This is a genomic window from Agathobaculum sp. Marseille-P7918 (assembly GCF_900625105.1).
GTDB lineage: Bacteria > Bacillota > Clostridia > Oscillospirales > Butyricicoccaceae > Agathobaculum.
This window is the reverse complement of the sequence record NZ_UYYD01000002.1, coordinates 284,259-340,624: the sequence shown is the minus strand read 5'-3', so window position 1 is coordinate 340,624 and position 56,366 is coordinate 284,259. Positions and strand designations below refer to the sequence as shown.

Here is a 56,366-nt window from a genome sequence, read left to right as displayed (position 1 = left end):
GGTCGTCGGACGAGATGGTCAGCACATCGCCCAGCAGATACAGCGCGGCGGACGGCTCGCGGCCCTTGCGGCACAGGAAAAAGTGCGCGTCCGCGCTGCCCAGCCCATAGGTGCGCAGGGCGGTCAGCGCGCGCGAGCCGAAAACGTGCTCGTAGGCGCAGGCGGTCTGGAAATCCGGGATATCCGCGGCGGTTACGGGAATCAGCATGGTGTTCCTCCGTTCTTTGCAGCGAAAAAATGAGCGCGGAGCGCTCATTTTTTGCGTTTGACCAACAAGTGAATCAGGTTTCTTCTTTTTTGATCTGCGACAGGTAGCGGTAGACGCTGGCCTGCGAACAATGCAGCGCATCGGCGACATCCTTGACCGCACCCTTGAGCAGGAAAATGCCGCCTGTTTCGAGCGAAGCAATGATCTGGATGCGCTCGTCCGGCGTCAGCCGGTCGGCGGTCACGCCCAGCCGCGCCAGTTCGCGGCCGACTGCGTCGCCCGCGACCGCGTCGATCGAGTTGTGGAAGCTCTCGGTCGTGGCCGGTACGGCACGCGCTGCATCACTGTCGCCTTGCGTGTTGGCGGGCTGACAATGGTCCTCCACGAAGGAATCCGGATGGCACAGGCGCAGGATGCTTTCGCTGGCCGCCTGAAAGCGGCTGTCGTCGAAGTTAATACAAAGCATGCCAATCAGCCTGCCGTTTTGCTTGATGAACAGCGTGGACGAACGCAGCGTTTTGCCCGCGGCGGAAACGCCGCAGTAATGCAGCCGGTAGTCCTGCGATTCATAGCTTTTGTCCATCAGGATCTTGAGCGCGACATTGGTCAGCGGCGCGCCAACCTCACGTCCGCTGACGTGGTTGTTGGCGATGGCGATGATCGAGCGGTTCTTATCGGTCAGATCGTGCAGCGCGACCTCATAATCGGGGCCGAGTGCCTGACCGAGAAATTCGGTCAGTTTAATATAATGTTGCAGCAACGGATTGGCCATACGCTCACCTCATTTTCAAAAATAAGACAGGTTTTTGGTTCTGATTTTATTATAACGCAAAATGTTGCAAAAAAAAGAGGTTTGTCAAAAAAGGTGAGAATAATTTATCACAATTAAAAGAAAAAGTTATTATGTAGTTTCGACAAAACCTATGTAAAATTCCCACAAAACAAAAAAATAAAAGTGTGCTATCGTACAAAATAGACAAAAGACGCTTGACAAAATCTTCTTTCGATGATAAATTTATCTCAGAAAAGGAGGCGTGGACAGGATGAAAAAAGTAATCAGTACGGATCTGGCTCCCGCAGCCATCGGCCCGTACGCACAGGCCGTCGCAGTGGACGGACTGGTCATCACATCCGGGCAGCTGCCCATCAACCCGGCAACCGGCGCATTCCCGGAGGGGATCGCGGAGCAGACCCGACAGTCCCTGAATAATGTAAAGGCGATCTTGGCTGAGGCCGGCACCGGCATGGACCGGATCATCAAGACGACCGTATTTCTCAGCGACATGAACAACTTCGGCGCAATGAACGAAGTGTATGCCACCTTCTTTGGCGAGGGCGGTTATCCGGCTCGTTCGGCCGTTGAAGTAGCGCGCCTGCCCAAGGATGCGCTGGTCGAGATCGAAGTTATCGCGGCTCTGTAACAATCATTTTCTTTTAAGTTGGTTCACTTTTGTGAAAGATACTGTCCGCCAGTCGGAATTACCGGAAGTGGGAAACCGGTAATCGATGACCGGGGTATCCTCTAAGAATAAGGCGCTATGCGCCAAGAAAAATGGAGGTAATTTATATGGACAAGAACATGGCTCACTACCCGCTGGATGTACCCGCTCCCCATCATTTCACGTTTGCAGTTCGCGATCTTCCGGACGTAACGATCGAGCAGCGCGAGCGCGCTCTGAACGCAACGCACTGGAACGAATTCGCGTTCCCGGCCGGCATGCTGACCGTTGATATGCTGTCTGACTCCGGTACCACCGCTATGACCAACCAGCAGTGGGCTGCGCTGTTCCTCGGCGACGAGGCGTATGGCCGCAACACCGGTTACTATGTACTGCTCGATACCTTCCGCGACATCTTTGAGCGCGGCGGCGAGAAGAACTGGAAGAAGATCATCGACCTCGTCCGCACCGATTGCCGCGACGTAGAGAAGATGATGAACGAAGTTTACCTCTGCGAGTATGAGGGCGGCTTCTTCAATGGCGGCGCAAAGCAGATGGAGCGCCCGAACACCTTCATCATCCAGCAGGGCCGTGCAGCTGAGTCCGTCCTGATGGAAATCGTCCGCAATATCCTGAACCGCCGTTACCCCGGCAAGAAGTTCACCATCCCGTCCAACGGCCACTTCGACACCACCGAGGGCAACATCAAGCAGATGGGCTCCATTCCGCGTAACCTGTACAACAAGGAACTGCTGTACGAAGTACCGGAAGGCGGCAAGTATGAGAAGAACCCCTTCAAGGGCAACATGGACATCGAAAAGCTCGAGCAGCTGATCCAGGGTGTCGGCCCGGAGAACGTTCCGCTGATCTTCACCTGCATCACCAACAACCCGGTATGCGGCCAGGCGGTTTCCATGGCAAACCTGAAGGAAATCAACCGCGTTGCGCATAAGTATGAGATCCCGGTGGTATTTGATACCGCTCGCTGGGCTGAAAATGCATACTTCATCAAGATGAACGAAGACGGCTATGCCGATAAGTCCATCGCGGAGATCGCAACCGAAATGTTCCAGTACTGCGACGCGTTCACCATGTCCGCCAAGAAGGACGGCCATGCGAACATGGGCGGCATGCTGGCATTCCGCGACAAGGGCCTGTTCTGGCAGAAGTTCTCCGACTTCGACGAGAACGGCAACATCATCACCGATGTAGGCGTTACCCTGAAGGTTAAGCAGATCTCCTGCTACGGCAACGACTCCTACGGCGGCATGTCCGGCCGTGACATCATGGCTCTGGCTGTTGGCCTGTACGAGAGCTGCGACTTCAACTACATGAACGAGCGCGTTGCACAGTGCAACTATCTGGCAGAAGGTTTCTACAAGGCCGGCGTCAAGGGCGTAGTGCTTCCCGCTGGCGGCCATGCCGTTTACATCAACATGGACGAATTCTTCGATGGCAAGCGCGGCCACGACACCTTCGCGGGCGAGGGCTTCAGCCTTGAGCTGATCCGCCGCTATGGTATCCGTGTATCCGAGCTGGGCGACTACTCGATGGAGTATGACCTTAAGACGCCGGAGCAGCAGGCAGAGCTGGCAAACGTTGTTCGCTTCGCGATCGACCGCAGCCGTCTGACCCAGGAGCATCTGGATTACGTTATCGCAGCAGTCAAGGCGCTGTACGAGGATCGCGAGTCTATCCCGAACATGCGCATTGTCTGGGGCCACAAGCTGCCGATGCGTCACTTCCATGCGTTCCTCGAGCCGTACCCGAACGAAGAAAAGTAATCTGAGGAATACAATATGGGCGTAACCTGTGCCGCGTGGAAAGAGTACAGGAACGACTAGGCAAAGGCGCCTGCGGAAAAGTAAAGAGTTCCGCAGGCGTTTTTTATTTACCGAATATCGGTATAAAAAGGGGTGTAAAGTATGAGTAATGAAGAAACCAAACGCGATGGCTTTAAGAGCAAATGGGGCTTTATTTTAGCTTGTATCGGCTCTGCGGTCGGCATGGCAAACATCTGGCGCTTCCCGTACATGGTAGCGACCTATGGCGGCCTGACCTTCCTGCTTCCGTACTTCCTGTTTGTTGTGCTGATTGGCGCTTCCGGCGTTATGGAAGAGTTCTCGCTCGGCCGCTGGGGCGGCGCGGGCCCGGTAGGTTCGTTCGGCAGAGCAATGGAGGACGGCGGCAAGTCCAAACGAGTCGGCGAAGTCATCGGTGCGCTGCCGGTCATCGGCTCGATGGGCCTTGCAATCGGTTACTCGGTTGTTATGGGCTGGATCTTCAAGTACACCAAGATGAGCATCACCGGCGAGATGTTCAAGATGGGCCAGGATATGAACGTGATCGGCGGCACCTTCGGTGCGGCGGCTCCGGAATCCGGCTCGCTGGGTGAAGGCATCAGCATGATGCTGCAGAACGGTATCTTTGGTATCGGCAACGGCTTCTGGATCATCGTTGCGATCGTTGTCTCGGTCATCATCATGGCGCTGGGCGTTGCAGGCGGTATTGAAAAGGCTTGTAAGATCATGATCCCGATGCTGTTCGGCCTGTTCCTCATTATGGCGGTTTACATTGCGTTCCTGCCGGGCGCAAGCGATGGCTATAAGTTCATCTTCTCGCTCGATCCGTCCGGTCTGGCGGACATCAAACTCTGGGTATTTGCATTCGGCCAGGCGTTCTTCTCGCTGTCGGTCGCAGGCAACGGCTCGGTTATTTACGGCTCTTACCTCGGCAAGGACGTTGAAATTTCGTCCTCTGCGCGCAATGTAGCTGTGTTTGATACGCTGGCTGCTCTGGTTGCAATGTTCGTTATCATCCCCGCAATGGCTACCACCGGCAGCGAAGTCGGTTCCGCAGGCCCTGGCCTGATGTTCGTTTCCCTGCCCAGCGTATTCAACGGCATGGGCGCTTTCGGTTGGGCCATCGGCGCATTCTTCTTCATCGCGGTGCTGTTTGCCGGCACGACCTCGATCATCAACCTGTATGAGACGCCGGTTGCGTTCCTGCAGGAGAAGTTCAACCTCGGTCGTCTGCCTTCCGTTATCATCATCCATGCCATCGGCCTGGTTGTCGCGCTGCTGATCCAGCCGTGGACCTCGCAGTGGATGGATATGGTTTCGATTTACATCTGCCCGTTCGGCGCAATGCTGGCCGGCATCATGTTCTTCTGGGTCATGAAGAAAAAGACCGCACTCGACGCAGTCAATCAGGGTGCCCGCAAGGAAATCGGCAGCTGGTTCTATGTGTTCGGTAAGTACGCTTACGTTCCGCTTTGCCTGCTGGCGCTGATCTTCGGCATCTACTACGGCGGCATCGGCTGATCCCGTAACTGGAATAAATTATCGCTCCCCTTCCCACGGGAATTGCCCGCCGCCTGTTGCAGACGGCGGGCAATTTATGTTATACTATCTTGACTGAATGGAATGGAATATGAGGAATGAAGGAGAAAAAGATGAATTCGGATCTGCGCGATAAGATATCCACTGCGGCAACCGCTGTTGAAATTGTACTGGGCCTGATTATTCTGCTTGCGTGTATCGTGGGCAGCGTGGGCTTGGTATGCACAACGGAACTGGACCAGATGCTGCATGTGCCCGAATATTTTCAGGGACGCCTGAGTGACGCGTGCCTGATTATCATCGGTATCGAGCTGATCAAAATGATTACCAGCTACACAATTGACTCTGTGGTTGACGTCATGCTGCTGGCGATTGCCCGTCAGATGGTCGTCGAGCACACAACGCCGGTGGAAAACCTGCTGGCAGTGCTGTCGGTCGGCGTGCTGTTTGTGATCCGCAAATATTTGTACATATCGCATCTGGACCGTCGCAAGAGAAGCAAAAAGGATGTCGAAGCCGACGTCAAAGAAGAAGTATACGGTTTTGCCGTACGAAAAAAAGAAGAGAGAGCAGAGCAGGAAAGCCGTCCCTGAGGGGACGGCTTTCGCCGTATTTACCGGCGGGTGACACAAAACCGCACGCCGGTTTTTGTGTTTTCTGCATGACAGGTCAGACCGTGCAGCGCGAGGATCTTCTGTGTGATCGCAAGGCCGAGGCCGTGTCCGCCTGCGCGGGAGCGCGCCTTGTCGCCCCGGTAGAACATTTCAAACAGGCGCGGCAGTTCGCTTTCCGGGATGGGGTCGCAGTCGTTTTCGACCGTGAAGAGCGCCCCGCCGCTGCGGCGCAGCACGACCGCGACGCGCCCGCCTTCGGGCGAATACTTCGCGGCGTTCTCGAGCAGGCAGCCGAACGCGCGGCGCAGCAGCGTTTCGTCGCCGCGGATGTGCACGCCGGACGCGATATCCACGGTCAGACGGCGGTGCTCGAGCAACGGGGCGTATTCATCCACAAGGCTGTGGATGAGTGCGGAAAGGTCGGTCGCGGTGCGGTGTTCCAGCTCGCCCGTGCGGTCAAGGCGGGTGTAGTCGAGCATTTCGCGCACCAGACTGTTCATGCGGCCGGTTTCCTGCTCAATCGCGGCGAGGTAGCGCGCGTTTTCCTCCGGGGAGATGTCCTGCGCGATGGCCTCGGCGTAGCCGCCGATGAGCGCGAGCGGGGTTTTGAGGTCGTGGCTTGCCGCCGCGACAAACTGCTGCCGCCGGTCCTCCAAATCGCGCTCGCTGTCCCAGCGCGCGTGCAGGTCGCCCGCCATATCTGCGAGCGCGCGGTTGAGCTGACCGATCTCGTCGCCGCGGTCGGTGTCGGGGGAAAATTCGTCAAATTGCAGCGTGGAGACCAGTCGAGCCTGCCGCGTGGTTTCCCACAGCGGCTGCGTGACCGTGCGCCGGATTTGCCGGTGCAGCAGCCACAGCGAAAGCGCAAACAGCGCGATAAACAGGAAAAGCGGAATGCGGACGGACTGCCAGATGCAAGTGGACAAGGAATAGGTGCGGATGGTCGCGACCTGATAGCCTGTTTCGGCCGTGAGCCGGATATCCTGATAGTCTGCCGCATAGTCAATGCCGTGCGGCGGGAAAATCGGCTGCTCAGATGGTGTATTCATTGGCCCGTATTGGCGTAGCACGCGCAGGCCGAAGGCGAGCGCCTCCAAATCGTTGTATTCGATGCCAACGGCAGCGGTAGGGACGCAAGTCGCCTGTTCCGGGACGGGAATGGTGGACTGGAAAACGCGTCCATCGGCATGTACGATGCGGGTGGGGAAAAAGTTTTTGCCGATCTGCATGCCGTAGGCGGTCAGCTCCGCAAGGTCGGTGCCGGATTCTGTGAGGTTCCGGCAGATCGCGATGATATCCTCGATGGGAAACAGGCCGATATCCACATCGATCGCGGGGCCGTCTGCCGTTGTCGCATCGAGCAGAATACGGGGAGGACAATAGATGGTTTCACCGTTCGCTGGGTCATAATAGGTCAGCGCGGTCAGTTCGTTCCAAGTGTCATACAGGAGCGCACTGCGCAGCTGCCAGTACGCTTCCGTACCGGGGCTGGGCAGCTGTTCTCGCGCGTAGCCTAACTCTGACAGCTTGGCGGCGGTGTAATCGTTGGCGTCGCGCGTCTGCGTGAACTGGATTTCCGCGTGGTACCGCTCGGCCAGTTTGCACATCGGCAGCAAGCAGACCAGACCGCCCAGCACGAGAAATACGGCAAACAGCGCGGTCAGCCGTGTCGCGATGCTGCGCTTGCTCCAGAATGCTTTCAGTCGTTTCATCACGATTCCCCCAATCGGTAGCCCTTGCCGTAGACCGCTTTGATGTGCTGCGCGGCCGTGCCGAGGGCTTTGCGCAGCCCCGCCACATGGCGGTCCACCATGCGCTCGTCGCCGTCGAAGTCCACGCCCCACACGCGCTCGATCAGCAGGTCGCGCGACACCGTGTGCCCCTGCTCGCGCAGCAGCAGTTCGAGGATCTGCGCCTCTTTGGGGCGCAAGGATACCGGCGCACCGTCCACCGTGACCGCGTGCGTCGCGGTATCCAGCAGGATGCTGCCGTAGCCCAGTTCGGTCTCGCCCAGCCGCAGGCCGCGCGCTCGGCGCATGAGTGCCTGCGCTTTGGCCACCAGCACGGGGAAGGAAAACGGTTTTGTGACGTAATCATCCGCGCCCGCGCGGAAGCCCGCAAGCGTGTCGCCCTCCTGCCCGAGCGCGGTGACGAAGATCACCGGCACGTCGCTCTCGCGCCGCACGGCTTGGCACACTTCAAGCCCATTCAGCTGCGGCATCATCACGTCGAGCACCAGCAGGTCGAAGGTGCGCTCCTGCGCGAGCGTGAGCGCCTGCGCGCCGTCATACGCCGGGGTGACGGCAACGCCCGCCGCGCGGAAAAAGTCCTGCATGAGCGCGGAGAGCGCCTTGTCGTCCTCCGCCAAAAGAATGTGTCCCGCCATGTCCATCCCCTCCTTTTGTTGCTTTCAGTATAGCACGAAATTGTCCGAAATTTGTCCGCGCAGACGAAAAAACAGCCCGCCGAACGGCGGGCTGTTTTAAGTTCTTGGGGATGTCACTGGGCGGGCGGGATTTCGCCCACGCCGTTTAAGATATAGTGCGGCCGATAGGCGTAGTTTTCCACATCGGCGCGGGTCGTGCAGCCCGAGAGCACCAGCACGGTGTCCAGACCGGTTTCGATGCCCGCCACGATGTCGGTGTCCATGCGGTCGCCGACCATGACGGCTTCGTGCGAATGCACGCCCAGCAGCCGCAGGCCGGTGCGCATCATCAGCGGATTGGGCTTGCCGACGTAGTAGGCGCTCTTGCCGGTCGCCAGTTCGATCGGCGCGACCAGCGCGCGGCAGGCCGGGATGATGCCCTGCTCGGACGGGCCGGTCAGGTCGGAGTTGGTCGCGATCAGGCGCGCGCCCTTGTTGACCAGATCGACCGCCTTGAGGATGGTCTGATAGTTATAGGTGTTGGTTTCGCCCGCAATGACGTAGTCCGGATCGACGTCGTTCATCACAATGCCGGCCTCATACAGTGCGCCGACCAGACCGGGCGCGCCGATGACATAGGCGGAAGCGCCGGGCTTCTGGCTGGCGACGAATTTTGCGGTTGCGAGCGCGGAAGTATAAAAGTGCTCTTCGCCGATCTCCAGGCCCATGCGGGCGAGCTTCTGCTGGAGTTCGAGCGGCGAGCGCTCGGACGAGTTGGTCAAAAACAGGAAACTCTTGTTTTCCCTTTGCAGCCAATCCACAAATTCGGGCACGCCCTTCAGCAGACGGTTGCCGTGATAGATCACACCGTCCATATCGCAGATAAAGCCTTTTTTCTCACGAAGCAATTCGAGTGTTTCGCTCATTTCGGTTCTCCTTTCGGTGTGTTTGACGCTACTTCTATTATGCGGAGTGCGCGGCAGGTTCGTCAAGAGGGAAAGTGCGCGCAAGTGTTAAATAAGTGTAAAGGATAGAGGTTTTGCGCAGGCGGGCAAAGCATGGTATACTGTAAGGGAATTGAGGAAATGGAGAAGAAAACCATGGCGATCAGTAAGGCGATGCGTGCAGCGCTGCACGCACTGAGTTACACGGCAAATATTGATGTGGGGAAAACCTATAAGGTCGAGCGTGCGGTGCGCGGTCTGCGCACGCCGCTCGCGCCGCTCTATCATTTGTGGGACCACAAGATCGAGCGGGACGGACGCGACATCCGCGTGCGCATTTACACGCCCAAAAAGCAGACCGACGGCCGCCTGCTGCTGTTTTTCCACGGCGGCGGCTGGGTGCTCGAGAGCGTGGATACCTATAACGCGGTCTGCCGCAATCTGGCGCGGCGTACGGGCTGCCGCGTGGCTTCGGTCGAGTACGGCCTTGCGCCTGAGCATGTGTTCCCGGAAGGGCTGGAGGACTGCTACGCCGCCGCGCGCGAGGTGTACCGCCATCCTGAGCAGTTCGGGGTGCGCTCGCACGAGATCACGCTCATCGGGGATTCGGCGGGCGGCAATCTGGCGGCGGCGGTGTCGCTCATGGCGCGCGACCGCGGCGAGTTTGAAGTTGCGCAGCAGATCCTGATTTATCCCGCGACCCATTACGACCATACACCCGATTCGCGTTTTGATTCCGTGCGCGAAAACGGCGCGGATTATCTGCTGACCGCCAAGCGCGTGAATGACTACATGGCGCTGTACGCGGGCGGGGACGAAAGACGCATGCGTAATCCGTATTTTGCGCCGCTGTGCGCGCCCGACCTGTCGCATCAGCCGCGCACGCTGGTCATCACCGCGGAATTTGACCCGCTGCGCGACGAGGGCGAGGCTTATGCCCGCGCGCTGCGCGACGCGGGGGGCGATGTGCAGCAGTACCGCATGGCGGACGCGCTGCACGGCTATTTTTCGCTGCCCATGCGGTTTCCGATGGTGCGGCGCACCTATGATTTGATCGAACAATTCCTGAATGGAGAGACCATAGCATGTCAAACGACAAGCGCAACCGAAAAAACCTGAGCTGGAGCCGCCTGGACAACGCGGCGAAGATCTTTCCGCCGACCTCGCATGGGTCGGCGACCGGCGTGTTCCGCCTGTCGTGCGAGCTGACCGAGCCGGTCGCGCCCGATGTGCTGCAAACCGCGCTCGACCGCACGCTCGAGCGGTATCCGCATCTGCTGATGGTCATGCGGCGCGGCGTGTTCTGGTATTATCTCGAGCAGACGACGCTGCGGCCGTCGGTCGTGCCTGAGCATGCCGCGCCGTGCGCGGCGCTGTACGAGGGCAGCCGGTCGCTGCTGTTCCGCGTCAGCTACTGGCGGCACAAGGTCAGTTTGGATATGTACCATGTGCTGGCGGACGGCGCGGGTGCGATCGAGTTTTTCGAGTCGCTGATGACCGCCTACCTGATGCTGCGCCATCCGGAAGCGGGGGTGGACGGACAGCCGCAGGCATCGGTGTCCCAGCGCTGGGCAGACAGCTTCCAGAAATATTACAAACCGCGCAGCGGCGGAAAAACGTCCGAAGGCCTGGGACGCGCCTACCGCCTGCGCGGCGTGCGCCGGGCGGACGGCGGATTGACCGTCATCGAAGGCGTGGCGGACGTGCGGCAGGTGCTCGCGGCCGCGCACCGCTGCGGCGCGACGCTGACCGTTTACCTGACTGCGCTCCTGCTGTCCGCGATCCACAGCGAAATGTATGTCCGCGAGCAGAAAAAGCCGGTCGTGCTGACCGTTCCGGTCGATCTGCGCAGCTTTTTCCCCTCGCGCACAACGCGCAATTTTTTCGGCACGATCCGCGTCGGGTATGACTTTTCCAGGCGTTCGGGCGAAATCGAGGACATCGTCGCGTGTGTGGCGGCGGCCTTCAAAGAGGAATTGACGCCCGAGCGGCTGGGCGCGCGCATGAACCGTCTGGCCGCGCTCGAGCATAACCCGCTGCTGCGGGTCATTCCGCTTGCGCTCAAAAACCCGGTGCTGCGGCTGTCCGGCGTGGTCAGCGACCGCGGCGAGACCGCCGCGCTGTCCAACATCGGCAAGTTCCGCCTGCCGGACGCGCTGCATCCCTATGTGAGCGGCTTTGGCGTGTTCATGTCCACGGGCGCGGTGCAGCTGTGCACCTGCTCGTTCGGCAACAGCCTGCATTTCGGCTTTACCTCGGCCTTTGAAAACACCGAGGTGCAGCGCCGGTTTTTCGAGCTGCTCGTCGATGCGGGCGTTGCAATCGAGATCCGCAGCAACGAATACCATGAGGAAGAGGAGGAGACGCCATGCAGCGATGCCCCAGCTGCCGAGTGACCGTCGCCGGTCACAAAACCTGCTGTCCGCTGTGCGGCGGGCAGCTTTCCGGCACGCCCGAGCCGGACACCGAGGTGTTCCCCGCGCTGGAAAAGCCGCGCTTTACGACCGGATTCGTGCTGCGCCTGCTCGCGCTGATCGCGATCGCGGTCAGCGTCATCTGCGTGCTGGTCAACATCGCGACGGGCTGGCATGTGCTCTGGTCGCTGTTCGTCGTGGCGGGCGCGGCCTGCGTTTGGATCGCGGCAGCGGTCGGCGTGGCCTACCGGCGCGACATGGCGCAGAACATCGGCTGGCAGGTCGTGCTCATCCCCACGCTTTCGGTGCTGTGGGACTGGTGGACGGGCTGGCGCGGCTGGTCGATCGACTATGTGCTGCCGTGCGTGTGCGTGGTGGGCATTCTGGGCATGCTGCTGATCGCGGTGCTGTGCAAAACCCCGCTGCGGCTGTTCGCAGGGCCGCTCATCAGCGCCTGCGCGATCGGCTTGCTGCCGCTCGTGCTGGTCGCTTGCGGCTGTATCCGCGTGCTGCTGCCCTCGCTGCTGTGCGCGGGGCTTGCGCTTTTGTCGATCGCGGCGCTCGTGCTGTTCCAGTGGCAGACCATCAAGGCCGAGCTGCAGCGGCGGTTTCACCTGTAAAAAAACAAAAAGAGCGGCTTTTGCCGCTCTTTTTGTTTTGGGCCAGTGCCCAATGGGGATAAGAAAAAGAAGAAAGAGAGAAAGGGTGTCACAGCAGTTCGCGCTTGATGCGCTCGAGCGCCTCGGGCGCCTGCTTGTCCATCTTTTCGGGGAAACCGAAGTAGGAGACGCAGATGATGTTGTCGCCGCCGACCTTGGGTGCGTCGGGCTTCAGCTGCTTGTTTGCAAAGTCCATATCGCGCAGGGTCTCGAAGATGCCGTCAAAATCGACCTCGCCCTCGCCCATGGCGGTGTGCTGGTGGATGGTGACGTCCGCGCGGCCGCGGCTGTTGAGCCAGGGCGGATTGAGGATGTAGCGGCAGTCCTTGGTCTGGTTCCAGGTGTCGGCGAGCAGAACGTGGGTCAGCTCGTCGCCGGCGTAGCGCAGCATGTGGCGCACGTCGCCCTTGCCCTGATCGTAGAAGAAGCCGTGAGAGGCCGAGTAAACATAGCCGAGGTTTTTGGAGCGGAAGGACTTGACGATGTCGCAGGTCTCGTCGTTGAGCTCGCAGAAGTCATACGGGTGAGACTGGATCTCGACGCGCAGACCCTCGCGCTCGATGATGGGCAGCAGCTCTTCCATCGACTTGTAGAACATGCCGTTGCAGATCTCCTGCTGGTTGGGGTCGCCCGAGAACTCGGTGTTGATGACCGGAACGCCCATGTTGACCGCGATCTCGATCATGCGCTTCCAGTTGGCGACCGCGTGCTGGCGCTGCTCCTCGGTCGGGCCGGACCAGCGGTACACCACGATAAAGGACGAGATCTCCACGCCGGTCTCGCGCAGCGCGCGGCGATACTCTTCCTCGCACTCCTTGGAGAACAGCGGGTGCTTATAGAACGGGTTGATGCGCGGATGCGGGGACTGCTCGATGTATTTGTAGCCCCAGTCGGCTACCTTGTGAACATAGTCGTTGATGGACATCTGCTTGGCCAGTACGTCCACGTCAAATGCGATTTTCATGCGGGTTGCCCTCCTTGTCGGATGTGGTTCGTATTCTGTCTTGGGCCCTTTCGATGGTCTTATTATACGGCCCGGCGCGCCGCTTTCCAATGATACAACCCGCCCTAAACCTGCGAAATCCTGCTGTTTTGTCTTGCGCGTGCGGCGCGGGTCTGGTACGATAGGGGAAAGGAGGGTGAGGGCTGTGCTGATTCCCGAGGCGGGCGTCCATCAGACGTCCGAACGTTACTTTTTCACGCCATCCTCGCTGGCGCGTGAGCTTTTTTACTACCCGACGCGCTGCGGGCACTATTTCTGCGACAGGCGCTATTCGTTCAGCTATCGCTCGGAGATCGCGATGGAAGGCGACCACAACCGAAATATTATGCTGTTTCTCGTGCAGGACGGCGCGATGGAGCTGGAGCTTGCCGGGGTGCCGGTGCTGGCGGCGGCGGGGCAGGTCGTGCTGTTCGACTGTCAGGAGCCGTACCAGTATGCGGCGTCCGACGGGCTGGAATTTACCTGGCTGCTGTTCAACGGCCTGAACGTGCGCGCGTTTTACCGTCGCATTTTGCAGGCGCACGGCGGGCGGCAGTGTTTTGCGCCGGACGCGGTCACGCCGGTGGCGCAGGCGCTCGGCACGCTGCTCGAGGGCTGCGCCGCGGACGAGCGCCCGAGCGAGGCGGCCTGCTCGCAGCTGCTGCACCGGCTGCTGTGCCTGCTGCTGTTGGGCGAAGGCGAGCGCACCTCAGACGGCAGCGACCGCATCGCGCAGGCCATCCGCTTTATGAACCGGCACCTGTTCGAGCCGATCGGCGTGCAGGAGGTCGCCGCGGCGGTCAGCCTGAGCCCGTCGCACTTTTCGCGGCAGTTCAAGGCGCGCACCGGCTATTCGCCCTATGAATACATCGTGCTGCGCCGCATCGACAAGGCGAAATACATGCTCGCCTCGACTGCACTGTCGGTCAAGGAGATCGCCTATGCCACCGGCTACAACAGCGAGGAGAATTTCAGCCACAGTTTTCAAAAGCATGTGGGCATTTCACCCGGTTTATTCCGCAAATATCCGGTGTAACCAACGGAAAAGGTTGCATTTTTGCGCAAAAAGCCGTATACTGTCAGGATAAGACGGAAGGACGGCTCTGGCATGAACAAAAAACAACTGCTGCGGCTGATCGGCAGCGCCGTGTGCGCGGTGCTGCCGTTCTGGCTGCTCGACTTGACCTTACGCGCCGCGACCGGGTGCGCTGCGTGGTATCCGCTGTACGCGGCCGCGCCCAACCTGTTTTCGCTCGGCTTCGGGGCGCTGTTTGCCGCGCTCTGCCTGCTGCCGCGGCGGCGGACGGTCGGGCGCGTGCTGTACGGGCTGATTTACGCCGTTTGGGCGGTATACGCGGTGGTGCAGTACAGCATCTGGCGCATTTTCGACCGGTTCCTGTTCCTGTCGGACTTTTTGTTCGCGGGCGAGGGGCTGGGATTTGCGGGCTACCTCCGGCAGCTGATCGACGTGCGGTTTGTGCTGGTGGTCGTGCTGCTCGCCGTCTGGGGCGCGCTGGGCGTGTGGCGGCTGCCCGAAAACCTGCCGCGGCGGCGCGTCTGCCCGGCGTTTGCGGTGTTTTTCGCGCTGACGCAGCTCGTCGCGCCGCGGTTGTACGCGCCCGTGCCCGAAACGCTCGACTGGGATGCGTGGCAGTCGAGCGGATACGAATACGAGCGGTTTTCCTCGTCGGCCTACGATCTTGCGCTGACCGGGCCGTATCAGTTCGTCGCGCGGGACGCGTTTTTGTCCGTCCTGCCGGACGCGGACGCGGCGGAAAAACGTGCGCAGATCGACGCGTTCTTCGAGGAGCGCCCGGCGCACGAGGACAACGAGATGACCGGCCTGCTCGCGGGCAAAAACCTGATCCTCGTGCAGCTTGAGAGCGTGGACGACTTTGTGCTGAACGACGAAAACACGCCGACGCTCGCGCGCCTGCAGCGCGAGGGCATCAACTTCGCGGAGTTTTACACGCCGCAGTACTCCAACGGCTATACCTTCAACACCGAGTTCGCCGCGCAGACCGGCATTTATCCCTATGCCAACGGCAACGTCGCCTATTCGCTCAGCCGCAGCGCGTTTCCGTATGCGATCGGCAATCTGCTCGCGGGCGAGGGGTATACGGCCAATTCCTTTCACAAGAGCGAGGCCAAGTTCTATAACCGCGGCGCGATGCATCAGGCGTTCGGCTACGAGCAGTATCACTCCGCGCTCGACTACGCAGAGGACGAGTTGCAGGCGGGCGACGACCGGTTTCTGGTCGATTGCGACGAGCTGTATGACCGCATGGTGCAAACCCAGCCGTTTGCGGACTTCCTCATCACTTACAGCGGCCACCTCGGCTATGATGAGATCGACGCGCTGACCACTTACGCGCTGGGTGAGTTCCCGGAATACAAGGACGACAGCCGTCCGTATGAAATCAACGGCCTGTTCGCCAAGGCGCGGCTGACCGACGAGATGTTCTCGCACCTGCTGACGCGGCTGGAGGAGGACGGGCTGCTGGATAACACGGTCATCTGCGTCTACGACGACCACTATGCCTACGGCCTGACCGACCGCGCGGTGCTCGAGGCGTATTCCGAGGCCGCGGGCGGCCGCCTGCTCGAGCGCACGCCGTGCTTTATTTGGTATCAGGGCTGCACGCCGCAGACCGTGACCAAGACGCTGCAAACCGTCGATCTGCTGCCGACGCTGGCCAACCTGTTCGGCCTGCCCGTGCCCGACACGATGGGGCGGGATGCGTTCGACGAAAGCTATGCGGGATATGCGATTTTCCCGAACGGCGGCTGGCTGACCGATAAGGCCTATGCGAAAAACGGGCAGATCGTCTGGAACAACGGCATGACGGACGAAGAGGTGTCCCAAATGAACGCCTATGCCCGCCGGTTTCAGGAGGTAAACGACGCGATTCTGGACACGGATTACTACGCGGACAAGGCTGAATAAAACAAAAGGACGTTTCCGACGGGAAACGTCCTTTTTGCGTGTTCGTTTTAAATATCGCCGAAAAAGCGGCGGATCTCGATCTCCGCGTTTTCGGGAGAGTCCGAGCCGTGGATGACGTTATAGGTGGTCGAGCAGGCGAAGTCGCCGCGGATGGTGCCCGGCATTGCGTTTTCGTTCTTGGTCGGTCCCATGAGCGTGCGCATGCCCTGAATCACATTTTCGCCCTCGACGACCATCGCGACCACCGGGCCGCTCGTCATGTATTCGACCGTGGGCGGGAAAAACGGCTGGTCAACGATGTGCGCGTAGTGCTCGCGCAGGATGGGCTCGTCCAGCTGCATGGTTTTCATGTGGGTGATGCGGTAGCCCTTGCGCTCGATGCGCGCGAGGATCTCGCCGACGATGCCGCGCTGCAATGCGTCCGGCTTGAGCATGATATAGGTTCGTTCCATAATTCGCCTGCTTTCTTTCGTACTTTCTTCCAGTATAGCAACAAAGCGGCGCGGAAACAAGGGTTTTCAGTTCACAGACTGACGTAAGTCGGCTCGTGGCCGAGCGCGGGCAGGATGCGTCCGGTGAGGTCCGCGGTACGGATGCGCAGCGAAGAGGTGTTGCGGCAGGGATGGCAGCCGAAATACTCGTGCGCGAGCGCGTCGCGGTCGATCACCAGTCGCACGCGCTGTTCCGTGTCGTTCATCAGGCCGAGCACGGACACCGAGCCGGGCGTTACGCCCAGATATTCCTGCATGTGTTCGGCATCCGCGAAGGACAGCCGCGAGCAGCCCAGCTGCGCGGACAGCTCCTTGGTGCGGAAGGCCTTGCGGCCGGGCATGAGCAGCAGGGTGAACTGGGTTTTCTGCCGGTTGCACAAAAACAGGTTTTTGCAGATCTCGATGCCGAGCAGCCGTTCGACTTCGCCGCAGGCTTCGATCGAGGGCGTTTCGTCGTGGTCGGCGCGCTGGTAAGGCACGCCGAGACGGTCGAGAAAGTCGTAGCACGCGATTTCGACCGCGTCGCGGCCGGTCACATCGGCCGGGCGGCCGTCATACAGCGTGGGGTCAAGGTAAAATTCGGACATGGGGGTTCACTCCTTGGGGATTACGGTTTGGCGTGTCGCTGCGCGGGGTTTTCGCCGCGCGCGAGCGTGCGCAGCACGGGCACAGTGACAAAAACAGACAGCACGCAGGCGGCCGTGTCGCTGAGCGGCTGGCACAGCTGCACGCCGAGCAGTTGCAGGAAGATCGGCAGCAGGATCGCGAGCGGGATAAGGAACAGCCCCTGCCGCGACGCCGCGACCAGGCTCGCGCGCAGGGTCAGCGCGATGTTTTGCAGCAGCATGTTGCACATGGTCACCCAGCCAATCAGCGGGAAGGACAGGCATTGCAGCCGCAGCGTCAGCGTGCCGATGCGGATGACCTCGGGGTCGTCCGCGCGGAAAATGGAGATGATCTGCGGGGCGAAGATCCAGCCCAGGATGGCAAGGCCCAGCAGCACGAGGAAGGATGATTTGACGCAGAACCAGAAGCCGCGGCGGACGCGGTCATACTTTTTCGCGCCGTAGTTGTAGCCGCAGACCGGCTGGAAGCCCTGTCCGAAGCCGATCATGGCCGAGCCGGCAAACTGCGAGACGCGCGTGACAATGCTCATCGCGGCGATGGCGGCGTCGCCGTACGGGCGCGCGGCGGTGTTGAGAAAGGTCACCGCGACCGAGGCAAGGCCCTGACGGCACAGGCTGGGCAGGCCGCCGCCCGCGAGCGCGGCAAAGCGCGCCCGGCTGGGGGAGAACTGCCGCAGGCGGATCTGTACGCCGCGCGACTTGCGGATGCCGATGAGCAGCAGGAAAAAGCTGATGAGCTGGCTCAAAATCGTGGCGAAGGCCGCGCCGCTGATGCCAAGGTTAAAGACGAAGATGAACAGCGGGTCGAGCGCGATGTTGAGCACGCCGCCCGACACCAGCCCGACCATCGCATAGGTCGCGTTGCCCTGTTGGCGCAGCTGGTTGTTGAGCACGAGCGCGGCCATCATATAAGGTGCGCCGCACAGAATGATCTGCATGTAGTCGAGCGCATACGGATAGATGGTTTCGGTCGCGCCCAGCAGGTGGCACAGCGGGCTGCGCAGCAGCAGCCCAAAGATCAGGATGACCAGCCCGGTGATGAGCGCGGAGAAAAAACCGGTTGCGGCCATGCGCTCGGCTTCCTCCTGATGCTGCGCGCCGAGCTGGCGCGAGATATAGTTGCCCGAGCCCTGACCATAGAAAAAGCCGATCGACTGGATGAGCGCCATCAGCGGAAACACGACGCCGACCGCGCCGGTCGCACTGGTGCCCAGCTTGCCGACGAAAAAGGTGTCGGCCATGTTGTAGATCGAGGTGATGAGCATGCTGATGATGGTCGGCACGGCCAGCTTGCAGATCAGCGGCTCGACCGGCGACTCGGTCATCTGGTGAAAGCGGCGCGCCTGCGCCTCACTGGTGGATTGTTCCGCCATGGTAGTTCGCCTCCGTTCGTTCAATCTGTTCGCACAGCCATTCGGTTGCGCGCTCATAGCTTTCGTCTGCCGTCGCCAGCGGCGAGCGGAAAAATCCGGCGGTCTCCATGGACACATAGCCGTGCAGCGTGCTGCGGATCAGACGGGACAGGTGCACACGCTCGCGTGCCGGCAGGCCGAGCGGTTCGAGCATGCGCACGAACAGGTCCATAAACGCCTTTTTGCGCGCGACCAGCCCCGGATCGGAAAACCGCGGCAGCAGCATCATCGCGCGATACAGCTGCGGCTGCTCCTGCGCGAAGGTGCGGTAGGCTGCGGCGAGCGCCCGCAGTGTGTCGGTCACCGGACGGCCGTCCATGACCTGCTCGAGCGTTTGCATCAGCCGGTCGAGCGCGCGCTCGGCCAGCCGGACGTTCAGCTCGGGCAATCCCTGCAAGTGGTTGTACAGCGATGCGGGTTTGACGCCCAGCGCGTCCGCCAGCTCGCGCACGGTCAGGTTTTCCATGCCTTTTTGCTCGGCCAGCGCCGCCGCCGCGTCCACGATCGTGTCGCGGCTGAGCCCTTTTCTTGCCATGCGGCACCCCTCCAAACTAACAAGATTAGTTTTATATGTCCAGCATAAACGAACGGTGTTAGTTTGTCAAGCATGTCGCTTGCTTTTGCGGCCAAAGCGCGCAAACGGGTTGACATATATCGGATATCTATATATAATGGATATATCGAACACCGATATAAGGAGGGATAGAATATGGCCATCGACAAAAGCTTGCTCGCGGGAAGCACGGCGCTGCTGGTGCTGCGCCTTTTGCAGGAGGACGACCTGTACGGCTACCAGATGATCGAGCGGCTGCGCGAGCGGTCGGACGACACGTTTTCGCTCAAGGCGGGCACGCTGTATCCGCTGCTGCACACGCTGGAAACACAGGGGCTGGTGCAGAGCTACGAGCACGCCGCGGACGGCGCACGGGTGCGCAAGTATTATCATCTGACCGATGATGGACGTGCGCGTCTGGCGGAAAAAACCGAGGAATGGAGGCAGTTTTCCGGCGCGGTCGAGCGCGTGCTGAAGGGGGGAGAAGGCCATGCGTACGCCTGATACAGAAAAACGGGAGCAGGGCGCTTTGCCTGCGGCGCTGTCTGCGTGGCTCAAACAGGCAACCGACCAGATGCGCTGGCAGCGGGCGCGGCCGATGGCGGAAAAGGAACTTTCCGACCATCTGACCGACCAATATGAGGCGTTTCTGGAGCAAGGAATGGACGAAGACGCCGCCGCGCAGGCGACCGCGCGCGAGATGGGCGATGCGGTCGAGACCGGCACGCAGCTCGACCGCGCGTGGCGGCCGCAGCCGGACTGGGTGATGCTGGGCATCGTGCTGGTGGTCGCGGCGGCGGGACTTATGCTGCATGTCTGGCTGGGGCTGCCCAGTCTCCACGGGCCGGTCGGCGTCATCGACTATGTGAAAGCGTTCGGGTTTGGGGCATGCTTTTTCTTGGGCGGCTATTTTCTGGATTACACCAGCCTGGGACGTAATGTGGGCGATATCTGCAAAATCTGGATCATCATAAATGTGATCTCGCTGCTCGCATGGGTCTTCGGCGTGGGGCAGATCGTGCGTCCGGAGCATACCCTGTGGCTGTTCCCGCTGGTGTTTGCCGTGATCCTCTATGACCAGCGGGGCAAGGGAGCCGCCGGTGTGGTCCGGTGCGCGCGGAATGGTCTGCTGTTATATGTGCCCGTGCTGCTGTACGATGTTGTCATGCTGGTGACCGGCCTGTATGCGGTGTATCGCCCGATCGAAGGGGATGCGCTGGTGATTACGCTGCTGTGTACGCTTTTGCTGCTGGGCGCCGTCTGGCGCGGCTGGTTTCACGCGCCTCGCAGCAAATTGCTGCCGCGCGTGCTGCTGGTGCCGGCCGGCGGAGTTGTCGGCACCGGAGCTGCCTATCTGCTGTTTGAACTGGCGCACGGACGGCTGGAATACTTTGTGAGAGAGCCGCAGTATGCGGTCAATCCCATCCGGCAGATCATGGGAAACAGCGGTACCCAGAGAATGTATCAGGAATTGCAGACGGTGCTGTTCCCGGCGCCGAACGAAGCGAGCGGTTTGATGTTTGCCGATGCAGATAGCGTGGATGACATGCTGCTGCTGGTCGCAAAAACCCGCTGGGGCTGGCTGGGATTTGCGCTGCTGCTGGGCGCCGTGGTTGTGCTGCTGGTGTTTGGGTTCCGGCTGGCGATGCGGCAGCGCGGCGTGCTGGCCACGCTGACCTGCTACGCGGTGATGCTGACGCTGTCGGCGCAGACGGTGCTGTATGTTGTACAGAATCTGGCGATTCCGTTCATCGAAGCGCCCGGCCTGCCGCTGCTCAGCTGCGGGCGGAGCGGTGTGTTCTTCTGCCAGACCATGCTGCTGCTCGGCCTTTTGCTGTCCGCGCAGCGGTCGGGACAGCTTGAGAGCGGCCTGATGCCGGAAGGGGCGCATCCTGTCCCGTAACGGCAAACTATGCTATACTGAAAGACAGTCTCCCCGGAGGCTGTCTTTTGCTTTGCAAAAAAATTCCCTCCCACTGTCAGCAAACGCACCGCCCATTCGTATTGTAGGTGAAGCGACGTTGCTGACACGGCCGGACGGCCGCCAAAGGAGTTGATACAACCATGATACAACTGAACAGGGCCGAGGCCGAACGGTTGGTGAACACCTATTCCGACCTGATTCTGCGGCTTTCGTATACCTATTTGAAACACACACAGGACGCGGAGGACATCTGCCAGACCGTGTTCCTCAAACTGCTGACGAGCGGGCAAACCTTTGACAGCCCGGCGCACGAAAGGGCGTGGATCATCCGCGCGACCGCGAACGCCTGCAAGGATGCGCTGCGCAGTGGGTTCCGGCGGCGCACGGTGGCGCTCGAGGCGGTAGCCGAAGCGCCCGCACCCGCAGAGCCCGCAAACGACGTGCTGGAAGCGGTGATGGCGCTGCCGGAAAACTACCGCGACGCGGTTTACCTGTATTACTACGAAGGCTACTCGGTTCGCGAGATCGCCGGCCTGCTGGGCCGCAGCGAATCCGCGGTAAGCGCGCACCTGAGCCGGGGACGGCAAAAGCTGCGCATGACCTTGGGAGGGAATGAATATGAACAGAGCGTATAATGATAACAGAGAGTATACCGATGCGCTGGACAGCCTGCGCTTCTCGGACGAGGCCAAGGCGCGCATGGTGCAGAATTTACTGGATGCGGCGGGCGAGCAGCAGCCCGTGCAGCAAAAGCCGCACAAGCGGAGATTTGGACTGCCGCGCGTGGCGGCGGTCGGCGTCGCGGCGGCGCTGGTGTTGGGCATCGGCGCGGGCGCGTCCGGCGTGCTCAAGACCGCGGGCGAAGCGTTTTCCGGCGTGTTCGGCCCGACGGCCGACACCGAGATCATCGACCGGATCGGCCGCCCGATCGGCGCGAGCGATACGGATCACGGCGTGACCGTCACGGCGGACGCGATCCTGTTCGACGGCTACAATTATATGATCACCTATACCGTTGCCAAGGACGACGGTGCCGCGCTGACCATCGACCCGGTCGAGGCCAATCCGGGTGTGCTGGATGCGTTTTGGGACATCTGGTCGAGCGATATCGGCCTGAACACGAGCGGCGGCCACGGCGGTTCGTATTTTATCGACGATGATCCGTCGGATAACGCGATCCAGTATGTGGAGACCATGTCGTATGACGATCTGGTCAAAACCGGCGGCACGGTCAAGGTCAAGTTCGGTGATCTGCGCAATATGGAGGGCACCATTCTGGAAGGCGAGTGGAACCTCAAGTTCCAGCTCGAGGCGGGCAATCTGGCCGAGCAGCTGCCCGCAGGGCAGACCGTCAAGGTCGGCGGCAAGGACGCGACCGTGGACGAAATTATGCTCTCGCCCATCGGCTACCGCATCGTTTACACGGTGTCCGGCACGACCGAGACCGCGCCCGCGCCGAGCGGGCAGGAGTCCGCAGAACAGCAGCAGGCGTGGGAGAATTTGGACATCCATCCGGTGCTGCATCTGGCGGACGGCACGAGCGTCGACCTGTCCGAGAGCGGCGGCTCTCAGGAGAATGCGGGCGGACAGACGCACTGCATCCGCAGCGGCGTGTTTGACCGCATCGTTCCGCTGGAGGATGTGGTTTCCCTGACGGTCGGCGGCGTAGAAATCCCCGTCCAGCAGTAAAACCGAAGAGCGGCAGCGGCATCCCAAACGGGGTGCCGCTGCGCTGCGTTAACAGACACAGTGTTCGGAAATAGTAAAATCCGACCGGATTCGATTTACAAAACCGCCGGGCAGTGCTACAATCAAAACAGGAAAACCAAAAAATTACTGACCTCGGAGGGGATAAGAAATGGATATGCTCAAGGATTATCCGCTGCTCCGCACGGATAGTTACGCAAAGATTTTTCTGTACAATACGCATGAAACCGTGGCCTGTGTGCCGCGGCATATCATCCGCATGCGCGATAAGGTGAAGCCGGACCTGCTGCAAAAGGCGGTCGAGCAGGCGCTGCTGCGCTTTCCGCATATGATCCTCGGTGTGGAAGCGACCGAAACCAGCTTCCGGTATCGTCCGAATGTGCTGCCGCCCGTGGTGCTGCCGTTTGACGGCGTGGAAAAGCGCTACACGATTGGCTCGCCAGATACGCACGGCTACATGTTCCTGGTCGGCTATCAGGACAACACGATCACGATGGAGTACCAGCATTCGATCTCGGACGGCCGCGGGTTTGAGGAGTTCATCCGCTGCGTGCTGTTCCAGTATCTGACGCTGTGCGGCTATCCGGTCGAGAACGACGGCTCGGTGCGCGGCATGGATACGCGCTGGTCGCCTGCGGAAAGCGAGGACGGCTACCAGCAGCTGGCCGATCAGGAGTTTTCGCCCAAGGGCATCTGGAAAAAGCCCGAAGCGTCGCACGCGTGGGACCTGACCGACAAGGGCGATGCGCCCGAGATCGTGACCGACGTCACCTTCCCGTTTGAGCAGCTGCACAGCTACGGCAAGTCGATCGGCGTCAGCCCGCTGTCCATTGTGGCGCCGCTGCTCATGCGCGCATTCGATCAGAAATACGGTGAGCCGGACAAGCCGGTCATTTCGCAGATCCCGGTCGATCTGCGGCCGCTGCTGCCTTCGCTGACCACGCGCTATTTCATCTGCTTTATCGATCTGCCGTACCTGCCGGAGTATCGCGATCTGCCGCTGCCCGAGGTGTTCCGCAAGACCAAGGAATTCCTGAACAGCCAGATGGAGCGCGAGCAGCTGCTCTATCGTGCCAAGGCCGCGTCCGACCGGTGCAGCGAGCTGCACGAGGCGGATATGCCGCTCGAGCAGAAGATGAAGGAAGGGCAGAAGCTGTGCCGCGACTTCGTGCTGGAGGACAGCTTCCTGATCACCAACGTCGGCCGCTTCAAGATGCCGGAAAGCTGCATGCCATACATTCTGGATTACGGCGCGGTGCTGCCCTGCGCGGTGCAGCCGTTTGCGATGCTGGTGTCGTCCTTCGGCAGCCGCATGAAGCTGTCGGTGGCGCAGCGCGACCACGATATGCAGGTGGTGGACAGTTTGGTGGCAGGCCTGCACGAGATCGGCGTGGACGCCGAAGCCGTGCACTATCCCTTCCGCGTGACCAAGTACAACGGTCTGGTGTGCGGTCAGGTGTAAAAACACAAAAGGGGGCTTCTGCGGAAGCCCTCTTTTTGTGTGCTAAAAAAGAATTAGCATACGCTAACCGAAAAACTTTCCTTTTTGCCAAAAACGTGGTATACTATCTTTTAACGGAACCAAACTACAAAATGAGGCGAAACAAATGACGAAAATTGATATTATTTCGGGTTTCCTGGGCGCCGGCAAGACTACGCTGATCAAGCGTCTGCTGGCGGACGCCCTCAAGGGCGAGCAGGTGGTGCTGATCGAAAACGAATTCGGTGAGATCGGCATTGACGGCGGTTTTCTCAAGGATTCCGGCATTGTGGTCAATGAAATGAACGCGGGCTGCATCTGCTGCTCGCTGGTGGGCGACTTCGGCAAGGCGCTGCACGACGTGGTCGAGCAGTACCACCCCGACCGCATCCTGATCGAGCCGTCCGGCGTGGGCAAGCTGTCCGACGTCATCGGCGCGGTGCAGAACGCGCATCTGGACGTGCAGCTCAACTCGTTTGTCACGGTGGTCGATGCGCTCAAGGCCAAGATGTACCTGAAGAACTTCGGCGAGTTCTTTGAAAATCAGGTCGCGCACGCGGGCGCGATTCTGCTGTCCCGCACGGCGGAGTGCCCGGCAAAGCGTCTGGACGAGGTCGTTGCCCTGCTGCGCGGCCTGAATCCGCACGCGCGCATCGTGACCACGCCGTGGAAGGACCTGACCGGCATGCAGCTGCTTCAGACCATGGAAGGCAGCCGTGATCTGGTGCAGGAGGTGCTCGACGAGATCGCACACGAGCCGCCGCATGAGCATCATCATCACCATCATGACCACGAGCATGAGTATGAACATGAGCATGAGCATCCGCACGACCATGATCACGAGCACGAGCATCCGCATGACCATGCGCACGAGCATGAACATGAGCATGAGCATCATCACGATCACGGTCCGGAGTGCACCTGCGGCTGCCATGACCACGATCACGAGCATCATCATCACGACCATGACCATTGCGGCTGCGGCCATGACCATGACGCAGACGAAGTGTTCACCTCCTGGGGCGTAGAGACGCCGCATAAGTACACCGAGGAAGAACTGACCCACGCGCTGACCGCGCTGGGCGATCCGTCGCTCGGTACCGTGCTGCGCGCCAAGGGCATTGTGCCCGCCGCGGACGGCGGCGAGTGGCTGCACTTTGACTATGTGCCCGGCGCACCCGAGATCCGCCGCGGTTCGGCCGATTATACCGGCCGCCTGTGCGTGATCGGCGCGGAGCTGGACGAAGAGCGCATCGCCGACCTGTTCGGCGTAGCCTAAAGGGGGAAAACCGTATGCCGAGCAAGGAACCGATTCCGGTTTATGTGTTTACCGGCTTTCTGGAAAGCGGTAAAACCCAGTTTATCAAGGAAATCCTCGCCGACCCGAACTTCACCGAGAACGAGCGCACCGCGCTTCTGATGTGCGAAGAGGGCATCGAGGAATATGACGAGCGCGAGCTGCTGCATCTGGGCACGGCGCTCGTGCCGATCGATTCGGCTGCCGACCTGACGCCCAACCGGCTCAAGCGGGTCGAGCAGAAGTTCGATCCCGACCGCATCATCGTGGAATACAACGGCATGTGGAAGCTGGACGACCTGCTGGCCGCCTTCCCGGCGCGGTGGGAGCTGTACCAGATCGTCACGACCGTGGATGCGTCCACCTTTGAGCTGTATTCCAACAACATGGGGCCGATGATGTTCGAGCACATCACGACCGCCGATCTGGTGGTGTTCAACCGCTGCACGGACGCGCTCAAGGAGATGCTGTATCAGAAGAACATCCGCGCGATGAACCCGCGCGCGACCATCTATCTGGACGATGTAGACGGCAATTCGGAGGATTATGCGCGTAACATGCCGCTGCCCTTCGATATCGACGCGGATATCATCGATATCGCGCCCGCGGATTACGGCCTGTGGTATATTGATGCCATGGGTGACCCCGGCAAGTACGACGGCAAGACCGTGCGGTTCCTCGCGCAGGTCTACGTCGGCAACAACGTGCCGGCCGGTTCGTTTGTGCCGGGCCGCTTCGGCATGGTCTGCTGCGCGGAGGATATCAGCTTTTTGGGCTTTTTGTGCCGCTGGCCGGGTGCAAAGGATCTCAAACAGCGCGACTGGGTGCGCGTGACCGCGTCCATCACGGTCGAAACGCTGCCGCAGTACCGCGGCGAAGGCCCGGTGCTGCACGCAAGCGAGGTCGTGCCGGCGGAAAAGCCGGAGGAAGAACTCGTATACTTCAACTGAAGTTTCGCGCGAACCGTACAGGTTCGCGCGAGGGGGCTGTGCCGCGCAAATGCGCGGACACGGCCCTTTCGCGGTTTTGCGCGCCAATACGGCACACAAAACCGTTTCCATGTATCAAAAGCCCGGCGGAGCTGGGCGTTTGATGAAAACAGGCCGCTTCCAGCGGCCTGTTTTCTGTTTTATGCGCGCCTTGCGGCGCGGGACACGGCCGCAGAACAAGAAAAATCCCCTCAGGCATTGCCTGAGGGGATTTGTTATGTCGCTTTGTGTCCGAAAGGGGAAGGATTACTCCTCAACCTTTACGTAAACGCCGCCGTTGCGGCAGGACTCGGTAGCAGCCTTCGCCATCAGAACCGGACGCAGGCCGTCAACAGCGCCAACCGGAACCGGCTTGTCGTTGTTGATCGCGTCAACAAATGCGATAACCTGCTCGATGAACGCCTGATTGTAGCGCTCGAGGAAGAACCACAGCGGCTTCTCGGAGTGAGCGCCGTCCTTGGTCATAACGGTGGTGGTGTTGATCAGGTCGTTGGCATCGGAAGCCATGCCCTTGGAGCCAAACGCCTCAACGCGCTGGTCATAGCCGTAAACAGCCTGACGGGAGTTGTTGATGACAGCGATGCAGCCGTTAGCCATCTTCATGGTGACAACCGCGGTGTCAACGTCCGGGATACCGGACTCTTCCTGCAGGTTCGGGTTGACCAGGCAGGAGCCGACAGCGGAGATCTCAACAGCCTCGGAACCGGTTACGTAGCGAACCATATCGAAGTCGTGGATCATCATGTCGTAGAAGATACCGCCGGAAACCGCAACGTATGCCGGGGACGGGGGCTCCGGGTCACGGGAAGAAACGATAACGATGTGCGGATCGCCGATGGTGCCGTTCTTGACAGCGTCAGCGACAGCCTTGTGGTTGTGGTCGAAGCGGCGGTTGAAGCCAACCTGGAACTTAACGCCCTTCTCTTCAACCAGAGCGAGCAGCTTCTTGATCTTGTCGATATCATAGTCGATCGGCTTCTCGCAGAAAACGTGCTTGCCGGCGTTGACAGCCGCCATGGAAACGTCGCAATGCGTGTCGGTGGACGAGCAAACGAATACAACGTCTACCTCAGGATTGTTGATAACATCCATAAAGTCGGTGGAAACGTTGGTGATCTTGCGCTCTGCCAGCCACTCGCGTGCGCCGGACTTATCCAGCATCGGATCTGCCGCAGCTACGACCTGTACGCCCGGTACGCTGTTGATCAGGTTATTGATGTGCAGCTTACCAATACGACCGCAGCCGACTACGCCGATTTTCAAAATGCCCATTTCAAATCTCTCCTTTTTCAATAAGGTAACTTTATTATAGACCACTTAAAGGAGAGCATCAAGAGCATGGCCGGAATTTCGGCGCACCGCCCAATTTTAAAAAGCGCGATTGGTGAAAAATGGCGGCGCGAGGGTGCTGTTGGCGTGCAAAAAGGCTGTGCATTGTGCACAAATCAAAAATGCACGGTTATGGGACAATTGGGGCGAAAGTGTGCAAAATGCACAGAATTGCTTGTACCCTTGCAGGTGCTGTGGTAAAATGGCTATATATTACAGGATACCCGCAGCAAAAGCACGGACAAAGGGGAATCGACTCATGAAGGTAACTGCACAGTGGATCGCAGAGCAATGCGGCGTTTCGCGCGGCACGGTCGATCGGGTGGTCAACGGCCGCCCGAATGTGGCGCCTGAGGTGCGTGAGCGCGTGCAGAAAATGATAAACGAATACGGCTACAAAACGCCGGCGCAGCGGCAGGCAGCCCGGGCCGGCCGTGGGGCCTATCGGATCGGCGTGATTTTGCCGAGCTGGGATGCGTTTTTCATCCGCCGCATGCGGGAGGGCATCCGCGTGGCAGTGCATAACCGCGGCCTCAACGACGTAAACGTTTTGGTGGAGGAGCTGAAAAACCGTTCCCATCGGTCGTATTTTGAGGCGATCGAGCGGCTGGAGGGGCGCGGGATCGACGGCCTGATCCTGACCGCGCCGGATACGCTGGCCATGAGCGAGGAGATCGACCGTCTGGTGACCGCGGGCATCCAGGTGGTGACCTGCGACTCGGACGTGCGGCAGAGCCGCCGCCTGTACCACATCGGGCAGGACATGGTCAAATCCGGGCGGGTGGCCGCGGGCCTGCTCGCGCCGTACATATCGGGCGCGGAAGTGCTGGTCGTGACCGGCAACCGCGAGTTTACCGCCCACGGGCTGCGGGTGCGCGGTTTCCTCGACCGGCTGTATGAGATTTTCGGCGGCAGCGTCAACGCGCACGTCATCGAGAGCGTCGAGCAGTACGAGCTGACCTATGACGGCGTTTTGCAGCAGCTGCGGCAGAATCCGCGGCTGCGCGGCATTTATATGGCCAACGAGTCTGTGCGCGGCTGCATGGACGCGCTCGAGCGCGCCAAACCCGCACGCCGCGTGCATGTGGTCTGCCATGACCTGACGCCGCATGCGCGGCAGTATCTGGAGGACGGCCGGCTGGATTTCATCATCGATCAGGATTTTTCCGCGCAGACCACGCGGGCGATCGAAGTGCTGGCGCACACCCTGCGCACGGGGGAGCTGCCGCGGCAGGAGATCGAGTATATTCACACCAGCATCATCACGCGAGAGCTGCTTTGACAGCGGAAGGAGGCGATCGGGAATCAAATGAAACGGATACGAATTGCAGGCGCACTGCTGGCGGGCGTGCTGTGCGCCCAGTCGGTCGTTCCGGCGGGCGCGGTCAATGCGCTTGACCTGGCGGGCATCGGCATCGGGGCGGCCGCGTCCGCCGTGCAGGATGCGCTGGGCAGCGAGGGCGTCAACGCCGCGCCGCCGGTGCAGGACGAACAGTCGATTGGCTTTGCCGGGCTGGAAAAGACCGTGCGAGCCAACAACAAGACCATTCAGGGGTTTCAGAAAACGCTGGCGGGCATCGAGGACACCGATCTGGACGGACAGTTCATCGGGCAGGAGGCACAGTATACGGCCCAATATCAGCAGTATCAGGCGGAATACAACGTCTATGACCAGTATGTGAAGGCATTGCAGCAGTCCGCGGACGCGGGCAGCGATGTGGTACAGGCACAGATCGCCATGGCGATGGCGCTGCGCAAGATGGCGGAAGAGAGCATGCGCGCCACGCAGGCCATCATCAACGGGCTGGACGATGCGCAGGACGATGCGCAGGACCAGCTGGACGACACCTATACCGCGACCAAAAAGCAGCTGGAAAACGCCGCCAACCAGATCGTGGTCGGCGCGCAGACCGCGTACATCGGCATCATCACCACGAGGGAGGGCATCGCCACACTCGACCGCAGCCTCGCGGCGCTCGACCGCAGCATCGCGGCGGTCGAAAAGCAGGTTGAGCTGGGCATGGCGTCCCAGCTGACGCTGGATAATCTGCGGCAGTCGCGCCGCACGGCGGCCGCCCAGCGCGAGACGCTTACCCTGATGCAGACCTCGACGGAAAACCAGCTGTCGCTGCTGTGCGGCAATACCGCCACAACCACGGTTAAGCCGACCACGCTGCCCACGGTCACGGATAAGCAGCTGTCCGACATGAACTACGAAACCGATCTGGCCGAGGCGCTGGACAACAGTTACTCGATCTGGTCGGCGCAGGACGAGGTGCGCAAGGCGTCCAACGATTATGAGGACAATGTGACGACCACGGTAGATGCGTACGAGGCCGCCAAACTCAATCTGGAATACGCCAAGGAGAGCGCCACCAACTCGTTCCGGCAGATCTTTCAGGATGTGAAGGACAAAAAACGTCTGCTGGACGAGGCCAAAGCCGCATATGATACCGAGAAGAAGAACTTCGACGTGGACGCGCTGCAATATGAGCGCGGGATGATCTCGCAGCTCGATTACCTGACGGCGCAGGACGATCTGGCCGCCAAGCAGGACGCGGTGACCACGGCGGAGCACGATCTGTTTACCGCGTACAACACCGATGATTGGGCCAAGCGGGGGTATATGGCAGGCGGCGCGGCATGACGGCAAACGGAGAAAGCGAGCGACGGAGGACACAGATGAAAAGCAAACGTATTTTGGCTGCCGTAATGGCGGCGGCGCTGCTGCTGGGCGCGGGCTGCGGCCAGCAGGAGGAACAGGCGGAGGAAGCGCCCGCCGGCACCGCAGTGGAAGTGATGGCCGTCTCGTCCGGACCGATGAACGCGGAGTATTCGGTGACGGGCAAGGTCGTTGCGGTCAACGAGGTGCAGGTATTCCCGCTTTTGGCGGGGCAGGTGCTGACCCTGCCGGTCAAGGAGGGCGACAAGGTGACCAAGGGACAGGTGCTGTTCACGGTCGATACCTCGACGGTCACCTCCACACTGGGGGCGCTGCAGGAGTCGTACAGCGCCACCAAGGCTGCAACCGACAGCGCGATCTCCTCGGCGCAGATCGGGGTGCAGCAGGCGCAGCAGGCGCTGGACAACACCAAGGCGCTGTATGAGGTCGGTGCGGCGGCCGCGCAGGACGTGACGCGCGCGGAGCAGGCGCTGGCGCAGGCGCAGGCAGGCGTGGCGCAGGCGCAGGCGCAGCAGTCGGCGTCGCTGGCGCAGATCCAAGCGTCGATGGACCAGATCAACACGCAGGCGTCGCTCGGCACGGTCAAGGCACCCTGCGCGGGCACGATCACCGCGGTCAATGTGGTCAATGGCGGCATGGCCTCGTCCGCGCAGCCGGGCGTGGTCATCGCGGAGGACAGCAAGGTGGAGGTCACCGCATCGGTGGCGGAGGATGTGTTCGCCAACATCCACGAGGGCGACAGCGCGGGCGTCGTCATTTCGGTTTTGTCGGATGACATGGTGCAGGGTACGATCGGCTCGCTGCCCGCTGCCGCCAACCTGCAGACCAGCCTGTACGATATCCCGGTGCAGCTGCCGGCAGGCACCAATCCGCCGATCGGCTCGTTTGCGACCGTGACCTTCTATACCGCCCGCCGCAGCGATGCGCTGTCCGTCCCGACCGAGGCGATCCTGACCGGCTCGGGGGACGAGCGGTATGTGTTCGTGGTCGAGGACGGTGAAGAGGGCGAGACTGCGGCGCGCGTAGTGGTGCAGACCGGCCTGGTCAGCAAGACCGATACCGAGATCGTGTCCGGCCTTTCCGAGGGCGACCGCGTGGTCGTCAAGGGGCAGTCCTATCTGTCGGACGGCGCCATGGTGCGCGTGGTGACCGGCGAGGACGATGCGGCGGACGACGCCACGGACGACGCTGTGCAAAACGGGGAGGGCTGACACCCCTATGAAAATTGCGGAAAACTGTATCAAACACAATGTCATGACCATTCTGGCCTACATATTGATCGTTGTGTTTGGCTTTTACTTCTTTCAGTCGCTGCCGCTTGCGCTCATGCCCGATATGGAGCTGCCGGTGGCGATCGTGTACTCGACCTATGCCGGCGCGGGGCCGGAGGATATCGAGCAGCAGGTGACCCGGCCGCTTGAGTCCGCCTGTGCGGGCCTTGCGGGCCTGGAAACGCTCACCTCGACCTCGGCGGAAAACATGTCCATGGTCATCGTGCAGTTTGCCTACGGCACCGATCTGGATGAGGCGATGACCGACATGCGCGACAAGGTCGATCAGGCCAAATCCATGCTGCCCGAGGACGCGACCGATCCGACCGTCATGTCGATCGACATCGACTCCATGCCGGTCATCATGGTCGCGCTGCGCGGCAGCGATCTGGCAAGCCTCCAGTCCATGGCGGACGAGGAGATCGCCCCCGCGCTCGAGCGCCTGGACGGCGTGGCGTCGGTGGATATCTCGGGCGGCTACGAAAACGAGGTCGCGGTCAAGACCGACGCGGCGCGCCTGAAGGGCTATAACCTGACGGTCAGCTCGGTGGCACAGCAGATCGGCGCGGACAATATGGCCGTGCCGGGCGGCGAGCTGGACAGCGGCTCGCAGACCCTGTCCGTGCGCACGGACGGCGAATACCAGTCGATCGACGACGTGAAAAACGCGCTCATTTCGCTGCCCGCGGGCGGCACCGTGCGCCTGAGCCAGATCGCGGACGTTTCCCTGCAGCCCAAGGACCGCGATGCGCTGGCCAAGGTCAACGGCGAAGAGTGCCTGCTGCTGTCGGTCAACAAGCAGTCCGGCTCGAACACGGTCGAGATTGCCGAGCGCGCCAAGGAGCAGCTGGATACGCTGATCGCGAACAACGGCGCGCTGGAGTGGGATCTGGTCATGGACCAGTCCGACTATATCAACATGACGGTCGATAACGCGATGAGCAACATCTGGATGGGCGTGCTGTTCGCGGCGATCGTGCTGCTGGTGTTCCTGCGCGACTTCGGCGCGACGCTGGCGATCGCGATCGCGATGCCCTGCTGCATCCTGTTCACCTTCCTGCTCATGTACGCGCTGGATATCACGCTCAACATCATGTCGCTGGGCGGCATTGCGCTGGGCGTCGGCATGATCGTGGATAACTCGATCGTCGTGCTGGAAAACGTGTTCCATTACCGGGCGGACGGCTACGACCGCTGGGATTCCTGTGTCAAGGGCACGCACGAGGTCGTGCTGTCGGTCACGGCGTCCACGCTGACCACGATCGCGGTCTTTCTGCCGATCGGTCTGTCCGGCGGCCTGACCGGCATGATCTTCAAGGAGTTCTGCATCACGATCGTGGCGCTGCTGTCCTCGTCGCTGCTGATCTCGCTGACGCTCGTGCCGCTTCTGTGCTACATCCTGCTCGACCGCGGCGGCGTGCACCAGTTGGTGACCAAGCCGGGCCTGCGGGAGCAGGTCGTGGCGGATAAGCCGCTCACGCGCAAATACAAGCAGGTGCTCAAGCTGTTTATCACGCACCGCTGGGTCGGTCTGGCGGTCACCGCGTGCATCTGCGTGGTTTCCATTGCCAGCATCGCGCTGGCCGGTTCGGAGCTGCTGCCGGAAATGGATCAGGGACAGGTGGACGTCTCGGTCAGCATGCCCAGCGGCTCGACCATGGAGGAAACGGCCGCAGTGCAGGACCGCATTGTGCGCATTGTCGAGCAGACCGTGCCCGAAGTCGATCTGGTGTATTACAGCACAGGCAGCTCGACCTCGATCATGTCGAGCACCTCGGGCGCGAGCGTGACCGTTATGCTCCAGCCGGTGGCCGACCGTGACCGCTCGGCCTCGCAGATCGCCGCGCAGCTGCGCCGCGATCTGGCGGATATTGCGGGCTGCGAGATCACCGTGTCGGACGCGGGCATGATGATGATGGATACCGGTTCGGACATCAGCGTGCAGCTGTCCGGCAAGGATTACGACCAGCTCGCGGCGACCGCGGAGGATCTGGCAAACAAGATCGAAGCGCTGCCGGACGCGGTCAATGTGGAGTCCTCCGCGGGCGATCAGGTGCCGCGCGTGGCGATCAAGGTCAACCGCGAAAACGCATCCCGCTTCGGCCTGACGGCTGCCACCATCGGTACGCTGGTGCGCGGCGAGCTGACCGGTTCGGTGGCGACCACGCTGCGCATGAGCGGCGAGGAATACGACGTGACGATTTCGGGCGACGAGACGCTCACGCAGGATATGGATGCGCTCAAATCCTTGCAGCTGCCCGCGCCGACTGGCGGCACCGTGCCGCTGTCCATGGTCGCGGATGTGTATACCGAACTGTCGCCGCAGTCGATCTCGCGCATCAACCAGTACGAGACCGTGACCATCACGGGTGAGACCGAGTCGGGTGACAGCGTGGGGATCATGCAGCAGGTCAACGACCTGATCGCGAACTACCAGATGCCCGAGGGCATCGAGGTGGAGGACGGCGACACCGCGGCGTCCAGCATCGAAGAGACGACCCAGTCGCTGATGACCGCGCTGCTGGTGGCGATCTTGCTGGTGTACTTCATTCTGGCCAGCCAGTTCAACTCGTTCGTCCTGCCGGTGGCGATCATGCTCATCCTGCCGATCGGCCTGCTCGGCTCGCTGATCCTGCTGTGGCCGACCGGCAACAAGGTGTCCATGGTGGCGCTGCTCGCGGTTATCATTCTGGCCGGTACGGTGGTCAACTCGTCGATCGTGCTGATCGACTATATCCTGCAGCGCCGTCAGCGCGGCGAGGATAAGCAGACCGCCATCCTCAACGCCTGCCCGCGCCGCGTGCGTCCGGTGCTGATGACCGCGCTGACGACCATCCTCGGTCTGGTGCCGATGGTGTTCTCGGGCGGCGAAGGCTCGGAGATGATGAAGCCGATGGGCGTTGTGATGATGACCGGCATGGTGATATCCACGGTGGCGACGCTGTTTATCACGCCCGTGTACTACTCGCTGACCGACAGCCTGGCCGAGCGGATCAAACAGCGCTTTCATCGCCCGAAAAAGGGGCGCGGATGGCTGAAAAAGTGGAAAAAGGGCGACCAATGACGCATTTTCCAGATAACTGACCGTTGCAATTTTGCGCCGGATACGGTATGATTAAGGCGGCATCGCAGGGAGGCGGTGCCGCCTGATTTGCATGAGAAGAGAAGAAAGAGGGAGGCAGGCAGGATGAAACGATCGGTTGCCGCGGTGCTGCTCGGCACCCTGCTTTTGGCCGGTTGCACGCAGCAGAAGGATGTGGTGGAGCCCACCACGGAGGAAGCCGCCAAGGTCAATCCGCAGACGCAGGCGCTGGAGGCGGCGACGCAGGCGGGGCTGCTCAGCGACGATGCGAATACGGCGCTGACCGAGCAGGAGGCGCTCGATCAGGTCGCCGGTGCGGTGGACGAAAGCGAGTATACGGTGGAGGCGACGGACGAAACGCTGTCGGTCGGCGCGGACGAGGAACAGGCGCGCGAATACTATGTGTTCGCGGTCAGCGATACGTCGGGGCGGACGGTCGGCAAGGTCGCCGTGGACCGCGAAACGGGCGAGAAATATCACTATCTGGGTGACGGCGTGCTGGACGATTACAAAACCTTCCCGCTGTATGATGCTGCCGAACAGCATGAGGGCTGGCCGGGCAGCTATGTGAGCGCGGCGGGCGTGACGCTGACCATCACGCAGGAGGACCAGACCGGGATCTCGTACCGTTTTTCCGACGGCACGGCAGGCACGGCCGCGGTCAACGGCGAGACCGCCAAGTCCGCGGATGAGCAGATGAATTTCCTGCTCGCGGATGGCATCGTCACGGTGGCCGGCGGCGGGCTGACGGGCAACTATGCGGTGACGGTGGCGGACCAAGTGTCTGAACCGGAACAGGATGGGGCGGAAGCCTCTCCGGATGCCGCGGAATGACAACAACATACAAGCGCGCAAAGCCGCTGGACTTTTGTCCAGCGGCTTTGCTGCGTTTTGCGGTATTATTCGATTTCGCTTTCGCCCAGCAGCTCGAGCACATCGACCGGCGTGCCCGCGCGGGCGGCCTCGACATGCAGGTGCGGGCCGAGCGCGGCTTCCGCGTCGATGGTTTCCGCGACCGTGCCGATCGCTTCGCCCGCGGCGACGGCCTGTCCCTCCGCGACGCGCACGTCCGTGATGCCGCAATAGGTTGAGGTCAGGTCGGCGTCATGCGAGAGCGTGACGCATGTGCCGTACAGACCGTCCTCGACCACCTGCTGCACCGTGCCGTCGGTCAGCGCGAGCACGGTTTCCCCGGCTTCGGCGGCGAAGTCCGTGCCGGTGTGCACGCGCCAGTCGCCGAAGGTCGGCTGGAACAGCAGCTCATCGCCGGAAAACGGCGTGATCACCGCGCCGGCGACCGGACGCACATAGATGGGCGCGGAAACCGTCTCGACGGGCGCGGGCGCGGTTTCTGCGGCGGTGTCATCCGCCTGCTCAGGCGCGGCGCCGTCCGGTTCTTGATCGGCATCCGGCTCGTCCGCGTCGCCCGTCTCTTCGCTCAGCACCGGCGTATCCTCGCTCAGGTCGGGCAGGGATTCCGCGGGCGTGACGATGGGCAGGCTGGCCTGCGTCTCGTCCTCGGCGGGCGCGGTCGCGTCCGACCAGAGCACCCACGCGGACGCCGCGATAATGAGCGCGCAGACGGTCAGGATGGTGTAAAAGCCGCGGGTCGAAAGGACTGCGGTATGTTTGGAATGATATTGTTTCATATCCCTTTACCTCCGTTTTCTCCAGTATGGCCGCGGAGGAAAGGGTTTATACATGGGTCAGCACGGTATTCGGATAATAATGCGCCAAAATTTCCGCATAATCCGCCCCTTGCTCGGCCATATACTTGGCGCCGTACTGCGACAGGCCGACGCCGTGGCCGTAGCCGATGGTGTGGAAGGTGATGCTGTCGTCCGTGGTGGTGATGGTGAAGTTGGTCGATTGCAGGCCGAACAGCTCGCGCACATCCGTGCCCTCGACGGTCACGCCGCCGAGTTTGACCGTGATGACGCCGCCCGCATCCGACCGGGTCGAGGCTTTGAACCACTCGCTTGGCGCGCCGGATACGTCCGCCGCCGGAAACGCATCCGCGACTTTTTGACGAAATTCGTCCGCGGACACGGTCACCGCCGCTTCATAGCCGTCATAGGCCGTACCGCCCGGGCTGACCACGCTTTGCAGATAGGGCACGTCCTCGCCCCACACGTCGAGGGCGGCTTCGGTGCGCGGCCCGCTGACGCAGTGGAATACCGCCGCGATCGGCGCGCCGTCATAGGTCAGGATCTCGCCCTCGGTGTCCTGCACGGCCTGCTGCACGCGCGCAAGGTCATTGCCCGCCGCGGTCTCGACCGCGATATCGCGGTAGGCGGCGCAGTGGTGGAAGTCGTCGCAGACGTCGGCGTCGGGGTGCGCGTCCGGACGGCCGGAAGCCATTTTGTAAACCGCGTAGGTGCGCGCGGCAACCGCCTGCGCGCGGATCGCGTCGATCGGAAAATCATTGGAGATCTCCGCTGCGACCACGCCCGCGACATAGGTTTCGAGCGGCAGCTCGGTCGGCGTGCCGTCGATCGAGACGGTCACGGTGGAGTAGTCGCCGGTGGGGGCGGCAGTGTTCTGAACGGGGACGGAAGCGGTCGCGGCATCGACGGTTTCCGCCCGGCCGCCGAGCAGCAGCGCCGCGGGGATCAGATAAAGCGCCAGCACGAGCGCGCTGCCGGTCAGCAGCAGTCTGCGCATGTCCGATGCCTCCTTTCTTCTCCCAGTATATGTGGGTAAAAAGATTGATAGCACACCAAATGTAGGCTGATGTTGACATCATTTCCAATATGTAGTATTATGTGAATCAAGAAATACGAACAAATGTTCGATAATTGCAAGGAGGAAGGACATGCAGCTGCAAGAAATGGCAAGGGAGTACCGGTCCAACACGGCGCTTCTGGAGCTGCGCCTGAAGCTGTTGCAGGCAGCGCGGCGCCGCGCGAAACAGAACGAGGTCAAATACCGTCTCAAACGGCGCATCAACTGTTTGCAGGTGCTGATCAACGAAAGCCGCAAAACGGCCTTTGTGCTGGAACACTACTATGACAAAGGAGGAAACGGACATGAGAACAGAAAGGCTGTCTGAAGGAGCGGCGGACCGCGCGGCGTACGAGCGGTATCTGGCGGAGATCGGGGCGGACGACAGCGCGTTCCGCGCCAAGTTCCGCGAGGCGTTTTTCCATGCCCTGCGCGAGCAGCTGACCGCGCGGCAGTATCAGGTTCTGTGGCTGAGCGAGGTGGAAGGACTGTCCGGCAAGGAGATCTCCTATCAGCTGGGTATCAGCCAGTCAGCGGTGTCGCGCCATCTGACGCGCGGCAAAAAGCGGCTGCGCGTGCTGCTGGCCTATAATCTGGAGCTGCGCAGCAACGAGTTTGCGTAGCGGCAGCGCTCTCTTTTCAGTGTGCGCCGGACAGGCATAAAAAAACGCCTCCGGCGGCAAAATGTCCCGGAGGCGCGGCGGAAAGCAAAAAAAGAACGCGACATCAGGCCGCGCTATTGCACCGCCCCGTCGCGTGTCTTTAGCAATAAATAAAAACGGCTTCAAGCGAAAGGATGTTCAGCTGTCCACCGATGATGGTAGAATTATAGCACTGGAAAAGTTGTTGGGACAAGATGAAAAATCGACAAAATCTCGTTCACAATTTATTCATAATTGTACAATTCGACAAAATGGCCAAAGAAAAGTGCGAAAATGCGGCAAAGTAAATAAAAAAGCAGAAATTACTTTACAAATTCGTTCGGTCATGGTATCATATATTGTGCTTTCGCCCCGCGCTTAGCTGCCGGACTTCCGGGTGCGTCCCTACCGTGCCCATTTCACCAGCCGCAGCCCAGCCTGTGGGTAAGTAAAAAAATATCATTTGAAAGGTGAAACACATCATGATCCGTAAGGAAGAAAAGACTGCCGTTATCGAGGCAAACCGCATCCACGCAACCGACACCGGTTCTCCGGAGGTTCAGGTAGCGATCCTGACCGCGCGCATTCAGGAGCTCACCGAGCACCTGAAGGTCCACAAGAAGGACAACCACTCCCGCCGCGGCCTGCTCAAGATGGTCGGCCAGCGCCGTTCCATGCTGGCTTACCTGCAGAAGAAGGACATCAACCGCTACCGTGCGCTGATCGCCAAGCTCGGCATCCGTAAGTAAGAAGAACAAGCAAATAGGGGAGCAGTCTGCTCCCCTGTTTCTGTTTTCCAAAGGAAGGCGGCAAAACCGCTTTTTAGCAGTTGAAGGAGGAACGGAACGGCCTTTGCCCGTTTTTGCTTCAAGTGCTAAAAAAGTGATGCGCCGCCCTCCGCAACACAAAAAAGGAGGACAAAACATGGCAAACATCAATCCCTTTGACTTCAAAAACTACCGCGTTTTTGAAACCGAGATCGCCGGCCGCAAGCTGACCGTCGAAACCGGCAAGATGGCCCAGCTGGCCAACGGCTCGTGCCTGGTGCGCTACGGCGACACCGCCGTGCTGGTCACCGCGACCGCATCGGCCAAGCCGCGCGACGGCATCGACTTTTTCCCGCTCTCGGTCGATTTTGAAGAGCGTCTGTATGCGGTAGGCCGCATCCCGGGCAGCTTCATGCGCCGCGAGGGCCGTCCGAGCGAACGCGCGATCCTCGCGTCCCGCCAGATCGACCGCCCGATGCGTCCGCTGTTCCCGAAGGACCTGCGCAACGACGTTTCCATCGTCTGCACGGTGCTGGAAAACGATTATGACAACTCCCCCGAGGTGGTCGGCCTGCTGGGCGCGTCCATCGCGGTTTCAATCTCGGACATCCCGTTCGACTACGTCGTTGCGGGCTGCCAGGTCGGCATCATCGACGGCAAGACCATCATCAACCCGACGAGCGAGCAGCGTAAGCAGTCCGAGATGGACGTTACCCTGTGCGCGACCAAGGACAAGATCGTCATGATCGAAGCGGGCGCGAAGGAAGTGCCCGAGGACGATATGTTCAACGCACTCATGGAGGCGCACGAGGAACTCAAGAAGATCTGCGCGTTCATCCAGGGCATCAAGGACGAGATCGGCAAGCCGAAGTTCGAGTACGAGCATCACGACATCGACCACGAGCTGTTCGACAAGCTCGAGGCCGAGTGCAACGACAAGTTTGAGGTCGCCATGGACACCGACGACAAGACCGTCCGCGACGCGGGCGTGCGCGAGATCGTCGATGCGTTCGAGGCGACGCTTTCTGACGAATACAAGGAAGAGCATGGCGCGAACCTTTCCGAGTGCGTGGACAAGCTGCAGAAGAAGATCGTGCGCCGCTGGCTGGCAAACGGCAAGCGCGTGGACGGCCGCGGCATGGAGGAAGTCCGTCCGCTGGCTGCCGAAGTGCATGTGCTGCCGCGCGTTCACGGTTCGGGTATGTTCACCCGCGGCCAGACCCAGGTGCTGACGCTGTGCACGCTGGGCACGCTGGGCGATGCGCAGGAGCTGGACACCATCTTCGAGGAGAAGGAAAAGCGCTATATCCACCACTACAACTTCCCGTCCTTCTCGGTCGGCGAAACCCGTCCGTCCCGCAGCCCCGGCCGTCGTGAGATCGGCCATGGTGCGCTCGCCGAGCGCGCGCTGCTGCCGGTCATCCCGCCGGTCAGCGAGTTCCCGTATGCGCTGCGTCTGGTTTCCGAGGTCATTTCCTCCAACGGTTCTACCTCGCAGGGTTCGGTCTGCGGTTCCACCCTCGCGCTGATGGACGCCGGTGTGCCGATCAAGGCGCCGGTTGCGGGTATTTCCTGCGGCCTGATCACCGACGGCGGTCAGGAGACCACCTTCACCGATATTCAGGGCGTTGAGGACTTCTACGGCGACATGGACTTCAAGGTTGCCGGCACCAAGAAGGGCATCACGGCCATTCAGGTTGATATCAAGGTCGATGGTCTGACCCCGAACATCATCAAGCAGGCGTTCGAGAAGTGCCGCGTGGCACGTTACGGCATCCTGGATGAGATCATGCTCAAGGCCATTCCGGAGCCTCGTGCGGACGTATCCGAGTGGGCGCCCAAGATGACCACCATGCACATCCATCCGGACAAGATCCGTGAGGTCATCGGCAAGGGCGGCAGCGTGATCCAGAACATCGTGGCCGAGTCCGGCGCCAAGGTTGACATCGAGGACGACGGCACGGTCACCATCGCGGCGGTCAAGGCTTCCGACGCGGAGAAGGCCAAGAAGATGATCGAAGCGATCGTCAAGGAGCCCGAGCCGGGCGAAATCTACTACGGCAAGGTCGTGCGCCTGATGAACTTCGGCGCGTTCGTCAACCTGCTGCCGGGCAAGGACGGCATGGTGCACATTTCCAAGATGGCCGACCACCGCATCGAAAAGGTGGAGGACGCCGTCAAGGAAGGCGACATGGTCTGGGTCAAGGTCATGGAGATCGACGACAAGGGCCGCGTCAACCTGTCCATGAAGGACGTCAAGCCGGAAGAGAAGATCAAGTAATCTTCGTTTCAAGCGTACAGCTTGAAACGACAAACGGCATCGCCAGCCTGCGGCTGGGAATGCCTATTGCAGCAAAGCAGCGCAGGAATTTTGATTCCTGCGCCGTTTTGCTGTTTGGGAAAAAAGGCAGGCGCATGTCCCGCCTTTTTTCTGCCCGCGCGCAGCGCGTGCAAAATATCACGTCCTGCGTCCCGTCCTTTTCCATTTGCCCGGCTGTGCGGGCTGTGTTATAATAAAAGCCAATCCCATTTGGAAAGGAAATGAACCGATGGCCCAGACCTCCGTTTCGCTCCCCGAGGGCGAGTTGCGCGTGGCGCGCTGCGACATGCTGGACAAGCTGATCGCCGCCGCGGACGGCGACGCGGCGCTGCTCTATCTTTACGTCCTGCGGCACGGCAGCGCGGACGGGAAAACCGCCGCGCGTGCGCTGCATCTGCCGCAGGAGCGGTATGAGCGCGCGGCCTTCACGCTCAACGGGCTGATCACGCCCGCCGCACCGCCGCAGGAGGACAAGCCTGCGGACGCGCCGCAGTATACGGCCGACGAGCTGCGCCGCGCGCGGCTGGACGACCACAAGTTTGCCGCGGTCTGCGAGAGCGCGGAGGGTGTGCTCGGCCGCACGCTGACCGAGGGGCAGCTGCGCTGCCTGCTGACGGCCTATGACCACCTCGGCCTGTCGGCGGGGGCGATCATCGAGCTGCTCAGCTATCTCAAGGGCGAAAAAGGCGTGGTGCGGCTGGCCGATATCCGGCGCGAGGCCTATCTGTGGGCGGATATGGGCGTGGTGAGCGCGCAGCAGGCGCAGCAGTATCTGGCACGCAAGGCAAACGAAAAGCCGCTGAGCGAGGCGGTGTACAAGGCGCTCGGCGCCGATCCGGCGCAGCCTGCACCCAAGGCGCAGCGCGTGTGCCGCTTTGCGCTGGCGCACGGCTTCCCGCCCGAGGCGATCGCACTGGCGGTGCGGCGCACGGACAAGCAGCAGGGGCATAAGAGTCTGGACTACACGCTCGGCATCCTGCGCCGCTGGGACGAGGCGGGCGTACATACGGTCAGCGAGATCACCGCGCTCGAGCCCGAGACGCGCGCGGCCGTCGGGCAGACTCCGGCGCAGCCGACCGATCCGGGCACGCTGGCCGCGTGGGAGCAGGACTGGGCGGCGCGCGTGCGCAGCCACCGCCGCAAAACGGAGGAATAAACCATGGCATACGATAAAAAACTGTTGGCCGAGGCGCGGCGCGAGCTGGAACGCGAGCGCGCGGCGCGCAGCGATGCGTTTGAGGAGCGGCGGCGCGAGGTATATGCGCGCGAGCCGCGCATCCGTGCGATCGACCGCACGCTGTCGCAGACGGCAGCGTCGGTTCTGCGCGCGGCGCTCAATACGGGCGGTGATCCGACGGCCGCCATCGAGGGCCTGCGCGCGCACAATCTGGAATTGCAGGCCGAGCGCGCCGGGCTGCTGCGCGGCATGGGTCTGCCGGAGGATTATCTGACCGAAAAACCGCTGTGCGTAAAGTGCGGCGACACGGGTTACGCGGGCAGCGCGACCTGCGACTGCGTCAAAGAGCGGTATGCCAAGCTGCTGCGCGAGCAGCTGTCCGCGGTGCTGCCCATCCGCGACCAGAATTTCGCGCATTTCCGCATGGACTATTATTCCACCCGGCCGGACAAGCGGCTGGGGCTGTCCCCGCGGGAGAACATGGAGTACAATCTGGACGAGTGCAAGGCGTATGCCGAAAAATTCGGCAAACATTCGCCCAATCTGCTGCTGTACGGTTCGACCGGTCTGGGCAAGACTTTTTTGTCCTCGTGCATCGCCGAGGCGGTGGCGGCGCGCGGCTTTTCGGTCGCGTATGACACCGCGATCAACATTGTCGCAGCGTATGAGACGATCAAATTCGGCAACGGCAACGGCGAGGAGGCCGCCGAGCGCGCCGCGCGCTACGAGCGGGCCGACCTGCTCATCATCGACGATATGGGCACGGAGATGGGCACGGCGTTCACCGTGTCCGCACTGTATAACCTCATCAACAACCGCCTGATGGCCGGGCGGCCGATGATCGTCAACACCAACCTGCCGCCCGAGGCACTGAGTGAGAAATATTCGCCCGCCGTGGCGTCCCGCCTGCTGGGCGAGTTCGTGTCGCTGCGCTTTTTCGGCGACGATATCCGCCTGCTGAAAAAACAACAGCAGAGATAGGCGACGTAGAAAACAGGAGCGCAGCGATATGAAAATAACAAAATTCGGGGGCGTGTACCTCGAATTTTGACCACGACCCGCGCATTTTTTGCGCGAAACCGGGGGTATCGGTGCCGGTTTTCTCTGGAACCGGCGCCGTATCCAGGGGGTATGGATACCCCCTGGAGGGACGCCGCTTGCCGGCGTCCCAAATTGTAAACAATTCTTTCACAGGCCGTTCAAAATTTATTCACATATTCCCTGCGGGGATGGGGTATACTAAGCATGTCGATCAGGGAAGCCGCAATCCCGAATCGACAGCCTACCGATCTTTTATTTCTCTTTTACCCCCCTTTATTTTGTGAAATGAGCGAAAAACCCCCGGTTCCATTTCCCCCATGGGCCGGGGGTTTTTCCTGCCTTTTTTGCCGCGCGGCCAAAGTCATAAACCTTTCAAAGTATGTTCAAAAGCTGTTCACACTTTTTTCCACCGGCTGCGCTATACTATGATTGTCGGAAGGGAAAGACACCAGCCCAACCGACACCCCTTTTTACAATGTTTTCTTTCTTTCACCTTTTCTTTTTATCCTCTTTTTCATTTTGCATTGGCGTGCGCCCTGTTTTCCATTCCCCCCCTTGTGGAAAACAGGGCGTTTCCCATGTCTGCGGGAAAAATATGCCGGAAACAATTCTTTCACAGCATATTTATAATCTGTTCACACTTTGCACACGCAGACAGGGTATACTAAGCATGTCGATCAGGGAAGCCGCAATCCCGGGTCGGCAGCCTACCGATCTTTTATTTCTCTTTTTACCCCCCTTTTTCAAATCTGTGTAGTGAATGGGCAAAGCGCCGTCGTCTCGTTTCCCCCGACGAGACGGCGGCGCTTTCCTGTTGTGCGGCGGATGTGGCCGGACATGATTGCCCCTTGCACAAGAGAAAACAATGCGGTATACTAAAAAATAGGCAACAAAAAGATATGTTAGGAGTTGTTGAAGTATGGGTTGTTCGCATAACTGCGAATCCTGTTCTGCGGGCTGCGGCGGCGAAAAGAGCCTGAAGGTCGCGGCAAATCCCGCGGCTTCGGTCAAAAAGGTGATCGGCGTTGTGTCCGGCAAGGGCGGCGTCGGCAAAAGCCTGCTGACCTCGATGCTCGCCGTCGGCATGACGCGCAAGGGCTATACCTGCGGCATCCTGGACGCGGACATCACCGGCCCGTCTATCCCCAAGACCTTTGGCGTGCATGACAAGCTCGAAGGCTGCGAGGAAGGCATCCTGCCCGCGCGCAGCGAGGGCGGCGTGCAGATGGTTTCCATCAACCTGGTGCTGCCCAACGAGGATGACCCGGTCATCTACCGCGGGCCGATCATCGCGGAAACCGTCAAGCAGTTCTGGTCGGATGTGGTATGGGACGACGTGGATTTCCTGTTCGTCGATATGCCGCCCGGCACGGGCGATGTACCGCTGACCGTGTTCCAGTCCCTGCCGGTGGACGGCATTCTGGTCGTCACCTCGCCGCAGGATCTGGTCAGCATGATCGTGGGCAAGGCGGTCAAGATGGCCAAGATGATGAACATCCCGCTCATCGGCGTGGTGGAGAATTACAGCTATCTGGAGTGCCCGGACTGCGGCAAGCATATTTCGGTCTTTGGCGAAAGCCATGTGGACGAAGTGGCATCCGAGTACGGTCTGCCCGTACTGGCCAAGCTGCCGATCGATCCCAAGCTGGCCGCGGCGGTGGACGCCGGCAAGATCGAGGACGCCAAGCTGCCGGATGCGCTGAAAGATGCGCTCAAGACGGTGGAGGGCCTTCGATGAACATCGGTGTCGCATATGACGGCGGCCAGATCGCCAAGAATCTGGGCGAGTGCCGCTCGTTCCTGATCGTCAGCGCGGAGGGGCAGACCCCGACGGGCAAGCGGCTGGCCTCGGTGGAGGGCACCAGCACGACCGATTTGCTCAAGCTGGCGAGTCTGGAAAAAGTGGATGTGCTGATCTGCGGTGCGCTGGGTCTGGCCATGCGCAACGCGCTCGAGATGATCGGCGTGCTGCTCGTGCCGGGCTGCGAAGGCTCGGCGGAGGAAGCGGTCGCCAAGTTCCTCGTGGGCGAGAAACAGGGCGATCCGACGCTGCTCGAAATCGGCCGGGAAGAGGACCCGGACGACCCGATGGCGTGCATGCACGACTGCGCCAAGTGCGCGGGCTGCGGCCCGATCGAGATCCTGCGGCAGATCCCGCAAGTGCAGGAAGAGAACTGAAACCGAACGGGGCGTCCGATGTGGGACGCCTCGTTTTTACGGCATCGTCCGAAAGGGGGCGGACGGTCAAACAGGCAACGGAGATTCGGGAGGAAAAATGAGGAAGTTAGTTTATCGGTATTTGTGGTTTACGATTGGCGTTATCATCAATTCGTTCGGTGTGGCAATCATCACTAAGGCGGCGCTCGGCACTTCGCCGATTTCGAGCGTGCCGTATGTGCTCAGCCTGCGGTTCCCGTGGTCGCTCGGGCAGTTTACGTTTGTGATGAACCTGCTGTTTATTGCGGCGCAGGTGGTGCTGCGCGGGCGCAAGTTCCCGCCCATCCAGCTTTTGCAGATCGTGGTCAATCTGGTGTTCAGCGCGTTTATCGACGTCGGCATGAAGGCGCTGTGGTGGTTCGAGCCAAGCTCGCTGCCGGTCAAACTGGTGGCGCTCGTGATCGGCTGCGCGGTGCTGGGCTTCGGCATCAGCGTCGAGGTCGCGCCGGATGCGCTGCTGGTGCCCGGCGAGGGCGTGGTCGGCGCGATCACCGACCGGACAGGCAAGCGCTTCGGCTCGGTCAAGATCCTGTTTGACGTTACGCTGGTCATCATCGCGCTGATTCTGTCCTTCATCTTCTTCCGCGGCATCAATGGCCTGGGTCTGGGCACGATCGTGTCCGCGCTGATCGTGGGCCGTTTTGTCAACCTGTATAATGCGCGCCTGCCGCTCATCCCGCGCATCCGTATGCTGCGCGCGGTGGCCGTGCCGGCAGACGCGGCGCCGGCGGATGCGGAACCGGCACAGGAAGAGACGGCGTCGTCCACAGCGTCAGAAGAATAAAATAAACAGACAGCGCCCGGTGGGCAAAGCCGGGCGACACAGGCTGTCCGCCATGCGCGGACAGCTTTTTTGTCAGCAAACAGCGAAAAAAACCTTACTGTGCAAGGAAATTTATCGAAAAATGCTGATGCTTTTTATACAGGGGTGTTGTATAATAAATCTGTAACCGAAAACGGGGCTGTGCAGCCCCACGGAAACGGAAGGATTTTCTGCATGAATAAAATTACCGCCGCCCTGGTTGGCGGCCTGTTTGACGAAGGCGGTTTTTCCGCCTACGCACGTCCGGTGCTGTTCGGCACGGCAGGCGATGCGGTGCTGGGCGAGCTGCCCGACACGGTGGATGCGTGCTGCTTTGTGCACGATGACAGAGAGCCTGCACTGGCGGGTGCGGAAAGCATTGCGCTGACCGAGCCCAACCGCTTTGCGGCGCTGCATGCGCTGCCCGAAAGCGAGCATGTGCTGGTGATTGCCGCGCCGTTTGCGCTGGCGGAGGACGATGCGCTCACCCATCTGACCGAAACGCATGTTATGACCGGCTACGGCGTGAGCGTGCTGGTGGCAGAGCAGCAGGGCTTCGACGCGGAGGGCCAGCCCATCCCGCGCGATGCGCACTGCCTTGCGGCGATGTTCACTTGGGAGATGCTGCAAAAGGCGCTCGCGGCGGGCGGCGACACGCTGGATGCACTCGTGTCCGCGGCGGTGGCCGCAGGCGCGCAGAAGGGCGTGGCCGTGACCAATGAGATCGTCGAGATCCGCGACGGCGGTTCGGCCTATATCGCGTTCCGCGCGATGGTAAACCGCGTCAACTTCGCGCTCATCGACAAGGGCGTGCAGATCTTCGATCCGGCGAACACCTATATCGCGCCGGACGCCGAGATCGAGCCGGGCGTCACCATCCTGCCGGGCTGCCATATCCGCCCGGGCTGCAAGGTGGGCGCGGGCGCGGTCATCGGCCCGAATACCATTCTGGAAAAGGCTGAGATCGGCGCGGGCACGACGGTCAACAACTCGCAGGTGTATGAGTCCACCATCGGCGCACACACCACGGTCGGCCCGTTTGCCTATGTCCGTCCGCAGTGCACGATCGGCGACGGCTGCCGCATCGGCGACTTTGTCGAGCTGAAGAAGTCCACGATCGGCAACGGCACCAAGGTGTCCCACCTGACCTATATCGGCGACGCAACCGTCGGCGAGCGGGTCAATTTCGGCTGCGGCACGGTTGTGGTCAACTACGATGGGTATCATAAGTACCAGACCGTCATCGGTGACGATTGCTTCATCGGCTGCAACACCAATCTGGTGTCGCCTGTGACGCTCGGCGACCGCGCGTTCACCGCGGCGGGCGCAACGATCACCAAGGACGTGCCGGCAGGTGCGCTGGCGGTTGCCCGTGCGCGGCAGACCACGCTCGAGGGCTGGAACGATCGCCGCCGCGCGGCACACGAAAAAGAGCAAGACAAAAAGTAAAAATAGAAAAAACGGGATAAATTTTATCATTATGACGGAGGCTTACCAATGATTTCTCACGGAAAAAATATTAAAATTTTCTCCGGCAACTCTCACCCCGCACTGGCAATGCAGATTGCGTCCGCGCTCGGCCTGCCGATCGGCAAAGCGGCGATCTCCACCTTTGCGGACGGCGAAATCTCGGTTTCCATTTCCGAGTCTGTGCGCGGTTCGGACGTATTTCTGGTGCAGTCCACCTGCGGCCCGGTCAACAACAACCTGATGGAGCTGCTTATCATGATCGACTCCTGCAAGCGCGCGTCTGCGGGCCGTATCACGGCGGTCATTCCGTATTTCGGCTATGCGCGTCAGGACCGCAAGAGCAAGGCGCGTGACCCGATCTCGGCAAAGCTGGTGGCGAACCTGATCACCGCCGCGGGCGCGGACCGCGTGCTGACCATGGACCTGCACGCAGCGCAGATCCAGGGCTTTTTCGATATCCCGGTGGACAACATGCTTGGCTCTTCCGTGCTGATCCCGTATATCGCGGGCAAGTTCGGCGTGGGCACCGAAGATACCGTCATCGTTTCTCCCGACCTTGGCTCGGTCACCCGTGCGCGCAAGTTCACCGAAAAGCTGGACATGCCGCTTGCCATCATTGATAAGCGCCGTCCGAAGGCGAACGTATCCGAGGTCATGAACATCATCGGCAACGTCGAGGGTAAGAAGTGCATCCTCGTGGACGACCTGATCGACACGGCGGGCACGCTCGTGCACGCGGCGGACGCGCTGGTCGAAAAGGGCGGCGCGACCGAAGTGTACGCCTGCGCAACCCACGGCGTACTGTCCGGCCCGGCGATCGAGCGCATCGCGAACAGCCCGATCAAGGAGATGGCGATTCTGGATACCATCCCGCTGCCGAGCGAAAAGAAGCTGGACAAGATCAAGGTCCTGTCGGTGGCGCCGGTGTTCACCGAGGCCATTGCGCGTATTTACGAGGAAACCTCGGTTTCTACGCTGTTTGACTGAGATCCATTGGCAATTTGACAATTTGGGGGCGGACAACAGACGATTGTCCGCCCTTTCTCTCTATCCGGCGGCGTTTGGCGGCCGGAAAATACAAAAAAGCGAGGAACAGGCATGAAACTTCTCACGGTCGGCGACGTGGTCGGCGAGTCCGGCATTGATACCCTGCACGCGCTGCTGCGCCGCGTCAAACGCGCGCACGGCGTGGATTTTGTGATCGTCAACGGCGAAAACGCCGCCGGGCGCGGCATCACGCCCAAACAGGCGGACGATATCTTCGCCGCGGGCGCGGATGTGGTCACGCTGGGCAACCATGCGTTTTCCAAACAGCAGATCGCGCCCTATCTGGACGAGCGGCAGGATATCCTGCGCCCGGCGAACCTCGCCCCGCAAAGCCCGGGACAGGGCTGGGGCATTTACGACGGCCCGCAGGGCATGCGGCTGCTGGTGATGAACCTGATCGGCCGCTGCGACATGCATTACGGGCCGGACAATCCGTTTTTGTGCGCGGACAAGATCCTGCGCGAGGCGCAGGGCAAATATGACATCGCGCTGGCCGAGATCCACGCCAATGCCACGAGCGAAAAGCTCGCCATGGGCTATTATCTGGACGGCCGCGCGGCCGCCGTCTGGGGCACGCACACCCATGTGCAGACCGCGGATGAGCGCATCAACCCCAAAGGCTCGGGCTATATCACCGATGTGGGCATGACCGGCCCGATCGTGTCCGTGCTGGGCGTGCGGGTCGAGCAGTCGATCGCGATGTTCCGCGGCGACCTGACCGAGTATTTCAAGACCGCGCCGGGCGACTGCGCGCTGTCGGGCGCGGTGTTCGACCTCAGCCGGGACGGCAAGTGCCGCGCGGTCACCCGTGTGTGGGAGCGCTGGGCGCAGCCGTAAGCATTCGCAAAACCCATCGGCCGGAAAGGAGGGCGGCATATGATCGCGATTTTTCTGGCGCCGTTTTATATTCTGCTCAACCTTTATCTGGCGCGCTGGGTGCTGCGCTGGACGGGCGCGTGCCATCGCGTGTTCGGCACAAAGGCCTTCCGCGCGGTGTTTATCGTGCTGTATGCACTGGTCGCGTCCGCGCCGCTGAGCGGATTTCTCATCCGGTCGCCGGATGGACTGCGGCGGCTATTGCTGCAAATCGGCAACCACTGGTTCGGCTGGATGCTGTATCTCGTACTGGCGGTTTTGGCCGTCGAGCTGGCGCTGGTGGGCATCCGCCGCGCGCGCGGCAAGGATTTCGTGCAGATGCAGCAGGTGCGGCGCGTACAGGGCGGCGTGGCGCTCGCGCTGGTGTGCGCGGTCAGCCTGTACGGTATGGCGCATGCGGAGCAGCTGCATGTGACCGACTATGACGTGACGCTGCAAGGCGCGGGCGAGGACATGACGGTCGCGCTGCTGGCCGACCTGCATCTGGGGTACAGCACCGAGGTGGACTACATCGAGCAGGCGGTCGCAGCCATCAACGAGATGCAGCCCGATCTGGTCGTGATCGCGGGCGATATTTTTGACAACGCCTATGAAGCCATGCCCGAACCCGACCGCATCGCGGCGGCGCTGGCATCTCTCGACAGTACATACGGCACTTACGCCTGCTGGGGCAACCACGACGTATCCGAGCCGATTCTGGCGGGGTTCACCTGGGACACGGCGGACGAGGACAAAGACGACCCGCGCATGACCGAATTTCTGGCAAAAGCCGGCGTGACGCTGCTCGAGGACCGCGCGGTCACGCTGGAAAACGGTGTGCAGCTGGTCGGACGGCGCGACCCGTCGCGCGCGAAAAAGCTGGCCGAGCAGCGGCTCGAACCGGCGCAGCTGCTGGCCTCACTTGACCCGGACCGGCCGATTTTCGTGATCGACCACCAGCCAAAGGAGCTGGATGCGCTCGCGCAGGCGGGTGCGGACCTCGACCTGTCCGGCCATACGCATGACGGGCAGCTGTTTCCGGGCAACCTGCTCATGTACCTGCTGTGGGACAACGCCTGCGGCTGCGTGCAGGTGGGCGGCATGACGTCGGTCGTCACCAGCGGCCTCGGCGTCTGGGGACCGGATATGCGCGTCGGCACGAACAGCGAGGTCGTCTGTATTTCCGTGCATTTTTCAAAATAATGCACGACGGACAAGCGTCCATGTACGGAAAACAACCAAAAAGAAAAGGGAGTTTTGTACATTCTGCAAGAACTTGTATAATAACTTGCAAAAATGCGAAAATTGGTTGACGGGGAACCCTGTTTTGCAGTATGCTATAAATGAACAACAATTGGTCTTGCTGCATTAACGCGGATAAGACCTTGCAGCAGGCACACCGGCTGATGTTTTGGGAAGGGCATTGGCGGTGTGAAAGGAGGAAACAAACAGATGAACCCGTTGCTCAACAAATTCACTTTCACGGACGAGCTGAAGGATGTGCTCGAAAACTGTAAGGGCGTGTCGGTTCCGACCAGCAAGGCGGAACTCTATGACATGGTATTCGGCCCGGATCATGCGGACGTGTACGACGTCGTCTTCGACGTACCGGGTAAGGGCCCGGTCAAGGAAGCGGACGTGACGCGCTGCAAGAACGGTGCATCGGTCAACTTCGTGGAGGATTATATGCGCCGCCGCGAGCCGGACTGCATGCGCATTGCGGACGATAAGCCGACCGACAAAAAGCGTTTTGCCGATGTATACGGCTATCCCTTTGCCGATCTGCGCCGCGAAACCATGGAATGGTTCAAGACGCAGGAGCTGATCCTGATGCCCTTTAATTCGGGCGGCAACATCTATGGCTACGGCTCCATGCTGGTTTGCCCCAAGCAGTGCGCGTTCTTTGCGTTTGCGCTGGCACATCTGCAGGGCTTTGTCAACGCGGAAGAGACCGAAGGCTATAAGCCGCGCGCGATCGTTTACGTTGCGCCGCCGTTCCGCCACACCCACTTCGCGGGCAAGCAGGTCGTTGTCCACAACCGTATGGACGACTGCCACGAGGTCTTTTCCTACAACCTCTATCCCGGCCCGTCCGCCAAGAAGGGCGTTTACTCGGTGCTGCTGGACATCGGCGAGCAGGAAGGCTGGACCACCTGCCATACGTCCTGCGGCCGTCTGGTAACGCCGTATGAGAACGAAATGGTCATCATGCACGAGGGCGCGTCCGGCGGCGGCAAGAGCGAAATGCTGCAGGATATCGCGCGCGAGCCGGACGGCCGTGTGCTGCTCTCCAAGAACACGGTCACCGGCGAGGAGACCTATATCAACATGGGCGCGACCTGCTCGATCGAGCCGGTGTGCGACGATATGGCGACCTGCTATCCGCAGCTGCAGAACAAGTCCGGCAAGCTGGTGCTGGTCGATGGTGAGGACGGCTGGTTCCTGCGCATGGACGGCGTGACCCACTATGGCTGCGACCCGGTGTACGAGCGCATCTGCACCGAGCCGAAGGAGCCGCTCTGCTTCTTCAACATGGAAGGCCATCCGGGCGCAACGCTGCTGATCTGGGAGCATACGCTCGATTCCAACGGCAAGCGCTGCTCCAACCCGCGCGCGATCGTACCGCGCTGGGATGTGCCGCACATCGTCAAGGAGCCGGTGGAGGTTGACGTACGCTCGTTCGGCGTCCGTATGCCCCCCTCGACCCGCGAGAACCCGAACTACGGCATCATGGGCATGATGCATATCATCCCGCCCGCACTGGCATGGCTGTGGCGTCTGGTTGCGCCGCGCGGCTTCAACAACCCCTCGATCGTCACCGGCAACGAGCTCAAGAGCGAGGGCGTTGGTTCTTACTGGCCGTTCGCGACCGGCCTGCGCGTCAAGCAGGCAAACCTGCTGCTCGAGCAGATCATGAACAGCCCGAACACCCGCTATGTGCTCATCCCGAACCAGCACATCGGCGTGTACAAGGTCGGCTTTGCGGCTGAGTGGATCTCCCGTGAGTATCTGGCCCGCCACGGCGGCGCGAAGATCCGCCGCGAGCACCTCGAGCCCGCGCGCTGCTCGCTGCTCGGCTACGCGATGAAGGATATGACCATCGACGGTCAGCGCATCCGCTCCAAGTACCTGCGCGTCGATACGCAGGACCGTGTCGGCACGGACGGTTACGACGCCGGCGCCAAGATCCTGACCGACTTCTTCCGCAAGGAACTGGCCAAGTTCGACACGCCGGACCTCGATCCGCGCGGCAAGCAGATCATCGACTGTTTCATGAACGGCGGCACGCTGGCGGACTTCGAAGCGATCACCCCGACCAATCTGTAATAGTCTGCTGTAAGGCGACGGAAAATAAAAACCGCTCCCATTGGGAGCGGTTTTTTTCATTCTCGATCGAAACCACGCTTTCGATCGAATCAGATGTATCAAAAAGTCGGGCAGAGCTCGACTTTTCGATGCCGCTCGCAGAGCGGCGGAATGATTTGCGCTGTGGCGAGAGAGAGATCAACTCATCTTATTCGGCGTGGGGGTGATATCCTGCACGGTCAGGGTATCGCCCTCGACCGTAAAGCGCACTTCGCAGCCCGCAAACGGGAAGCCGTACACCCGGCCGGGTTCGTGCTGGTAGCCCGGCCGCGGGTCCTGCGCAAGGATGGCGAGCAGCGCCTCCCGCCGTCCGTCCGGCAGACGGGCGAGCAGCGCCTCCGCGCAGACAACGTGCAGTACGCCTTCGCGGCTTTGCAGCGCAAAACCGCCGGTGGCTTCCGGGTGCGCATCCGTGTAGGCCAGATAGGGCTTGATGTCAAAGATCGGCGTGCCGTCCATCAGGTCGGCGCCCGAGACGTGTAGCACCGGTCCGTCCGGCGTGTGCAGTTCCACGCGGTCCAGCCGCACCGAGGAAAGCCCGATCGCGTTCGGCCGGAAGGGCGAGCGGGTCGCGAACACGCCCATGCGGCGGTTGCCGCCCAGCTTGGGCGGCCGCACGGTGGGCGACCAGCCGTCGCGCACGGCCTCGGAAAACTGCCAGATCAGCCAGAGGTGGGAAAACCCTTCGATGCCGCGCAGCGCGTCCGCGTTGCGGTATTCCGGCTCGAACACGATGCGCGCGGGCGCGTCGGCCAGCCCGCTTTGCCGCGGGATGCCGAATTTGGTCGGAAAATCGCTGCGGATGCGCGCGATGATATGCATAGGTACGGTTTGGGGCATACATGACCTTCCTTTGCTGTTGATGCTATCAGTATAGCATGTCTGTGCAGGGGACGCAATTCTTCCCCCTTTTACAGATTGTTCATGGCTTTTTGCGGCAAAAGGCTGTATAATAAGCGTGTGACGACTGTAGAAACAGCCTGATTCGGAAAGTAGGGAACGATTGTGGCAAAAAAGATACTCATTGTCGAAGATGAAGCCAATATCCGCGAGCTGCTGCGCCTGTATCTGGAGCGCGAGGGCTACGCGGTGATCGAAGCGGAAAACGGGGTCGAGGGCATCAAGATGTGGAAGAGCGAAAAGCCCGACATGCTGCTGCTCGACGTGATGATGCCGGTGATGGACGGCTGGGCGGTCTGCAAGGAGATCCGCGCGGAAAGCGACGTGCCGATCATCATGCTGACGGCCAAGGGCGAAACGGCCGACCGCGTGTCCGGTCTGGAGATGGGCGCGGACGACTATATCGTCAAGCCCCTCGAAATGCCTGAGGTCATTGCGCGCGTGCGCGCGGTGTTCCGCCGCATGGCGCCGGACGACGCGCCCGAGAAGCTGACGTTCGACAACCTGGTCATCGACAAGCAGGCATACGACCTGATCATCAAGGGCAAGCGCGTGGATGCGCCCCCCAAGGAGATCGAACTGCTCTATTATCTCGCCTCCAGCCCCAACCGCGTGTTCACGCGCGCGCAGCTGCTGGACGATGTGTGGGGCTTTGACTACTTCGGCGATACCCGCACGGTCGATGTGCATATCAAGCGCCTGCGCGAAAAGCTCGAGGGCGTCTCGGATAAGTGGGAAGTCAAAACGGTCTGGGGCGTCGGCTATAAGTTCGAGACCAAGGAGTAAACCATGGGCAGACGCAGTTTCTTTTTCAAAAATTATGTCACGCATGTGCTGCTGATCGTGTGCGCATTTGCGGTGGCGGGCAGCGTGTTTTATTACCAGATGGGCAACTACGCGCTGCAAACCAAGCAGGCGGAGCTGCGCACGACCGTGCAGAGCCTGGCCGAGCAGACCCGGCTGATGCTGGGCACGGATTCCGACGTCATCCGGGAGATCTATATGCTGTCCATCGGCACGGTCGCCAAGGAGGATTCCATCACCGTGTATGTGACCGATCGCGACGGCGTGATCCAGATGATCGCGGGGCCGGACGGCGAAGCGTCCAAAATGTCGGGCTGGATGATCCCGGAAGAGGTCGCCGAGCAGGTGCGCCAGTCGGGCAGCTATGCCGAAGTCGGCCAGCTCGGCGTACTGGGCGACCGGTCGAGCTATACGGTCGGCACGCGGGTGGTCGGCGACGATGGCGAAACCAGCGCGATGGTGTTTGTGTATACGCAGGACGCAACCGCCGCGGGCGTGGTGCGGCACTCGACACAGACGCTTGTGCTCATCCTGCTGATCACGCTGGCCGTGGCGCTTGTGATGTCCTTCCTCCTGTCGCAGCACATGACGCGGCCGCTCAAGGTGATCGCGGCGGCGGCAAAGGAATTCGCCGCGGGCAACTTCGATGTGCGCGTGCCGGAGGACAACCACTGCTACGAGATCGACGAGCTGGCCGTGTCCTTCAACAACATGGCGCGCGACCTCGACCAGCTGGAGGAGCTGACGCGCGGCTTTATCTCCAACGTCAGCCATGAGTTCAAGACCCCGATGACCACCATCGGCGGCTTTGTGGACGGCATGATCGACGGCACCATCCCGGTCGAGCAGCGCGACAAGTACCTGCACATCATCGCCGAGGAGACGCGCCGCCTGTCCCGCATGGTCAACCGCATGCTGGACGCGGCCAAGATCCAGTCGGGAGAGCTGATTTTGAATCCCGCCCCGTTCGACTTCTCCGAGATGACCAGCCAGATCATCCTGTCGTTTGAGCAGAAGATCGAGAAAAAGGGCCTCGAGGTCGATTGCGATCTGGAGGACCGGCTGATGGTCATGGGCGACCGTGATCATCTGTACCGCGCGGTGTACAATCTGGTGGACAATGCCGTCAAGTTCATCAACGACGGCGGCCGCCTGTGCCTGCGGGCGCATCCGGAAAACGGCTTCTGCGCGTTTTCCATCACCAATACCGGCGTCGGCATCTCGCCGGAGGACCTGCCGCATGTGTTCGGCCGCTTTTACAAGGCCGACCGCTCGCGCTCGATGGATAAGACCGGCGCGGGGCTGGGCCTGTATATCGTCAAGAATATCATCAATCTGCACGGGGGCGAGATTTCCGTGCGTTCGGACGGCGGCGAGACCGAATTTTCCTTCACTTTGCCGCTGGCGCCCCAGCAATTGCCGGGGAGCATGAAAAATTCCCAGAAATAAACCGCAAAACCGTCCGCTTGCCGCGCGCT

53 protein-coding genes (1 of these 53 only partly in view) are annotated in these 56,366 nt (G+C 60.9%); 38 read left to right on the top strand and 15 right to left on the bottom strand.

Annotated elements, in window-relative coordinates:
* Positions 1–208, bottom strand: the 5' portion of a protein-coding gene (locus tag EJL02_RS05155; protein ID WP_164510295.1) for a GNAT family N-acetyltransferase. 566 nt of this gene lie to the left of the window's left edge; the window shows 208 of its 774 coding nt (coding positions 1–208); it begins with the start codon at positions 206–208; its stop codon lies beyond the left edge, outside the window.
* Between the two features lie 73 nt (positions 209–281).
* Positions 282–980: a helix-turn-helix transcriptional regulator gene (locus EJL02_RS05150; protein WP_125115339.1), complete on the bottom strand. Its 699-nt coding sequence runs from the start codon at positions 978–980 to the stop codon at positions 282–284.
* Between the two features lie 271 nt (positions 981–1,251).
* Between EJL02_RS05150 and EJL02_RS05145 the strand changes: the two genes are divergently transcribed.
* The 4 genes from EJL02_RS05145 to EJL02_RS05130 all read left to right on the top strand — a co-directional run bounded on the left by EJL02_RS05145 (position 1,252) and on the right by EJL02_RS05130 (position 5,581).
* Positions 1,252–1,629, top strand: a complete 378-nt coding sequence (locus EJL02_RS05145; RefSeq protein ID WP_125115338.1) for a RidA family protein — start codon at positions 1,252–1,254, stop codon at positions 1,627–1,629.
* A 146-nt stretch (positions 1,630–1,775) separates the two neighbouring features.
* Entirely contained in the window at positions 1,776–3,431 is a 1,656-nt protein-coding gene (locus EJL02_RS05140; protein ID WP_206426949.1) for a tryptophanase, read from the top strand.
* A 141-nt stretch (positions 3,432–3,572) separates the two neighbouring features.
* Complete coding sequence (locus tag EJL02_RS05135; protein WP_125115337.1) at positions 3,573–4,970, top strand: sodium-dependent transporter; 1,398 nt, start codon at positions 3,573–3,575, stop codon at positions 4,968–4,970.
* Between the two features lie 131 nt (positions 4,971–5,101).
* The gene (locus tag EJL02_RS05130; RefSeq protein ID WP_125115336.1) at positions 5,102–5,581 is read left to right on the top strand and encodes a phosphate-starvation-inducible PsiE family protein; all 480 of its coding nucleotides are present in this window, start codon (positions 5,102–5,104) and stop codon (positions 5,579–5,581) included.
* Positions 5,582–5,601: 20 nt separating this feature from the next.
* Here the strand turns inward: EJL02_RS05130 and EJL02_RS05125 are convergent, their stop codons facing one another.
* The 3 genes from EJL02_RS05125 to EJL02_RS05115 all read right to left on the bottom strand — a co-directional run bounded on the left by EJL02_RS05125 (position 5,602) and on the right by EJL02_RS05115 (position 8,893).
* Complete coding sequence (locus EJL02_RS05125) at positions 5,602–7,314, bottom strand: sensor histidine kinase (RefSeq protein ID WP_125115335.1); 1,713 nt, start codon at positions 7,312–7,314, stop codon at positions 5,602–5,604.
* Positions 7,314–7,988 (bottom strand): response regulator transcription factor, encoded by a 675-nt coding sequence (locus EJL02_RS05120; RefSeq protein ID WP_164510294.1) that lies wholly within the window; start codon positions 7,986–7,988, stop codon positions 7,314–7,316. The genes EJL02_RS05125 and EJL02_RS05120 overlap by 1 nt, the downstream gene beginning before the upstream one ends.
* A gap of 113 nt (positions 7,989–8,101) precedes the next feature.
* Positions 8,102–8,893, bottom strand: coding sequence for an HAD-IIA family hydrolase (locus EJL02_RS05115; protein ID WP_125115333.1), 792 nt, complete (start codon positions 8,891–8,893; stop codon positions 8,102–8,104).
* 132 nt (positions 8,894–9,025) lie between these two features.
* On the opposite strand from EJL02_RS05115, the gene EJL02_RS05110 reads away from it, so the two are divergent.
* The 3 genes from EJL02_RS05110 to EJL02_RS05100 are packed head-to-tail and all read left to right on the top strand — an operon-like array spanning position 9,026 to position 11,945.
* Positions 9,026–10,030 carry an alpha/beta hydrolase gene (locus tag EJL02_RS05110; protein WP_330548622.1) on the top strand — a complete coding sequence of 335 codons (1,005 nt, stop codon included), beginning with the start codon at positions 9,026–9,028 and terminating at the stop codon, positions 10,028–10,030.
* Positions 9,997–11,307, top strand: coding sequence for a hypothetical protein (locus EJL02_RS05105; protein ID WP_125115332.1), 1,311 nt, complete (start codon positions 9,997–9,999; stop codon positions 11,305–11,307). The genes EJL02_RS05110 and EJL02_RS05105 overlap by 34 nt, the downstream gene beginning before the upstream one ends.
* Positions 11,280–11,945, top strand: coding sequence for a DUF6320 domain-containing protein (locus EJL02_RS05100; protein ID WP_125115331.1), 666 nt, complete (start codon positions 11,280–11,282; stop codon positions 11,943–11,945). The genes EJL02_RS05105 and EJL02_RS05100 overlap by 28 nt, the downstream gene beginning before the upstream one ends.
* Positions 11,946–12,033: 88 nt before the next feature.
* On the opposite strand, the gene EJL02_RS05095 is transcribed toward EJL02_RS05100, so the two are convergent.
* Positions 12,034–12,948 carry a sugar phosphate isomerase/epimerase family protein gene (locus tag EJL02_RS05095; protein ID WP_125115330.1) on the bottom strand — a complete coding sequence of 305 codons (915 nt, stop codon included), beginning with the start codon at positions 12,946–12,948 and terminating at the stop codon, positions 12,034–12,036.
* Between the two features lie 184 nt (positions 12,949–13,132).
* Between EJL02_RS05095 and EJL02_RS05090 the strand changes: the two genes are divergently transcribed.
* Together EJL02_RS05090 and EJL02_RS05085 are read left to right on the top strand one after the other, a co-directional pair.
* Entirely contained in the window at positions 13,133–14,002 is an 870-nt protein-coding gene (locus EJL02_RS05090; protein WP_125115329.1) for an AraC family transcriptional regulator, read from the top strand.
* A gap of 72 nt (positions 14,003–14,074) precedes the next feature.
* Positions 14,075–15,913, top strand: a complete 1,839-nt coding sequence (locus tag EJL02_RS05085) for an LTA synthase family protein (RefSeq protein ID WP_125115328.1) — start codon at positions 14,075–14,077, stop codon at positions 15,911–15,913.
* A 47-nt stretch (positions 15,914–15,960) separates the two neighbouring features.
* Here EJL02_RS05085 and ndk read toward each other — a convergent pair whose 3' ends face one another.
* From ndk to EJL02_RS05065, 4 genes are all read right to left on the bottom strand, one after another.
* Positions 15,961–16,365, bottom strand: a complete 405-nt coding sequence (gene ndk, locus EJL02_RS05080) for a nucleoside-diphosphate kinase (RefSeq protein ID WP_125115327.1) — start codon at positions 16,363–16,365, stop codon at positions 15,961–15,963.
* A gap of 71 nt (positions 16,366–16,436) precedes the next feature.
* Positions 16,437–16,991, bottom strand: a complete 555-nt coding sequence (locus tag EJL02_RS05075; protein ID WP_125115326.1) for a prolyl-tRNA synthetase associated domain-containing protein — start codon at positions 16,989–16,991, stop codon at positions 16,437–16,439.
* A gap of 20 nt (positions 16,992–17,011) precedes the next feature.
* Positions 17,012–18,403 (bottom strand): MATE family efflux transporter, encoded by a 1,392-nt coding sequence (locus EJL02_RS05070; protein WP_125115325.1) that lies wholly within the window; start codon positions 18,401–18,403, stop codon positions 17,012–17,014.
* The gene (locus tag EJL02_RS05065) at positions 18,381–18,977 is read right to left on the bottom strand and encodes a TetR/AcrR family transcriptional regulator (RefSeq protein ID WP_125115324.1); all 597 of its coding nucleotides are present in this window, start codon (positions 18,975–18,977) and stop codon (positions 18,381–18,383) included. Before EJL02_RS05065 ends, EJL02_RS05070 begins: the two co-directional genes overlap by 23 nt.
* A gap of 174 nt (positions 18,978–19,151) precedes the next feature.
* On the opposite strand from EJL02_RS05065, the gene EJL02_RS05060 reads away from it, so the two are divergent.
* From EJL02_RS05060 to EJL02_RS05030, 7 genes are all read left to right on the top strand, one after another.
* Positions 19,152–19,499 (top strand): PadR family transcriptional regulator, encoded by a 348-nt coding sequence (locus EJL02_RS05060; protein WP_125115323.1) that lies wholly within the window; start codon positions 19,152–19,154, stop codon positions 19,497–19,499.
* Positions 19,486–20,898 (top strand): permease prefix domain 1-containing protein, encoded by a 1,413-nt coding sequence (locus EJL02_RS05055; protein WP_125115322.1) that lies wholly within the window; start codon positions 19,486–19,488, stop codon positions 20,896–20,898. Before EJL02_RS05060 ends, EJL02_RS05055 begins: the two co-directional genes overlap by 14 nt.
* Before the next feature lie 161 nt (positions 20,899–21,059).
* Positions 21,060–21,554, top strand: coding sequence for an RNA polymerase sigma factor (locus EJL02_RS05050; protein WP_125115321.1), 495 nt, complete (start codon positions 21,060–21,062; stop codon positions 21,552–21,554).
* Positions 21,538–22,608, top strand: a complete 1,071-nt coding sequence (locus EJL02_RS05045; RefSeq protein ID WP_164510293.1) for a DUF4179 domain-containing protein — start codon at positions 21,538–21,540, stop codon at positions 22,606–22,608. Before EJL02_RS05050 ends, EJL02_RS05045 begins: the two co-directional genes overlap by 17 nt.
* Before the next feature lie 169 nt (positions 22,609–22,777).
* Positions 22,778–24,088, top strand: a complete 1,311-nt coding sequence (locus EJL02_RS05040; protein ID WP_125115319.1) for a hypothetical protein — start codon at positions 22,778–22,780, stop codon at positions 24,086–24,088.
* Positions 24,089–24,233: 145 nt separating this feature from the next.
* On the top strand, positions 24,234–25,385 hold the full coding sequence (locus tag EJL02_RS05035) for a CobW family GTP-binding protein (protein WP_125115318.1): 1,152 nt from the start codon (positions 24,234–24,236) through the stop codon (positions 25,383–25,385).
* 14 nt (positions 25,386–25,399) lie between these two features.
* On the top strand, positions 25,400–26,353 hold the full coding sequence (locus tag EJL02_RS05030; protein WP_125115317.1) for a TIGR03943 family putative permease subunit: 954 nt from the start codon (positions 25,400–25,402) through the stop codon (positions 26,351–26,353).
* A gap of 285 nt (positions 26,354–26,638) precedes the next feature.
* Here the strand turns inward: EJL02_RS05030 and iolG are convergent, their stop codons facing one another.
* Positions 26,639–27,658 (bottom strand): inositol 2-dehydrogenase, encoded by a 1,020-nt coding sequence (iolG, locus tag EJL02_RS05025; RefSeq protein WP_125115555.1) that lies wholly within the window; start codon positions 27,656–27,658, stop codon positions 26,639–26,641.
* Positions 27,659–27,730: 72 nt separating this feature from the next.
* On the opposite strand from iolG, the gene EJL02_RS05020 reads away from it, so the two are divergent.
* The 6 genes from EJL02_RS05020 to EJL02_RS04995 all read left to right on the top strand — a co-directional run bounded on the left by EJL02_RS05020 (position 27,731) and on the right by EJL02_RS04995 (position 35,591).
* The gene (locus EJL02_RS05020; RefSeq protein WP_125115316.1) at positions 27,731–27,922 is read left to right on the top strand and encodes a hypothetical protein; all 192 of its coding nucleotides are present in this window, start codon (positions 27,731–27,733) and stop codon (positions 27,920–27,922) included.
* A gap of 58 nt (positions 27,923–27,980) precedes the next feature.
* On the top strand, positions 27,981–29,003 hold the full coding sequence (locus tag EJL02_RS05015; RefSeq protein ID WP_164510292.1) for a LacI family DNA-binding transcriptional regulator: 1,023 nt from the start codon (positions 27,981–27,983) through the stop codon (positions 29,001–29,003).
* Between the two features lie 27 nt (positions 29,004–29,030).
* Entirely contained in the window at positions 29,031–30,368 is a 1,338-nt protein-coding gene (locus EJL02_RS05010; protein ID WP_125115314.1) for a TolC family protein, read from the top strand.
* Between the two features lie 35 nt (positions 30,369–30,403).
* Entirely contained in the window at positions 30,404–31,615 is a 1,212-nt protein-coding gene (locus EJL02_RS05005; RefSeq protein ID WP_164510291.1) for an efflux RND transporter periplasmic adaptor subunit, read from the top strand.
* Between the two features lie 7 nt (positions 31,616–31,622).
* Positions 31,623–34,739 (top strand): efflux RND transporter permease subunit, encoded by a 3,117-nt coding sequence (locus EJL02_RS05000; RefSeq protein ID WP_125115312.1) that lies wholly within the window; start codon positions 31,623–31,625, stop codon positions 34,737–34,739.
* A 123-nt stretch (positions 34,740–34,862) separates the two neighbouring features.
* Positions 34,863–35,591 (top strand): hypothetical protein, encoded by a 729-nt coding sequence (locus tag EJL02_RS04995; protein ID WP_125115311.1) that lies wholly within the window; start codon positions 34,863–34,865, stop codon positions 35,589–35,591.
* A 65-nt stretch (positions 35,592–35,656) separates the two neighbouring features.
* Here the strand turns inward: EJL02_RS04995 and EJL02_RS04990 are convergent, their stop codons facing one another.
* The gene (locus EJL02_RS04990) at positions 35,657–36,406 is read right to left on the bottom strand and encodes a M23 family metallopeptidase (protein WP_125115310.1); all 750 of its coding nucleotides are present in this window, start codon (positions 36,404–36,406) and stop codon (positions 35,657–35,659) included.
* A 46-nt stretch (positions 36,407–36,452) separates the two neighbouring features.
* Positions 36,453–37,421 (bottom strand): stage II sporulation protein D, encoded by a 969-nt coding sequence (gene spoIID / locus EJL02_RS04985; protein ID WP_125115309.1) that lies wholly within the window; start codon positions 37,419–37,421, stop codon positions 36,453–36,455.
* 151 nt (positions 37,422–37,572) lie between these two features.
* Here spoIID and EJL02_RS04980 point away from each other — a divergent pair, with 151 nt between their 5' ends.
* The 4 genes from EJL02_RS04980 (at position 37,573) to EJL02_RS04965 (ending at position 41,170) form a co-directional block, all read left to right on the top strand.
* Complete coding sequence (locus tag EJL02_RS04980) at positions 37,573–37,809, top strand: hypothetical protein (RefSeq protein ID WP_125115308.1); 237 nt, start codon at positions 37,573–37,575, stop codon at positions 37,807–37,809.
* Positions 37,787–38,104 carry an RNA polymerase sigma factor gene (locus EJL02_RS04975; protein ID WP_164510290.1) on the top strand — a complete coding sequence of 106 codons (318 nt, stop codon included), beginning with the start codon at positions 37,787–37,789 and terminating at the stop codon, positions 38,102–38,104. Before EJL02_RS04980 ends, EJL02_RS04975 begins: the two co-directional genes overlap by 23 nt.
* Before the next feature lie 500 nt (positions 38,105–38,604).
* Entirely contained in the window at positions 38,605–38,871 is a 267-nt protein-coding gene (rpsO, locus tag EJL02_RS04970) for a 30S ribosomal protein S15 (protein WP_125115306.1), read from the top strand.
* 175 nt (positions 38,872–39,046) lie between these two features.
* Entirely contained in the window at positions 39,047–41,170 is a 2,124-nt protein-coding gene (locus EJL02_RS04965; protein WP_125115305.1) for a polyribonucleotide nucleotidyltransferase, read from the top strand.
* Here the strand turns inward: EJL02_RS04965 and EJL02_RS04960 are convergent.
* Positions 41,163–41,375, bottom strand: a complete 213-nt coding sequence (locus tag EJL02_RS04960) for a hypothetical protein (RefSeq protein WP_125115304.1) — start codon at positions 41,373–41,375, stop codon at positions 41,163–41,165. The genes EJL02_RS04965 and EJL02_RS04960 overlap by 8 nt on opposite strands.
* 63 nt (positions 41,376–41,438) lie before the next feature.
* Between EJL02_RS04960 and EJL02_RS04955 the strand changes: the two genes are divergently transcribed.
* From EJL02_RS04955 to EJL02_RS04910, 10 genes are all read left to right on the top strand, one after another.
* Positions 41,439–42,365, top strand: coding sequence for a DnaD domain-containing protein (locus tag EJL02_RS04955; RefSeq protein ID WP_125115303.1), 927 nt, complete (start codon positions 41,439–41,441; stop codon positions 42,363–42,365).
* 3 nt (positions 42,366–42,368) lie between these two features.
* Positions 42,369–43,367: an ATP-binding protein gene (locus tag EJL02_RS04950; RefSeq protein WP_125115302.1), complete on the top strand. Its 999-nt coding sequence runs from the start codon at positions 42,369–42,371 to the stop codon at positions 43,365–43,367.
* A 979-nt stretch (positions 43,368–44,346) separates the two neighbouring features.
* The gene (locus EJL02_RS04945; protein WP_125115301.1) at positions 44,347–45,165 is read left to right on the top strand and encodes an Mrp/NBP35 family ATP-binding protein; all 819 of its coding nucleotides are present in this window, start codon (positions 44,347–44,349) and stop codon (positions 45,163–45,165) included.
* Complete coding sequence (locus tag EJL02_RS04940; RefSeq protein WP_125115300.1) at positions 45,162–45,605, top strand: NifB/NifX family molybdenum-iron cluster-binding protein; 444 nt, start codon at positions 45,162–45,164, stop codon at positions 45,603–45,605. The genes EJL02_RS04945 and EJL02_RS04940 overlap by 4 nt, the downstream gene beginning before the upstream one ends.
* Before the next feature lie 97 nt (positions 45,606–45,702).
* Complete coding sequence (locus EJL02_RS04935; RefSeq protein ID WP_243114404.1) at positions 45,703–46,428, top strand: YczE/YyaS/YitT family protein; 726 nt, start codon at positions 45,703–45,705, stop codon at positions 46,426–46,428.
* A gap of 213 nt (positions 46,429–46,641) precedes the next feature.
* Complete coding sequence (locus EJL02_RS04930) at positions 46,642–47,895, top strand: DapH/DapD/GlmU-related protein (protein ID WP_125115299.1); 1,254 nt, start codon at positions 46,642–46,644, stop codon at positions 47,893–47,895.
* 48 nt (positions 47,896–47,943) lie between these two features.
* Positions 47,944–48,903 (top strand): ribose-phosphate pyrophosphokinase, encoded by a 960-nt coding sequence (locus tag EJL02_RS04925; RefSeq protein ID WP_125115298.1) that lies wholly within the window; start codon positions 47,944–47,946, stop codon positions 48,901–48,903.
* Positions 48,904–49,014: 111 nt separating this feature from the next.
* A complete protein-coding gene (locus EJL02_RS04920) occupies positions 49,015–49,800 on the top strand; it encodes a TIGR00282 family metallophosphoesterase (RefSeq protein ID WP_125115297.1) in 786 nt (261 codons plus the stop codon).
* Between the two features lie 39 nt (positions 49,801–49,839).
* Positions 49,840–51,021 (top strand): metallophosphoesterase, encoded by a 1,182-nt coding sequence (locus tag EJL02_RS04915; RefSeq protein ID WP_125115296.1) that lies wholly within the window; start codon positions 49,840–49,842, stop codon positions 51,019–51,021.
* A gap of 249 nt (positions 51,022–51,270) precedes the next feature.
* The gene (locus EJL02_RS04910; protein ID WP_125115295.1) at positions 51,271–53,145 is read left to right on the top strand and encodes a DUF4914 family protein; all 1,875 of its coding nucleotides are present in this window, start codon (positions 51,271–51,273) and stop codon (positions 53,143–53,145) included.
* A gap of 177 nt (positions 53,146–53,322) precedes the next feature.
* Here the strand turns inward: EJL02_RS04910 and tsaA are convergent, their stop codons facing one another.
* On the bottom strand, positions 53,323–54,024 hold the full coding sequence (gene tsaA / locus EJL02_RS04905; RefSeq protein ID WP_125115294.1) for a tRNA (N6-threonylcarbamoyladenosine(37)-N6)-methyltransferase TrmO: 702 nt from the start codon (positions 54,022–54,024) through the stop codon (positions 53,323–53,325).
* Between the two features lie 165 nt (positions 54,025–54,189).
* On the opposite strand from tsaA, the gene EJL02_RS04900 reads away from it, so the two are divergent.
* Both EJL02_RS04900 and EJL02_RS04895 read left to right on the top strand, forming a co-directional pair.
* Positions 54,190–54,870 (top strand): response regulator transcription factor, encoded by a 681-nt coding sequence (locus tag EJL02_RS04900; protein WP_125115293.1) that lies wholly within the window; start codon positions 54,190–54,192, stop codon positions 54,868–54,870.
* Between the two features lie 3 nt (positions 54,871–54,873).
* Positions 54,874–56,337 carry a sensor histidine kinase gene (locus EJL02_RS04895; protein WP_125115292.1) on the top strand — a complete coding sequence of 488 codons (1,464 nt, stop codon included), beginning with the start codon at positions 54,874–54,876 and terminating at the stop codon, positions 56,335–56,337.
* The last annotated feature ends 29 nt before the right edge of the window (positions 56,338–56,366 follow it).

What these genes read in the sequence shown, in the direction of transcription:
- EJL02_RS05150 (WP_125115339.1), bottom strand. Translation starts at nt 980, where the DNA reads ATGGCCAATCCGTTGCTGCAACATTATATTAAACTGACCGAATTTCTC.
- EJL02_RS05145 (WP_125115338.1), top strand. Translation starts at nt 1,252, where the DNA reads ATGAAAAAAGTAATCAGTACGGATCTGGCTCCCGCAGCCATCGGCCCG.
- EJL02_RS05140 (WP_206426949.1), top strand. Translation starts at nt 1,776, where the DNA reads ATGGACAAGAACATGGCTCACTACCCGCTGGATGTACCCGCTCCCCAT.
- EJL02_RS05135 (WP_125115337.1), top strand. Translation starts at nt 3,573, where the DNA reads ATGAGTAATGAAGAAACCAAACGCGATGGCTTTAAGAGCAAATGGGGC.
- EJL02_RS05130 (WP_125115336.1), top strand. Translation starts at nt 5,102, where the DNA reads ATGAATTCGGATCTGCGCGATAAGATATCCACTGCGGCAACCGCTGTT.
- EJL02_RS05125 (WP_125115335.1), bottom strand. Translation starts at nt 7,314, where the DNA reads ATGAAACGACTGAAAGCATTCTGGAGCAAGCGCAGCATCGCGACACGG.
- EJL02_RS05120 (WP_164510294.1), bottom strand. Translation starts at nt 7,988, where the DNA reads ATGGCGGGACACATTCTTTTGGCGGAGGACGACAAGGCGCTCTCCGCG.
- EJL02_RS05115 (WP_125115333.1), bottom strand. Translation starts at nt 8,893, where the DNA reads ATGAGCGAAACACTCGAATTGCTTCGTGAGAAAAAAGGCTTTATCTGC.
- EJL02_RS05110 (WP_330548622.1), top strand. Translation starts at nt 9,026, where the DNA reads ATGGTATACTGTAAGGGAATTGAGGAAATGGAGAAGAAAACCATGGCG.
- EJL02_RS05105 (WP_125115332.1), top strand. Translation starts at nt 9,997, where the DNA reads ATGTCAAACGACAAGCGCAACCGAAAAAACCTGAGCTGGAGCCGCCTG.
- EJL02_RS05100 (WP_125115331.1), top strand. Translation starts at nt 11,280, where the DNA reads ATGCAGCGATGCCCCAGCTGCCGAGTGACCGTCGCCGGTCACAAAACC.
- EJL02_RS05095 (WP_125115330.1), bottom strand. Translation starts at nt 12,948, where the DNA reads ATGAAAATCGCATTTGACGTGGACGTACTGGCCAAGCAGATGTCCATC.
- EJL02_RS05085 (WP_125115328.1), top strand. Translation starts at nt 14,075, where the DNA reads ATGAACAAAAAACAACTGCTGCGGCTGATCGGCAGCGCCGTGTGCGCG.
- ndk (WP_125115327.1), bottom strand. Translation starts at nt 16,365, where the DNA reads ATGGAACGAACCTATATCATGCTCAAGCCGGACGCATTGCAGCGCGGC.
- EJL02_RS05075 (WP_125115326.1), bottom strand. Translation starts at nt 16,991, where the DNA reads ATGTCCGAATTTTACCTTGACCCCACGCTGTATGACGGCCGCCCGGCC.
- EJL02_RS05070 (WP_125115325.1), bottom strand. Translation starts at nt 18,403, where the DNA reads ATGGCGGAACAATCCACCAGTGAGGCGCAGGCGCGCCGCTTTCACCAG.
- EJL02_RS05065 (WP_125115324.1), bottom strand. Translation starts at nt 18,977, where the DNA reads ATGGCAAGAAAAGGGCTCAGCCGCGACACGATCGTGGACGCGGCGGCG.
- EJL02_RS05060 (WP_125115323.1), top strand. Translation starts at nt 19,152, where the DNA reads ATGGCCATCGACAAAAGCTTGCTCGCGGGAAGCACGGCGCTGCTGGTG.
- EJL02_RS05055 (WP_125115322.1), top strand. Translation starts at nt 19,486, where the DNA reads ATGCGTACGCCTGATACAGAAAAACGGGAGCAGGGCGCTTTGCCTGCG.
- EJL02_RS05050 (WP_125115321.1), top strand. Translation starts at nt 21,060, where the DNA reads ATGATACAACTGAACAGGGCCGAGGCCGAACGGTTGGTGAACACCTAT.
- EJL02_RS05045 (WP_164510293.1), top strand. Translation starts at nt 21,538, where the DNA reads ATGAACAGAGCGTATAATGATAACAGAGAGTATACCGATGCGCTGGAC.
- EJL02_RS05040 (WP_125115319.1), top strand. Translation starts at nt 22,778, where the DNA reads ATGGATATGCTCAAGGATTATCCGCTGCTCCGCACGGATAGTTACGCA.
- EJL02_RS05035 (WP_125115318.1), top strand. Translation starts at nt 24,234, where the DNA reads ATGACGAAAATTGATATTATTTCGGGTTTCCTGGGCGCCGGCAAGACT.
- EJL02_RS05030 (WP_125115317.1), top strand. Translation starts at nt 25,400, where the DNA reads ATGCCGAGCAAGGAACCGATTCCGGTTTATGTGTTTACCGGCTTTCTG.
- EJL02_RS05020 (WP_125115316.1), top strand. Translation starts at nt 27,731, where the DNA reads ATGGCCGGAATTTCGGCGCACCGCCCAATTTTAAAAAGCGCGATTGGT.
- EJL02_RS05015 (WP_164510292.1), top strand. Translation starts at nt 27,981, where the DNA reads ATGAAGGTAACTGCACAGTGGATCGCAGAGCAATGCGGCGTTTCGCGC.
- EJL02_RS05010 (WP_125115314.1), top strand. Translation starts at nt 29,031, where the DNA reads ATGAAACGGATACGAATTGCAGGCGCACTGCTGGCGGGCGTGCTGTGC.
- EJL02_RS05005 (WP_164510291.1), top strand. Translation starts at nt 30,404, where the DNA reads ATGAAAAGCAAACGTATTTTGGCTGCCGTAATGGCGGCGGCGCTGCTG.
- EJL02_RS05000 (WP_125115312.1), top strand. Translation starts at nt 31,623, where the DNA reads ATGAAAATTGCGGAAAACTGTATCAAACACAATGTCATGACCATTCTG.
- EJL02_RS04995 (WP_125115311.1), top strand. Translation starts at nt 34,863, where the DNA reads ATGAAACGATCGGTTGCCGCGGTGCTGCTCGGCACCCTGCTTTTGGCC.
- EJL02_RS04990 (WP_125115310.1), bottom strand. Translation starts at nt 36,406, where the DNA reads ATGAAACAATATCATTCCAAACATACCGCAGTCCTTTCGACCCGCGGC.
- spoIID (WP_125115309.1), bottom strand. Translation starts at nt 37,421, where the DNA reads ATGCGCAGACTGCTGCTGACCGGCAGCGCGCTCGTGCTGGCGCTTTAT.
- EJL02_RS04980 (WP_125115308.1), top strand. Translation starts at nt 37,573, where the DNA reads ATGCAGCTGCAAGAAATGGCAAGGGAGTACCGGTCCAACACGGCGCTT.
- EJL02_RS04975 (WP_164510290.1), top strand. Translation starts at nt 37,787, where the DNA reads ATGAGAACAGAAAGGCTGTCTGAAGGAGCGGCGGACCGCGCGGCGTAC.
- rpsO (WP_125115306.1), top strand. Translation starts at nt 38,605, where the DNA reads ATGATCCGTAAGGAAGAAAAGACTGCCGTTATCGAGGCAAACCGCATC.
- EJL02_RS04965 (WP_125115305.1), top strand. Translation starts at nt 39,047, where the DNA reads ATGGCAAACATCAATCCCTTTGACTTCAAAAACTACCGCGTTTTTGAA.
- EJL02_RS04960 (WP_125115304.1), bottom strand. Translation starts at nt 41,375, where the DNA reads ATGGAAAAGGACGGGACGCAGGACGTGATATTTTGCACGCGCTGCGCG.
- EJL02_RS04955 (WP_125115303.1), top strand. Translation starts at nt 41,439, where the DNA reads ATGGCCCAGACCTCCGTTTCGCTCCCCGAGGGCGAGTTGCGCGTGGCG.
- EJL02_RS04950 (WP_125115302.1), top strand. Translation starts at nt 42,369, where the DNA reads ATGGCATACGATAAAAAACTGTTGGCCGAGGCGCGGCGCGAGCTGGAA.
- EJL02_RS04945 (WP_125115301.1), top strand. Translation starts at nt 44,347, where the DNA reads ATGGGTTGTTCGCATAACTGCGAATCCTGTTCTGCGGGCTGCGGCGGC.
- EJL02_RS04940 (WP_125115300.1), top strand. Translation starts at nt 45,162, where the DNA reads ATGAACATCGGTGTCGCATATGACGGCGGCCAGATCGCCAAGAATCTG.
- EJL02_RS04935 (WP_243114404.1), top strand. Translation starts at nt 45,703, where the DNA reads ATGAGGAAGTTAGTTTATCGGTATTTGTGGTTTACGATTGGCGTTATC.
- EJL02_RS04930 (WP_125115299.1), top strand. Translation starts at nt 46,642, where the DNA reads ATGAATAAAATTACCGCCGCCCTGGTTGGCGGCCTGTTTGACGAAGGC.
- EJL02_RS04925 (WP_125115298.1), top strand. Translation starts at nt 47,944, where the DNA reads ATGATTTCTCACGGAAAAAATATTAAAATTTTCTCCGGCAACTCTCAC.
- EJL02_RS04920 (WP_125115297.1), top strand. Translation starts at nt 49,015, where the DNA reads ATGAAACTTCTCACGGTCGGCGACGTGGTCGGCGAGTCCGGCATTGAT.
- EJL02_RS04915 (WP_125115296.1), top strand. Translation starts at nt 49,840, where the DNA reads ATGATCGCGATTTTTCTGGCGCCGTTTTATATTCTGCTCAACCTTTAT.
- EJL02_RS04910 (WP_125115295.1), top strand. Translation starts at nt 51,271, where the DNA reads ATGAACCCGTTGCTCAACAAATTCACTTTCACGGACGAGCTGAAGGAT.
- tsaA (WP_125115294.1), bottom strand. Translation starts at nt 54,024, where the DNA reads ATGCCCCAAACCGTACCTATGCATATCATCGCGCGCATCCGCAGCGAT.
- EJL02_RS04895 (WP_125115292.1), top strand. Translation starts at nt 54,874, where the DNA reads ATGGGCAGACGCAGTTTCTTTTTCAAAAATTATGTCACGCATGTGCTG.